The 56,858-nt window shown below is 72.2% G+C and carries 50 protein-coding genes and 1 tRNA gene (2 of these 51 cut by a window edge); 19 read left to right on the top strand and 32 right to left on the bottom strand.

Annotated elements, in window-relative coordinates; translation table 11 throughout:
• Positions 1-1,235 carry the 3' portion of an MFS transporter gene (locus tag AB0E88_RS12910; RefSeq protein ID WP_361628471.1) on the top strand. The gene continues 262 nt to the left of window position 1, outside the view, so 1,235 of the gene's 1,497 nt are visible here — the last part of the coding sequence; the start codon falls outside the window, past its left edge; the stop codon is at positions 1,233-1,235.
• A gap of 101 nt (positions 1,236-1,336) precedes the next feature.
• Here AB0E88_RS12910 and AB0E88_RS12905 read toward each other — a convergent pair whose 3' ends face one another.
• Positions 1,337-2,239: a hypothetical protein gene (locus AB0E88_RS12905; protein WP_361628468.1), complete on the bottom strand. Its 903-nt coding sequence runs from the start codon at positions 2,237-2,239 to the stop codon at positions 1,337-1,339.
• 311 nt (positions 2,240-2,550) lie between these two features.
• Between AB0E88_RS12905 and AB0E88_RS12900 the strand changes: the two genes are divergently transcribed.
• Both AB0E88_RS12900 and AB0E88_RS12895 read left to right on the top strand, forming a co-directional pair.
• Entirely contained in the window at positions 2,551-2,952 is a 402-nt protein-coding gene (locus AB0E88_RS12900; protein WP_361628465.1) for a DUF485 domain-containing protein, read from the top strand.
• Entirely contained in the window at positions 2,949-4,559 is a 1,611-nt protein-coding gene (locus AB0E88_RS12895) for a cation acetate symporter (RefSeq protein WP_361628462.1), read from the top strand. Before AB0E88_RS12900 ends, AB0E88_RS12895 begins: the two co-directional genes overlap by 4 nt.
• Positions 4,560-4,577: 18 nt before the next feature.
• Here the strand turns inward: AB0E88_RS12895 and AB0E88_RS12890 are convergent, their stop codons facing one another.
• The 4 genes from AB0E88_RS12890 to AB0E88_RS12875 form a co-directional block, all read right to left on the bottom strand.
• The gene (locus tag AB0E88_RS12890; RefSeq protein WP_361628459.1) at positions 4,578-5,201 is read right to left on the bottom strand and encodes a DUF4328 domain-containing protein; all 624 of its coding nucleotides are present in this window, start codon (positions 5,199-5,201) and stop codon (positions 4,578-4,580) included.
• 249 nt (positions 5,202-5,450) lie between these two features.
• The gene (locus tag AB0E88_RS12885; RefSeq protein WP_361628456.1) at positions 5,451-6,335 is read right to left on the bottom strand and encodes a cellulose-binding protein; all 885 of its coding nucleotides are present in this window, start codon (positions 6,333-6,335) and stop codon (positions 5,451-5,453) included.
• A 210-nt stretch (positions 6,336-6,545) separates the two neighbouring features.
• On the bottom strand, positions 6,546-9,464 hold the full coding sequence (locus tag AB0E88_RS12880) for an SUKH-4 family immunity protein (protein ID WP_361628453.1): 2,919 nt from the start codon (positions 9,462-9,464) through the stop codon (positions 6,546-6,548).
• 7 nt (positions 9,465-9,471) lie between these two features.
• Positions 9,472-10,461: an SMI1/KNR4 family protein gene (locus AB0E88_RS12875; protein WP_361628450.1), complete on the bottom strand. Its 990-nt coding sequence runs from the start codon at positions 10,459-10,461 to the stop codon at positions 9,472-9,474.
• A gap of 329 nt (positions 10,462-10,790) precedes the next feature.
• On the opposite strand from AB0E88_RS12875, the gene AB0E88_RS12870 reads away from it, so the two are divergent.
• On the top strand, positions 10,791-11,309 hold the full coding sequence (locus tag AB0E88_RS12870) for a YwqJ-related putative deaminase (protein ID WP_361628447.1): 519 nt from the start codon (positions 10,791-10,793) through the stop codon (positions 11,307-11,309).
• Between the two features lie 38 nt (positions 11,310-11,347).
• Entirely contained in the window at positions 11,348-11,881 is a 534-nt protein-coding gene (locus AB0E88_RS12865; RefSeq protein WP_361628444.1) for an SUKH-3 domain-containing protein, read from the top strand.
• A gap of 35 nt (positions 11,882-11,916) precedes the next feature.
• On the opposite strand, the gene AB0E88_RS12860 is transcribed toward AB0E88_RS12865, so the two are convergent.
• On the bottom strand, positions 11,917-13,227 hold the full coding sequence (locus AB0E88_RS12860) for a histidine kinase (RefSeq protein ID WP_361628441.1): 1,311 nt from the start codon (positions 13,225-13,227) through the stop codon (positions 11,917-11,919).
• A 128-nt stretch (positions 13,228-13,355) separates the two neighbouring features.
• On the opposite strand from AB0E88_RS12860, the gene AB0E88_RS12855 reads away from it, so the two are divergent.
• The 8 genes from AB0E88_RS12855 (at position 13,356) to AB0E88_RS12820 (ending at position 19,910) form a co-directional block, all read left to right on the top strand.
• Complete coding sequence (locus AB0E88_RS12855) at positions 13,356-14,222, top strand: hypothetical protein (protein WP_361628438.1); 867 nt, start codon at positions 13,356-13,358, stop codon at positions 14,220-14,222.
• 7 nt (positions 14,223-14,229) lie between these two features.
• Positions 14,230-14,302 (top strand) — tRNA-Gln (locus AB0E88_RS12850).
• A 137-nt stretch (positions 14,303-14,439) separates the two neighbouring features.
• Positions 14,440-15,885 (top strand): bifunctional UDP-N-acetylglucosamine diphosphorylase/glucosamine-1-phosphate N-acetyltransferase GlmU, encoded by a 1,446-nt coding sequence (gene glmU / locus AB0E88_RS12845; protein WP_361628435.1) that lies wholly within the window; start codon positions 14,440-14,442, stop codon positions 15,883-15,885.
• A gap of 142 nt (positions 15,886-16,027) precedes the next feature.
• Positions 16,028-17,008: a ribose-phosphate diphosphokinase gene (locus tag AB0E88_RS12840; RefSeq protein ID WP_361628432.1), complete on the top strand. Its 981-nt coding sequence runs from the start codon at positions 16,028-16,030 to the stop codon at positions 17,006-17,008.
• Positions 17,009-17,199: 191 nt separating this feature from the next.
• Positions 17,200-17,796 carry a 50S ribosomal protein L25/general stress protein Ctc gene (locus AB0E88_RS12835; RefSeq protein ID WP_361628429.1) on the top strand — a complete coding sequence of 199 codons (597 nt, stop codon included), beginning with the start codon at positions 17,200-17,202 and terminating at the stop codon, positions 17,794-17,796.
• Positions 17,797-17,876: 80 nt separating this feature from the next.
• Positions 17,877-18,479 carry an aminoacyl-tRNA hydrolase gene (gene pth / locus AB0E88_RS12830; protein ID WP_361628426.1) on the top strand — a complete coding sequence of 201 codons (603 nt, stop codon included), beginning with the start codon at positions 17,877-17,879 and terminating at the stop codon, positions 18,477-18,479.
• A gap of 54 nt (positions 18,480-18,533) precedes the next feature.
• Positions 18,534-19,025 carry a hypothetical protein gene (locus tag AB0E88_RS12825; RefSeq protein ID WP_361628423.1) on the top strand — a complete coding sequence of 164 codons (492 nt, stop codon included), beginning with the start codon at positions 18,534-18,536 and terminating at the stop codon, positions 19,023-19,025.
• Between the two features lie 156 nt (positions 19,026-19,181).
• Positions 19,182-19,910, top strand: a complete 729-nt coding sequence (locus AB0E88_RS12820; protein WP_361628420.1) for an LPXTG cell wall anchor domain-containing protein — start codon at positions 19,182-19,184, stop codon at positions 19,908-19,910.
• 85 nt (positions 19,911-19,995) lie between these two features.
• Here the strand turns inward: AB0E88_RS12820 and ppc are convergent, their stop codons facing one another.
• Positions 19,996-22,728, bottom strand: a complete 2,733-nt coding sequence (gene ppc, locus AB0E88_RS12815) for a phosphoenolpyruvate carboxylase (protein WP_361628417.1) — start codon at positions 22,726-22,728, stop codon at positions 19,996-19,998.
• A 291-nt stretch (positions 22,729-23,019) separates the two neighbouring features.
• Here ppc and AB0E88_RS12810 point away from each other — a divergent pair, with 291 nt between their 5' ends.
• On the top strand, positions 23,020-24,033 hold the full coding sequence (locus AB0E88_RS12810; RefSeq protein WP_361628415.1) for a fatty acid desaturase: 1,014 nt from the start codon (positions 23,020-23,022) through the stop codon (positions 24,031-24,033).
• Entirely contained in the window at positions 24,030-24,704 is a 675-nt protein-coding gene (locus AB0E88_RS12805; protein ID WP_361628412.1) for a TetR/AcrR family transcriptional regulator, read from the top strand. The genes AB0E88_RS12810 and AB0E88_RS12805 overlap by 4 nt, the downstream gene beginning before the upstream one ends.
• 61 nt (positions 24,705-24,765) lie before the next feature.
• Here the strand turns inward: AB0E88_RS12805 and AB0E88_RS12800 are convergent, their stop codons facing one another.
• The 3 genes from AB0E88_RS12800 to AB0E88_RS12790 all read right to left on the bottom strand — a co-directional run bounded on the left by AB0E88_RS12800 (position 24,766) and on the right by AB0E88_RS12790 (position 26,182).
• Positions 24,766-24,939: a CsbD family protein gene (locus tag AB0E88_RS12800; RefSeq protein ID WP_361628410.1), complete on the bottom strand. Its 174-nt coding sequence runs from the start codon at positions 24,937-24,939 to the stop codon at positions 24,766-24,768.
• A gap of 65 nt (positions 24,940-25,004) precedes the next feature.
• The gene (locus tag AB0E88_RS12795) at positions 25,005-25,367 is read right to left on the bottom strand and encodes a VOC family protein (RefSeq protein ID WP_361628407.1); all 363 of its coding nucleotides are present in this window, start codon (positions 25,365-25,367) and stop codon (positions 25,005-25,007) included.
• A complete protein-coding gene (locus tag AB0E88_RS12790; RefSeq protein ID WP_361628404.1) occupies positions 25,364-26,182 on the bottom strand; it encodes a trans-aconitate 2-methyltransferase in 819 nt (272 codons plus the stop codon). Before AB0E88_RS12790 ends, AB0E88_RS12795 begins: the two co-directional genes overlap by 4 nt.
• An 89-nt stretch (positions 26,183-26,271) precedes the next feature.
• On the opposite strand from AB0E88_RS12790, the gene tamR reads away from it, so the two are divergent.
• On the top strand, positions 26,272-26,769 hold the full coding sequence (gene tamR / locus AB0E88_RS12785) for a MarR family transcriptional regulator TamR (RefSeq protein ID WP_361628401.1): 498 nt from the start codon (positions 26,272-26,274) through the stop codon (positions 26,767-26,769).
• Here the strand turns inward: tamR and AB0E88_RS12780 are convergent.
• A complete protein-coding gene (locus AB0E88_RS12780) occupies positions 26,728-27,507 on the bottom strand; it encodes a response regulator transcription factor (protein WP_361628398.1) in 780 nt (259 codons plus the stop codon). The genes tamR and AB0E88_RS12780 overlap by 42 nt on opposite strands.
• A gap of 238 nt (positions 27,508-27,745) precedes the next feature.
• On the opposite strand from AB0E88_RS12780, the gene AB0E88_RS12775 reads away from it, so the two are divergent.
• Positions 27,746-28,189, top strand: coding sequence for a GNAT family N-acetyltransferase (locus tag AB0E88_RS12775; protein ID WP_361628395.1), 444 nt, complete (start codon positions 27,746-27,748; stop codon positions 28,187-28,189).
• Here the strand turns inward: AB0E88_RS12775 and galK are convergent.
• Genes galK through galT form a run of 3 tightly spaced genes read right to left on the bottom strand, consistent with a single transcriptional unit; the run spans position 28,173 to position 31,406 of the window.
• Positions 28,173-29,345, bottom strand: a complete 1,173-nt coding sequence (gene galK, locus AB0E88_RS12770; RefSeq protein WP_361628392.1) for a galactokinase — start codon at positions 29,343-29,345, stop codon at positions 28,173-28,175. The two genes, AB0E88_RS12775 and galK, sit on opposite strands and share 17 nt — an antisense overlap.
• Positions 29,346-29,385: 40 nt before the next feature.
• On the bottom strand, positions 29,386-30,348 hold the full coding sequence (gene galE / locus AB0E88_RS12765; protein ID WP_361628389.1) for a UDP-glucose 4-epimerase GalE: 963 nt from the start codon (positions 30,346-30,348) through the stop codon (positions 29,386-29,388).
• A complete protein-coding gene (gene galT / locus AB0E88_RS12760; protein WP_361628386.1) occupies positions 30,345-31,406 on the bottom strand; it encodes a galactose-1-phosphate uridylyltransferase in 1,062 nt (353 codons plus the stop codon). The genes galE and galT overlap by 4 nt, the downstream gene beginning before the upstream one ends.
• A gap of 206 nt (positions 31,407-31,612) precedes the next feature.
• Here galT and AB0E88_RS12755 point away from each other — a divergent pair, with 206 nt between their 5' ends.
• A complete protein-coding gene (locus AB0E88_RS12755) occupies positions 31,613-33,301 on the top strand; it encodes a sodium:solute symporter family protein (protein WP_361628383.1) in 1,689 nt (562 codons plus the stop codon).
• A gap of 29 nt (positions 33,302-33,330) precedes the next feature.
• Positions 33,331-33,654: a hypothetical protein gene (locus tag AB0E88_RS12750; RefSeq protein WP_361628380.1), complete on the top strand. Its 324-nt coding sequence runs from the start codon at positions 33,331-33,333 to the stop codon at positions 33,652-33,654.
• Between the two features lie 314 nt (positions 33,655-33,968).
• Here the strand turns inward: AB0E88_RS12750 and AB0E88_RS12745 are convergent, their stop codons facing one another.
• The 18 genes from AB0E88_RS12745 to rsmA form a co-directional block, all read right to left on the bottom strand.
• A complete protein-coding gene (locus AB0E88_RS12745; protein WP_361628377.1) occupies positions 33,969-34,649 on the bottom strand; it encodes a response regulator transcription factor in 681 nt (226 codons plus the stop codon).
• Positions 34,650-34,785: 136 nt separating this feature from the next.
• Positions 34,786-36,696 carry a PQQ-binding-like beta-propeller repeat protein gene (locus tag AB0E88_RS12740; RefSeq protein WP_361628374.1) on the bottom strand — a complete coding sequence of 637 codons (1,911 nt, stop codon included), beginning with the start codon at positions 36,694-36,696 and terminating at the stop codon, positions 34,786-34,788.
• A gap of 100 nt (positions 36,697-36,796) precedes the next feature.
• Complete coding sequence (locus AB0E88_RS12735; RefSeq protein ID WP_361628371.1) at positions 36,797-38,626, bottom strand: PQQ-binding-like beta-propeller repeat protein; 1,830 nt, start codon at positions 38,624-38,626, stop codon at positions 36,797-36,799.
• A gap of 230 nt (positions 38,627-38,856) precedes the next feature.
• On the bottom strand, positions 38,857-40,665 hold the full coding sequence (locus AB0E88_RS12730; protein ID WP_361628368.1) for an ABC-F family ATP-binding cassette domain-containing protein: 1,809 nt from the start codon (positions 40,663-40,665) through the stop codon (positions 38,857-38,859).
• A 122-nt stretch (positions 40,666-40,787) separates the two neighbouring features.
• Positions 40,788-41,951 carry a cellulase family glycosylhydrolase gene (locus tag AB0E88_RS12725; protein WP_361628365.1) on the bottom strand — a complete coding sequence of 388 codons (1,164 nt, stop codon included), beginning with the start codon at positions 41,949-41,951 and terminating at the stop codon, positions 40,788-40,790.
• 10 nt (positions 41,952-41,961) lie between these two features.
• A complete protein-coding gene (locus tag AB0E88_RS12720) occupies positions 41,962-43,191 on the bottom strand; it encodes an ATP-grasp domain-containing protein (RefSeq protein ID WP_361628362.1) in 1,230 nt (409 codons plus the stop codon).
• Entirely contained in the window at positions 43,188-44,030 is an 843-nt protein-coding gene (locus tag AB0E88_RS12715; protein ID WP_361628359.1) for a polysaccharide deacetylase family protein, read from the bottom strand. The genes AB0E88_RS12720 and AB0E88_RS12715 overlap by 4 nt, the downstream gene beginning before the upstream one ends.
• A 30-nt stretch (positions 44,031-44,060) precedes the next feature.
• Positions 44,061-45,260, bottom strand: a complete 1,200-nt coding sequence (locus tag AB0E88_RS12710) for a glycosyltransferase family 4 protein (protein ID WP_361628356.1) — start codon at positions 45,258-45,260, stop codon at positions 44,061-44,063.
• The gene (locus AB0E88_RS12705) at positions 45,257-46,831 is read right to left on the bottom strand and encodes an oligosaccharide flippase family protein (protein WP_361628353.1); all 1,575 of its coding nucleotides are present in this window, start codon (positions 46,829-46,831) and stop codon (positions 45,257-45,259) included. Before AB0E88_RS12705 ends, AB0E88_RS12710 begins: the two co-directional genes overlap by 4 nt.
• A complete protein-coding gene (locus AB0E88_RS12700) occupies positions 46,828-47,379 on the bottom strand; it encodes a 2'-5' RNA ligase family protein (protein WP_361628350.1) in 552 nt (183 codons plus the stop codon). Before AB0E88_RS12700 ends, AB0E88_RS12705 begins: the two co-directional genes overlap by 4 nt.
• A gap of 8 nt (positions 47,380-47,387) precedes the next feature.
• On the bottom strand, positions 47,388-48,074 hold the full coding sequence (locus AB0E88_RS12695) for a hypothetical protein (protein WP_361628347.1): 687 nt from the start codon (positions 48,072-48,074) through the stop codon (positions 47,388-47,390).
• Positions 48,075-48,216: 142 nt separating this feature from the next.
• Positions 48,217-49,353, bottom strand: coding sequence for a glycosyltransferase family 4 protein (locus tag AB0E88_RS12690; protein ID WP_361628344.1), 1,137 nt, complete (start codon positions 49,351-49,353; stop codon positions 48,217-48,219).
• On the bottom strand, positions 49,353-51,743 hold the full coding sequence (locus AB0E88_RS12685) for a glycosyltransferase family 4 protein (protein ID WP_361628341.1): 2,391 nt from the start codon (positions 51,741-51,743) through the stop codon (positions 49,353-49,355). Before AB0E88_RS12685 ends, AB0E88_RS12690 begins: the two co-directional genes overlap by 1 nt.
• Positions 51,744-51,856: 113 nt before the next feature.
• Entirely contained in the window at positions 51,857-54,190 is a 2,334-nt protein-coding gene (locus AB0E88_RS12680) for a DUF2206 domain-containing protein (protein ID WP_361628338.1), read from the bottom strand.
• Complete coding sequence (locus AB0E88_RS12675) at positions 54,187-54,699, bottom strand: hypothetical protein (RefSeq protein ID WP_361628335.1); 513 nt, start codon at positions 54,697-54,699, stop codon at positions 54,187-54,189. Before AB0E88_RS12675 ends, AB0E88_RS12680 begins: the two co-directional genes overlap by 4 nt.
• A 45-nt stretch (positions 54,700-54,744) precedes the next feature.
• The gene (locus AB0E88_RS12670) at positions 54,745-55,629 is read right to left on the bottom strand and encodes a glycosyltransferase family 2 protein (protein ID WP_361628332.1); all 885 of its coding nucleotides are present in this window, start codon (positions 55,627-55,629) and stop codon (positions 54,745-54,747) included.
• Between the two features lie 150 nt (positions 55,630-55,779).
• The gene (locus tag AB0E88_RS12665; RefSeq protein ID WP_361628329.1) at positions 55,780-56,676 is read right to left on the bottom strand and encodes a 4-(cytidine 5'-diphospho)-2-C-methyl-D-erythritol kinase; all 897 of its coding nucleotides are present in this window, start codon (positions 56,674-56,676) and stop codon (positions 55,780-55,782) included.
• On the bottom strand, positions 56,677-56,858 hold the 3' end of the coding sequence (gene rsmA / locus AB0E88_RS12660; RefSeq protein ID WP_361628326.1) for a 16S rRNA (adenine(1518)-N(6)/adenine(1519)-N(6))-dimethyltransferase RsmA. It continues 685 nt past the right edge of the window; only the last 182 of its 867 coding nucleotides appear in the window; the start codon falls outside the window, past its right edge — the gene reads right to left on this strand; the stop codon is at positions 56,677-56,679.

Below are 56,858 nucleotides of genomic sequence, written 5' to 3'. Positions count from 1 at the left end.
CCGTCCTGGTCGCCGGCGCCGTGGTGTTCCTGCTCGGCTCCCTGCTGTGCGCCTTCGCCTGGAACATGGGCGCCCTGATCGCCTTCCGCATCGTGCAGGGCCTGGGCGGCGGCGCCCTGCAGGGCACCGTGCAGACGCTCGCCGCCGATCTGTACCCGCTGAAGGAGCGGCCGAAGATCCAGTCGAAGCTGTCCACGGTGTGGGCGGTGTCCGCGATCGCCGGACCGGGCCTCGGCGGGGTGCTCGCCGCGTACGCCGACTGGCGGTGGATCTTCCTGGTCAACCTGCCCGTCGGCACGGTCGCGCTGTGGCTGATCGTGCGTCACCTGCACGAGCCGCAGCGCGAGATACGGTCCCGCGCGCGCGTCGACTGGGCGGGCGCCCTCGCCGTGTTCGCGTGCGGCGGGGTGCTGCTGACCGCGCTGGTGCAGGGCGGCGTGGCCTGGCCCTGGCTGTCACCGCCGTCCGTCGCCCTGTTCGCGGCGGGGCTCGCGCTCGCCGTGGTCGTCGTCCTCGTCGAACGCCGCGCCGCCGAGCCGATCATCCCGGGCTGGGTGTGGCGGCGCCGCACCATCGCCGCGGTCAACCTGGCCCTCGGGGCGCTGGGCCTGCTGATGGTCGCCCCGTCCGTCTTCCTGCCCACCTACGCCCAGTCGGTGCTCGGGCTCGGACCGGTCGCCGCCGGGTTCGTGCTCTCCGTGTGGACGCTGACGTGGCCGGTGTCGGCGGCCCTCAGCCAGCACGTGTACCGGCGGATCGGCTTCCGCAACACCGCCATGCTCGGGATCGGCGCCGCCACGCTGATCCTGCTGGCGTTCCCGCTCCTGCCGTATCCCGGCGCCGCCTGGCAGCCGACCCTGCTGATGCTGACCCTCGGCGCGGCCCTCGGGCTGTTCCAGCTTCCGCTCATCGTCGGCGTGCAGTCCACCGTGGGCTGGGCGGAGCGCGGCACCACCACCGCCTCCGTGCTGTTCTGCCGGCAGACCGGCCAGACCATCGGCGCCTCCCTCTTCGGCGCCGTCGCCAACGGCGTGCTCGCCGCCCGTCTCGGGGGCGCGGGCGACCTGGACTCGGTCACGCGCGCGTGGGAGGCGGGCAGGGCACCGGAGGCGGTACGGCACGCCGTCGCCGAGGCCGTCCACTGGGTGTACGTCGGCGCGGCCTGCGCGGCGGCACTGGCCTTCCTGGTCCTGCTGTTCCTCGCGCCGCGCCGCTTCCCGGTACTGACGGACTGACGACGCGGCGGGAGAGAAAGCGGACTGACGGCTCCGCAGGGCAGAAACAGGAAGCGGCGGCCACCGGGGCCGCCGCTTCCCGTCTGCCGTTCGCCTCGCCGTCAGGCGCCGAGGTAGACCGCCGGGGCCTGCTTGGCCGCGCCCACGAGGTGGTTGCTGAACGTGCCGTCGCCGTTCAGCACGACGATCGTGTCGCCGTCCTGGGCGGCGGTGGCGGCGCTGCCTGCCGGGACGGAGCGCACCGGGCCGGGGTGGCCGGCGCGCACCAGCTGGACGGCCCACACGCCGCTCCTCTTGGAGAGCTTGGCGAGGACGCCGTTCGGCAGCCTGTAGGTGCCGGTCTTCTTCTGGGCGTTGACGCTGCCGCTCCAGCTGTACCCCTGCCCGGCCGGGGTGAGGGCGAAGTAGACGCCGTTGTGCTGGCCGCCGGCGGTGGCGCCCTTGGCGTGCAGCGTGCCGAGGGAGTCCTGGCGGTGAACGTCCTCGCCGCGGTAGTCGTGGGCGGTGATGCGGTAGATCTTGAGGTACGAGCCGTCGACGGCCTTCACCGTGCGCACCAGCGTGCCGACCTCGCCCTTCTCGGGCAGCCGGTGCTTGTCGACACCGCCCTTGGTGGCGATCTCCAGCATCGGCCGGGCGGTCCCGGCGCCGGTCAGCCGGTAGGTGCGGCCGCCCAGCACGGCGGTGGTGTGGCCCCGGTCGAGCTTGGCGAGGACGCGGCCCGCCCAGCCGTCGGTCTGCTGCCACTTGGCGGACACCGCGCGCAGCCAGACCTCGGGGCCGCCGTCGGAGGGGACGTTGCGCAGGACGGCGAGGGTGCCCGGCGCGACGTACAGCTTGTAGCCGTCGTAGCGGGCGTCACCGCTGGCGGGGGCCGGGGTGGCGGCCCGCGCCGACGCGGTGGCGACCGCGTGGGAGCCGGCCGCGACAGCGGCGGAGGCGGGCAGCGCGACCGCGCCGAGGAGGGCGACGGTGGCGACGGCGGTACGGAGGGCGGTGCGCATGACGACTCCAGTGGAGCTGGGGCGCGAAGGGCGCCGGTGGAGGTGGAGGAAGAGCCGGATGCCGCCTGCTCGGTCGGGTGAGGCCGCTGCGAACGGGGTGGCTGTGACGTCCACCTTACGGATCATGACGCCGCGGACGTGTCCGCTCCCTGTCACAGGTCCGTGACAGCGCGTACTGGTAAGCGCATACCGACCGGCCAGTTCGGCGAAACAGCAGCGTTCCGGAGTACGCGCTAGTAACGTGCGTCCCCCGCTCCACCCCACTCCCTGCGGTCCGCCCTGCGGACCCGAGCCACGCAAGGAGCACCGGGATGTCCTACGACCCGTCCCCGTCGTACACCCCCCACCCCTGGCGGCCCTCCCCGCCGCCGTCCCACCAGCCCGCACACCAGCCCGCACACCGGCCCCTCGGCCACCACAGCGACCTGCGGGTGCTGCGCAGCGCCTACCGCTGGCAGCGGCGCACCGCCACCCTCACCGCGCTCGGCTACTTCACGCTCTTCCTCCTGCTGTCGGCGTTCGCGCCCTCGTTCATGACGCGCACCGTCGCCGGCGGCCTGCCCGCCGGGCTGCTGCTCGCCCTGGTTCAGCTCCCCGTCACCTGGCTGGCCGTGGCCGTCTACGAGCACACCGCCCGGCGCCATGTCGACCCCCTCGTCGACCGCATCCGCCGGCAGGCCGACGTGGACGGCAAGCGGGAGGCGGCGCGATGACCCACTTCAGCGGCAACGCCCAGACGATGTCCCTGCTGGCCTTCACGGCCGTCGCCACCGTCACGCTCCTGCTGTGCGTGATGACCGGCCCCGACGGCGACGACCTCGACGAGTTCTACACCGGCTACGGCTCGCTCTCCCCGCTGCGCAACGGCCTGGCCATCGCCGGTGACTACATCTCCGCGGCGAGCGTGCTCGGCACCGGCGGTGTGATCGCGCTGTGCGGCTACGACGGCATCGTCCTCGCCCTCGCCACCGCGCTGTCCCTGATGCTGCTGATGTTCCTGCTGGCCGAACCCCTGCGCAACGCGGGCCGGTTCACCATGGGCGACGCGCTCGCCCGCCGTATGCCGGGCCGCGCGGTGCGCATCACGGCGAGCCTGGTGACCCTCGCCGCGCTGCTGCCGCTGATGCTGGTGCAGCTCGCCGGCACCGGGCAGCTGCTGGCGTTCATCCTGGGCTTCTCCAGCGACGCGCTGAAGACCGGCGTCATCATCGGACTGGGCGCGCTGATGATCAGTTACGCGGCGATCGGCGGGATGAAGGGCACCGCCCTGATCCAGATCCTGAAGATCGTGATGCTGCTCGGCTCCGGCGCGGTGGTGGCCCTCCTGGTCCTGAACCGCTTCGACTGGGACCTGGCCGCGCTGTTCGACGCGGCGGCGGCCAAGAGCGGGGCCGGGCCCGCCTTCCTGCACTCCGGGCTGGAGTTCGCGGGCGGGGCGAGCCCCCGCCTCGACATGATCACCTCGGAGCTGACGGTCGTCCTCGGCGGGGCGTGCCTGCCGCACATCACCATGCGCATGTACACCGCCTCCAGCGCCCGCCAGGTGCGCCGCTCGATGTCCTGGGCCGTGTCGTGCGTCGTGCTGTTCGTGCTGGTGGTCACGATCGTCGCGGTCGGCGCCACGGCCCTGCTCGGCCGCGCGGCGATCGCCGGGGCCGACCCGCGCGGCAACACCGCCTATCTGCTGGGCTCGCGCGCGGTGTTCGGCGCGGACGCCTCCTACGCCGAGACCCTGCTGTTCACCACCGTCACCACGGCGATCTTCCTGACGGTGCTCGCCTCCGTCGCCGGGATGATCCTCGCCTGCGCCAACTCCCTCGCGCACGACGTCTTCGCCACGCGCGTGCGGGAGATGTCACCGCGCCGCGAGATGCTGCTGGCCCGCCTGTCCGCGCTCGGCGCCGGCGTCCCGGCGATCCTGCTCGCCGCCCAGGTCCAGCACCGCAGCCTGCAGCCGCTGGTCACGCTGTCCTTCTGCATCGGCGCCTCCGCGCTCGCCCCGGCCCTGGTCTACAGCCTCTTCTGGCGCCGCTACACCCGCGCCGGACTGCTCGCCACGCTCATCGGCGGCACCCTGTCGGTCCTGCTGCTGATGCCCGGCACCAACCTGGTCTCCGGCTCCCCCGTCGCCGCCTTCCCCGAGGCGGACTTCAACTGGTTCCCGTTCACCACGACCGGCCTGGTGACCATCCCCCTGGGCTTCGCCCTCGGCTGGGCCGGCACCCTGCTGTCCGGCCGCCGCACGGCACAGGAACAGCGCCACCAGTACGAGGCCGTGGAGGGCTGGATCCTGGCCGGCGCGGTCCGCCGGGGCGGGTGAGGGACGGCTGAGGGGCCCTCAGGCGGCGGCGTACCCGGTCTCGCCCGCCTTGCGGCGCTGCATCTTCGTCAGCTGGACGGCGAAGTACACGGCGGCGGCCGCGGCGGCGATGTTCAGGGCGTCGCCGATCATGTACTGCCCGATGGCGCTGCGCAGCGCCGCCAGGTTCTCGGTTCCCCAGTACCGCGTGCTGGAGAACCGGTCGAAGAGGATGCCGCAGACGAACAGGCTCCACCACAGGGTCACCGGCCAGGTCCGGATCGCTCGATACGTCTCCCCGACGGCCGGTAGCCGCGCGGCGGCGTACCACATGTCGATGGCGACCTGGTACGGCAGCCACAGATTGCCCACCGGGACCGCCCACGCCCCGATCGCCCAGCCCGGACCGTTGCGGAACCGGTCCGGGCCCAGGGGAGCGGTGGCCCGGCGCATCAGGAAGAACCAGACCACGAACGCGATGGCACAGGGCAGGTAGGCCTCGACCCGCCACTGACGAGCCGTCAGATAGAGGTCGTAGGTGTCCAGCAGGTGCTGCCGGTCCGCGAAGAGGAAGCCCTCGTCACCACTGATCGCGCCTCTCAGCCGGACCGCCGTGAACAGAGCGAAGAGATCGGCCAGGACGACGACGGCGAGCCCTGCCACGGCGGCGATCAGCGGACCCCGCCCGGACGGAGCCGCACCTCGGGGCAGCGCTGGACGCAGGTGAAGCTTTTCGGCAGCGGACATAGTGTGGCAGGCCCCCCCGGGCGGGATGTCGACGGAACGTGCCGCGACACGGCGCGGCCGGGGAACGATACCGCTCCCGGCGCCCGGTGCATGACAATCAGACGGGCGACGGGGCGCCCAACGTCCCGGCCCCCGCCCCGCCTTCCCCGGACGCCCGCCGCCGGCCTACTCCACGAGCCGGCTCGTCAGGGCGTTGAGGCTCTCGCGCATGCGGTCCATGTGGGCGCACACCTCGTCCCAGTGCTCCCCGTGCTCGCGCAGGACCTGTTCCGTCTCGTGCGCGATGCGCTCCTCCTCCAGGCGGGCCTCGGCCAGCACCTCCGCCGCCCGCACGCGGGCCGCGTCCTGGCAGCGGCGCGCGGCGGGCTCCGCGTCGACGAGCGCCTGGCGGGCCTCCTCGAGCGCCGCCTCGGCGCGGGCGACGAGGGTCGCGTGATGGGCGTCCAGCGCCGCCGCCCGCTCGGCGGCCTCCCGCTCGGCCCGCTCCCAGCGTTCGATGTGCCCCTGCTCCTGCTCGGCGAGCATGACGGCAGCACGCTGCCGCTGCTCGCGCAGCGCGGACAGCTCCCCGCCGCGGGCGGACTTGAGCGTGCGGCGGGCCAGTACGCGGATCTCCCCGGCCTGGGCACGGGCCGCCAGCAGGCGCTGCCTGGCCTGCTCGTCGGCGGCCTCGCGCACCGCGTCCGCCTCTTCCCGCGCCGCCCTGAGCACCTCCTCGGCGTGCGCCTCGGCCCGCGCGACCTCCTCCTGCGCCGCGCGCCGCGCGCCCTCCTGCACGGCCTCCGCCTCCTCGGTCGCGAGCTGGAACACCCGGTGCGCGCGCTCTCCCAGGTCCTCGTACGTCTGCGGCCGGAGCGCCGCGACCGTCTCGCGCATCCGCAGCGCCTCGCCCTCCATCTCCTTGGCGAGCACCGTGAGCCGGGCCGCACGCTCCCACGCGGCGTCCCGGTCGTCGGCGATCGCCGCGGCGAACGCGTCGACCTGTTCGGGGCGGTACCCCCGCCCCTTGACGGTCACGAAGCCGTACGGCGACGACGATGTGCTGCTCATCCCGGAACCTCTCTCCGCCGAACGGACCCGAAAAATGATGATGTGGCGCACATCTTGAGGTACTGCACAGAAATGTTCATAACGCGACACTCCGGACAAACGTCACGGTCGCCGAAAGAACAGAAAGGGCCAGAACAGCAAAGGGCCGGTCCTGATCTCTCGATCAGAACCGGCCCGTCCGGCCGAAGCCGGGCCTCTACCGACGCAGCGTCAGAGCAGTCCGTCCCACATCTGCTCCAGCAGCACCGACCACCAGCTCTCCGGCGACGCCAGCGCCGCCGGGTCGAGCGCCGCCAGCTGCGCCTGGAAGTCCACCGTCCAGCGGCCCGCCTGCTCCTGGTTCAGCCCGTACCGCAGCCGCCACATCCGCCCGAGCAGCGCAAGGCACCGCTGGAACTCCGGCAGCCCGGTGTTCACGAACTGCGGCGGCACCGGCGCCCCGCCCGGACCCGCCTCCACCGGCACGGCCACGATGTTCGCGGTGCCGTACTGCACACACAGCGCCCGGCCGAAGTCGGTGCCCATCACCAGGTACGAGCCCGCGTCCGACGCCGGCTGCACCCCGCGCTCGGCCGCCAGCTCCGCCAGCGTCGGCACCGGCCGACCCGGCTGGGCCTGCGCCCAGAAGAACGGGCCCAGGTCCACCGGCAGACCCGCCACCACCAGCGAGTGCGCCACGATCGGCGGCACCCCCTGCCGGGACACCGCCTGCTGCTCGAACCGGAAGATCCCCGGCCCGAACGCCGCCGCCAGCTCCTGCGCGATCCCCTCCGGCGGGATCGGCGGCACCGGCTGCACCGGCGGCAGCGGCGCCCGCACCGGCGCCGGCCGGGCCGGGCCGTCCGCGACCTGGTGCAACTCACCCTGATGGGCGAGCAACTGCTGCATGCCCTGCTGCCGGCTCGCGTGATCCGTGCCGTACGGCGCGATCGAGGTGATCCGCGCCTGCGGCCACTGCTCCCGGATCATCCGCGCGCAGTACGCGCCCGGCAGCTCGCACGACTCCAGCTCCGTGTGCAGCTCCAGCACGTTCGCCGGCGGCACGTTCATGGCGCGCAGCTCGTGGAAGATCTGCCACTCCGGGTGCGGGGTGCCCGCCGCGGAACGCCGGATCAGCTGCTGCTCCGAGCCGTCCTGCGCCCGGTAGCGCAGAACGGCCTGGTAGCCGGGGCCGACGGTCGGCTGACCGGGGACCGGCTGCGGGAAGCCGGGTACCGGGCCGGCGGGCGGGGGCATCGCGCCGGGCGGCATCGGCTGCGGCGCTCCGGGCGGCGCCATGCCGGGGGCGCCGGGGGCGGGCGGCGGAGGCGGAGGCGCGCCCGGGCCGGACACCGGGGGCGCGGCCAGCATGGTCTCCGCGTGGTGCACGGCACCGCGCGCGCCACCCGCCGAGGCGTGCGCACCGGGAGCACCGGGCGGCGCCGGGGTGCCCGGAGCACCCGGGGCGCCCGGAGGCTGCGGGGCACCCGGACGGCCCGGGTCGGCGAACATCGTCGCCGCGTGGTGGACACCACCGGGAGGCGTACCGCCCGGAACGCCGGGAGCACCCGGAGGCTGCGGAACGCCCGGAGTACCCGGCGCGCCCGGAGACTGCGGAGCGCCCGGACGGCCCGGGTCGGCGAACATCGTCGCGGCATGGTGGACACCGCCCGGCGGGGTGCCGCCGGGCGTCCCCGGAGCGGCGGGGGGCTGCGGGGCGCCGGGCGCGGCCGGCTGCGGGCCGTCGGGGCCGAGCGAGGACACCATCTGCGTCGGCACGTACCCGCCCGCCGCAGGCGCGGCCGGCGGCACCGGTCCCGCGCCCGCCCGCGCGCCGGGAGCCCCGGGGGCACCCGGCGGAGGCGGCGGGGTAGCACCGCGCCCACGCCGCGGAGGCGGCGCGGCCTTGCTGGTCGCGGCGTCCGCGATGTCACCGGGGCTCGACGGCGCCGACGGCGCACCGGCAGCGCCACCGGCGTGCGGCGGCGTGGCGGCCCCACCCGGAGCGGCCGGAGCACCGGGGCCACCCGCAGCACCGGCGGCACCGGAACCCGCCGGCGCGCCGGGAGCACCGGGCCCCTGCGGATAGCCGTACGACGCGGCGCCCGGCGGCACCGGCGGCGTACCGCCCGTACCGCCCTGCGGATAGCCGTACGAGGGGGCGTCCCCCGGCGGCGGAGGCGTGACGGCCGGCCCGCCCGGGCCCTGCGGATAGCCGTACGACGGCGCACCCGGCGGCACCGGCGGCGTACCGCCGGACGGTGGGGGCGTGCTGCCGGACGGCGGGGGCGGTGTGCTGTCCGGTGCCGGCCCGCCCGGTTGCGTGATCGCCGGGGCGACCGTCGTGCGCGGGAGCCCGCTGCCGCCCGACATCAGCGCGGTCTTGGCCTCCGGCGGCGCCACCGGCCGCCGGTCCTCGCCCGCGTCGCTCAACGGCGGCGCGAACACCGTCTCCGGCAACGGCACCGAACGGTCCTCACCGGCATCCGCGTTGGTGTCCGTACCGGCCCACGGCGTGGCCCCGGCCGGCACACCCTGCGTCTCGGCGACCCGCCCCGCGCCCGGCGTCCCGGCGGTACCCGGCGTCCCGGCGGTGCCCGGCGCGGCCGTCGCGCCCGGCGCGTCGGCCGCGTCCCGCGCACCCGGCACCCCGGACCCCGCCCCGGCCGACGCGCCCAAGGGCGTGTCGGACACCGGCGGTACGGCGGACACGCCGGTCCCCTCGGACCCCCCGGAGCCGTCCGCCCCCTGCGAACCGCCCCGGCGGTGATCCGGAATGCCCAGCTTGTCCGCCGCCTCCTGCAACCACTCCGGCGGTGTCAGCAGGAACGACGTCTGGTTCAGGTCCACCCGGGCCGCGGGCGCCGGCGCCGGTTCGGCCGCCGTGTCCGCACGGCCGTACTCCTCCTCGTAGCGGCGGATCACCTCGCCCACCGGCAGCGCCGGCCACAGCGTGGCCTCCCCGCTGTCCCGGGCGATCACCAGCCGCTGCCCGCCGCCGTCCGAGCGCGGACCGTCCGCCCGGTCCTCGCCCCACACCACGAACCCGAGGTCGAACTCCCGCACCCGCACCTCACGGTGCTGGTACGCGGGCACGTCCCCGTTGAGCCACTCCTCCGCGCGCTCCTGCGCCTGCGCGAACGTCACCATCGCGAACTCACTCTCCCGCGGAAGAAACCGGAACGGCACGCGCGAACCCGCCGTCCACCATCAGATTCGCCACGGTCTCCAACTCCGGCGGAGAACCCGCCAGTCGCGACAGGAAGACGTCGAAGTCGTCCCCGCACGGCAGCAGCAACCGCTCCACCCGCTCCGCCGGCGGCCACGACGGATCCACGTCCCGCGCGTCGTCGAACGCGCAGAACCACACCGAACCGATCCGCTCGCCCTTCACCTTCACGGCCAGCAGACCGCCCTGGACGAAACCCACGCCCAGATAGTCCTTCGTCAGATGGTCCCGCAGGCACTTGTTCACGTACACCAGGTCGTTGACCGCCGCCTCGTCCCGCACCGTGAAGAACGGCTGGTCCACCAGCAGCCCCAACTCCGCGTCCAAAGCCGTCCCCACCGGCGCACACCCGCCCGCCGCCTTCAGGAACGAGCGGTAGGCGCCCGGCAGCCGGTACCCCAGGTCCTCCTCGACCCCCTGCACCTGCTGCTCCGTCACCGCCACACCCGACTTCGGCAGCCCGAAGTGTGCCGGCCGCGTCTCCTGCAACGGCCGCGTACCCCGCTTGTCGTGGTCGACCAGGGCGGTCGCGATCCCCCCGTGATGCCGCAACAGCGCCTTCACCTCGACCGGAACCAGCTCCAGACGGCGCGAGCCCACCACGTGATGCCACGTCCAGCCGTGCGGCGTCGCCACGCTCGGCACCGTGTCCCACAGCTCGTGACCGCTCGCCGCCAGCGCCGCGTTCGCCGACACATAGTCCGTCAGCCGCAACTCGTCGACACCGAAACCCTCCGGCGGCTCCGCCACCTCCGCGGCCGCACGCGCGTAGGGCGAGAAGTCGGGGTACCCCCGCTCGTCCACCCGCACCCCTCTGGGATGACGAGCGGCCCGAACCGGATCCGGGAAGTGCACGACCTGCCCGGCGTATGCCGCGTTCGGCGGCGCGGCCTGCTGCCCGAGCCGACCTGTCGTCATGGCGGTTGCCCCCTGCGGCACTCTGTACGACCCGTATGACCACCCTTGGCCCACTACGGCCCGTATCCGACTGTCTCAACGGTCCTGGGCACGCCGACCGCGCCCATCACGGTGCCGACAGCCTATGCGGTACGACGACCCCGGTCACCGGCACCGGCCCCGCACCGGCAGCCACCCCTCCGCTTTCCGTGACCAGCCGTCACGCCCCTGTCACCGCACCGTCACAGCACACCCCGGCCCTGGCGTGTCACCCCGCCCCAGCTTCCGCACCCACCACACCATTTGGCACTCTGAGTCCTTCGGGGGATGCACGGGAGGGTAAGACGATCATGAACGCCACGCAGACGGGACCACACACCGCCGCCACCCCCACAGGCGACCCCCGCATCGGCTGGAGCAGCACCGACACCGGCCTGCCGCCCGCCCTCCGCCACCGCCGCGACGGCATACTCCCCACCGTCGCCGCCGCCCTCTCCGTACGCGGCGCCACCCTCACCGGCACCGCCGCCCGCGGCGACCAGCCCCCCGCCCTGCACCCCCTCGTCCAGGACTTCCTAGACGCCCTCACCAGCTCCCAGCGCGACCGCTTCACCGGACGCTGCGCCGAGACCATCCTCATCTCCCGGCACCTCACCACCGCCGACGCCGCACGCAGCAAACGCGCCGCCCGCAAACCCATGACCAACGGCGAAGCACGCAAAGCACTCAAGAACGCCAAACTCACCGCGCGACGCATCCGCGAGGACGGCGACCCCCTCCACGGCACCTTCGCCGAACCCTGCCGCGCCTGCACCGCCCTCAGCGCCCACTTCGGCGTCCGCATCGTCAACCCCGCCGCAGACGACTGACCCCGCCCGCACACCACCGCACCGACGAACCAGGGCAGATGCACACCGACCGCACCTCCTCCACCAAGCCCTCAGCTCCGTTCGAGCAGGGAGCAGCCCCACCCCGCTTCCCCGTCCCCGTCGACGCCACCCTGCGCGCCGCCGGCTGGCAACCCGGACGCTGGGACATCAAACAAGCCGAGATCTGGGCCGACACCCTGCGCGAACACACCTCACCCGCCGGGCACCGCCACACCGTCTTCCCCGCCGCCGTCGAAGCCTGGGCCGAATTCGGCGGCCTCACCCTCACCCCCGGCGGCCCCGGCCGGCAGATCGCCCCCGCCGCCCTCCACCTCGACCCCCTGCACGGCCTGCACATGGCCCGCACCCTCGGCGACCTCGGCCGCGCCCTCGACACCGACGTCAGCCCCCTCGGCACCGAGACCGACACCCAGGCCCTCATCGCCATCGACACCGCCGGCCGCGTCTACGCCCTCGACCACACCGGCGACTGGTACCTCGGCCCCGACGTCGACCAGGCCCTCACCGCCCTCGTCACCGGCACCCCGCCCGCACGCCTCACCACCGGCTGAGAACCCACCGGCGCCGAGCCCCCGCGGGCCGGGACCTACGGCGCCGGAAGCACCGCCGACACCCGGAAACCCCCCGCGTCCGTCGGCCCCGACACGAACACCCCGCCCAGCGCCACGACCCGCTCCTTCATCCCGACCAGGCCATTGCCCCCCGACGGCAACCGCGCCGACGACGCCGACCCCGCCTCCGGCGGAGGCTCGTTCTCCACCTGCATCGCGATCTCCGCCCCCCGGTACGCCAGCCGCACATACGTCTTCGCACCCGCCGCATGCTTGTGGACGTTCGTCAGCGCCTCCTGCACCACCCGGTACGCCGTCGCCTCCACCTCCGACGCACACGACCGCGCCTCCCCCTCGACGGACAGATCCACCACCATCCCCGCCGCCGCCGACTGCCCGACCAGCTCCTCGATCTCCGCCAGACACGGCCCCTCGGCCACCACATCGTTGTCAGCGGCCCGGGAAGCTGCCGCGGCGGCGGCCACCCCGACAGCCGCAAGCGGCACAGCCGCCCGCCGCGCCTCACCACCGCCGTCGGAACTGCGCAGCACCCCGAGCATCTCCCGCAACTCCGTCAGCGCCTGCCGCCCCATGTCGCCCACCAGCGCCGCGTTGCGCACCGCCTTCTCCGGATCCTTGCGCGCCACGGCCTGCAACGCCGCCGCATGCACCACCATCAGACTCACCCGGTGCGCGACCACGTCGTGCATCTCCCGCGCGATCCGCGTCCGCTCCTCGCCCCGCGCCCACTCCGCGCGCTCCTCCGCACGCTCCGCCAGCAGCTGAAGCTCCCGCTCCAGCGAGTCCGCCCGCTCCCGCAGGCTCTCCATCAGCCTGCGCCGCGCCCCCACGTACAGCCCCAGCAGCACCGGCGGCGCCGTCATCCCCAGCGCCATGCAGATGGACGCGAACGGAACGAACCAGTCCCCCACATCGCCGCTGTCCGCGGCCTGCCGCAACCGCACGAACGTCACGATCAGCATCGCCACCAGCGACATCCCCGCCAGCGAGGCGATGATCCGGCGCGGCAGCTCGGACGCGGCGAGCGTGTACAGCCCGACCACGCCCATCAGGAACCCCATCTGGGCCGGCGTGACCGCGATCGACACCAGCACCACGGCGATCGGCCAGCGCCGGCGCACCAGCAGCACGGCCCCGGCGAGAAACCCGAACACGACCCCCACGGACACCGGAACCCCGGCATCCCGCGCGAACGGGATCCCCTCCACGGCACACTCGACGGCGGACACCGCCGCGAGCCCCCAGTCCAGCACGGCGGAACGCCACCGCACCCACCACCACGGCCCGGTCCCGGCCGCCGCGTGCTCTTCCCCCGTCGTGGTCATGCCTCCAGCCTACGGGCGCCCCCCGAGCCATTTCCGGCGAGTTTCACCCCCGGAACGACATCCCTCGAACAGGTGAACGCGCACCCGTTTCCCTCCCGAATCCCCCATTCCGCCTGGACGGTATGGACATGGCACATACCCCTGGCAAGTACGCGGACTTCGAAGGCCTACGAGAACAGGCAACCGCCCTTCGACGGGCCGGCCTCAGCCGACGCCAGATCCGCGACCGGCTCCACATCGACAACAACGACATCCTCAACCGGCTCCTGGAAGGGGAGCCGCCCCCGGAATGGACGAAGCGCCCGAACGCCAAGGATGACCTGAGGGCCAAGGCCCGCGAGTTACGGCAGCAGGGCTGGACCTACGACCGGATCCAGCTGGAGCTGGGCTGCTCCAAGAGCTCGATCTCACTCTGGGTACGGGACCTGCCGAGGCCCGAGCCGCGGTACACACCCGAGGAGCAGCGGGCCCTCATGCAGGAGGGTCTGACCAGGCGCCGTGCGGCAGACCGGCAGCAACACGAGAAGAGCAAGCTCTCGGCGCGCATCGAGATCGGCGAACTCACGGACCGGGACCTGTTCATGATCGGCGTGGCCTTGTACTGGGCCGAGGGTGCCAAGAGCAAGCCGTACGACCGACGTGAGCGCGCGATCTTCGTCAACAGCGACCCAGGTGTGATCCAGGTCTACCTCGCGTGGCTGGATCTGCTCGACGTCGACCGTGAACGGCTGAGCTTTCGGGTGCTGATCCATGAGTCGGCAGACGTCGAAGCCGCCCAGCGCTACTGGGCGGACGTCGCCGAGGTGGACGTCTCGGTCTTCGCCAGGCCCACGCTGAAGAAGCACAATCCGAAAACGGTGCGCAAGAACATCGGCGACGACTACCACGGCTGCTTGGTCATCGGCGTGGCACGCAGCGCCGGGCTCTACAACCGCATCGAGGGCTGGTGGGACGGAATCGTTCTTGGCAGCCAGCCGGGCTCCGGTAAGGTCTGATGCGCTGTCCCCCGTGGTGTAACTGGCAGCACACTGGTTTTTGGTACCAGCAGGACAAGGTTCGAATCCTTGCGGGGGAGCTCACAGCGCGCAAGATAAGGGTTCGGGTCCTGACCGGTGACAGCACCGTCGGGACCCGCACTCATTTCTCCCGCCGAACGCCCCGGTATCCTGCGGATGTCCACCCCCTCCCCACCACCAGCCGAAGGGCACCCCCGTGAGCGTCATCCGCCCGGCCGCCGTCGTCGTACTCGCAGCGGGTGAGGGCACCCGTATGAAGTCGGCCACACCGAAGGTGCTGCACGAGATCTGTGGTCGCAGCCTCGTCGGTCATGTGCTGGCCTCCGCCCGTCAGTTGGACCCCGAGAACCTGGTCGTCGTGGTGGGGCACGCGCGGGAGAAGGTCACCGCGCACCTCGCCGGGATCGACCCCGCCGTCCGCACCGCCGTGCAGGAGCAGCAGAACGGCACCGGGCACGCCGTACGGATGGCGTTGCAGGAGCTGGGCGGGAGCGTCGAGGGGACCGTCGTGGTCGTGTGCGGGGACACCCCGCTGCTGACCGGTGACACGCTGGCGCAGCTCGCGGCGACGCACTCCGCCGACGGCAACGCGGTGACCGTGCTGACGGCCGAGATGCCGGACGCGACGGGGTACGGGCGGATCGTGCGGGACGACTCCGGCGCGGTGACGGCGATCGTGGAGCACAAGGACGCCTCCGAGACGCAGCGGGAGATCCGGGAGATCAACTCCGGGGTGTTCGCGTTCGACGGGGCGCTGCTGGCGGACGCGCTGAAGCAGGTGCGGACGGACAACAGTCAGGGTGAGGAGTACCTGACCGATGTGCTGGGCATCCTGCGGGAGGCCGGGCACCGGGTGGGGGCGTCGGTGGCCGCGGATCACCGGGAGATCGCGGGGATCAACAACCGCGTGCAGTTGTCGGAGGCCCGGCGGATCCTGAACGAGCGGCTGCTGACGGCGGCCATGCTCGGCGGGGTGACCGTGGTGGATCCGGCGAGCACGTGGATCGATGTGACGGTGACGTTCGAGCAGGACGCCGTGGTGCATCCGGGGACGCAGCTGACGGGTGCCACGCATCTGGCGGAGGGTGCGGAGGTCGGTCCGAACAGCCGGCTGCACGACACCCGGGTGGGTGCGGGGGCGCGGGTGGACAACACCGTGTCGGACGGGGCGGAGGTCGGTCCGGAGGCTTCCGTGGGTCCGTTCGCGTATCTGCGGCCCGGTACGCGGCTGGGCCGCAAGGGCAAGATCGGCACGTACGTGGAGACGAAGAACGCCGAGATCGGTGAGGGGACGAAGGTTCCGCACCTGAGTTATGTCGGTGACGCGACGATCGGTGAGTACACGAACATCGGTGCCGCGAGTGTGTTCGTGAACTACGACGGTGAGAAGAAGCACCACACGACGGTCGGGTCGCACTGCCGTACCGGATCGGACAACATGTTTGTGGCGCCTGTCACGGTCGGGGACGGTGCCTATACGGCGGCCGGCTCTGTGATCACCAAGGATGTGCCGCCCGGTTCGCTGGCCGTGGCCCGTGGTCAGCAGCGGAATATCGAGGGTTGGGTGGCGCGCAAGCGTCCCGGGAGCGCGGCGGCGAAGGCGGCCGAGGCGGCGTCCCGGGAGCCGGGCGGCGAGGGCTGACCGGAACAGGTGCGTCGAAGACGGCGTACCGTGATAAGTGCACACACCCGCACCCCCACCAGCTGAGACTTGGCCTGCCGCCGCGCCCCAGCGGCGAGGTCTCTCGACACCCAGCTGAGAACACCTCTGAGGAGACAGTGCTGTGACCGGGATCAAGACGACCGGCGAGAAGAAGATGATGTTCTTCTCCGGCCGCGCCCACCCCGAGCTTGCCGAGGAGGTCGCCCAGCAGCTGGGTGTCGGGGTCGTCCCGACGAAGGCCTTCGACTTCGCGAACGGTGAGATCTATGTCCGTTATCAGGAGTCTGCTCGTGGTGCGGACTGCTTCCTGATCCAGAGCCACACGGCTCCGATCAACAAGTGGATCATGGAGCAGCTGATCATGATCGACGCGCTGAAGCGTGCGTCGGCCCGCTCCATCACGGTGATCGTGCCGTTCTACGGTTACGCGCGGCAGGACAAGAAGCACCGGGGTCGTGAACCGATTTCGGCGCGTCTGATCGCGGACCTGATGAAGACGGCGGGTGCGGACCGCATCCTGACGGTGGATCTGCACACGGACCAGATCCAGGGCTTCTTCGACGGCCCGGTCGACCACCTGTTCGCGCTGCCGCTGCTGGCGGACTACGTGGGCCGCAAGGTCGACCGGTCGAAGCTGACCGTGGTGTCCCCGGACGCCGGCCGGGTGCGGGTGGCGGACCGCTGGTGCGACCGTCTGGGTGCGCCGCTGGCGATCGTGCACAAGCGCCGTGACAAGGACGTGGCGAACCAGGTGACCGTCCACGAGGTCGTGGGTGAGGTCAAGGGCCGGGTGTGTGTGCTGGTGGACGACATGATCGACACCGGTGGCACGATCTGCGCGGCCGCGGACGCGCTGTTCGCGCACGGTGCGGAGGACGTCATCGTGACGGCGACGCACGGTGTGCTGTCGGGTCCGGCGGCGGACCGGCTGAAGAACTCGCGGGTGAGCGAGTTCGTGTTCACGAACACGCTGCCGACGCCGGGTGAGCTGAACCGTGAGCTGGACAAGATCACGGTGCTGTCGATCGCGCCGACGATCGCGTCGGCGGTGCGTGAGGTGTTCGAGGACGGTTCGGTGACCAGCCTGTTCGACGAGCAGTAAGGGTTCTGCAGCCCTGGGCTGGTGATCCTTTTGGTACGGCCTCCCTCTGCCGAGTAGACTGCTCCAGTTGCTCGGCGAGGGAGGCCGTACCCGTGTGGTGCGGCGGTCCGTAATCGACGCGCTCTTCGTAGCAGGCCGTTCGTTGGCCGGGTGACCCGTCCCGTTCTCGCTTTCTACGAGGAGTGATCAGTATGTCCGAGGTGAAGCTCGCCGCCGCCACGCGCACCGAGTTCGGCAAGGGTGCCGCGCGTCGTATCCGCCGTGACAACAAGGTTCCCGGTGTCCTCTACGGTCACGGTTCCGACCCGCTGCACCTGACCCTGCCGGGCCACGAGCTGCTGCTGGCGCTGCGTACGCCGAACGTCCTGATCGCCCTGGACATCGACGGTCAGCGCAACGAGCTGGCGATCCCGAAGGCCGTGCAGCGCGACCCGCTGAAGGGCTTCCTGGAGCACGTCGACCTGCAGCTGGTCAAGCGCGGCGAGACGGTCACGGTCGAGATCCCGGTGCAGGCCGAGGGCGAGCTGGCCCCCGGTGGCAACCTGCTCGAGCACGTGCTGAACGCGCTGCCGGTCGAGGCCGAGGCCACGCACATCCCCGAGGCCGTGACGGTGTCCGTGGAGGGCCTGGAGGCCGGTGCCTCCGTCCTCGCCAAGGACATCACCCTGCCCAAGGGCGTCAAGCTGGCCGTCGAGGACGACGCGGTCGTCCTCCAGGTGCTGGCCGCGCAGGCCGAGGAGGCCACCGAGGGCGCCGAGGGTGAGGGCGAAGAGGCCGCCGAGGCCTGATCCCTCCCGCAAGCCGTTCGTCAGCCGCTGCTCCCGGCGGGGTTCCGCCGGGGGTGGCGGCTGGCGCGTATCAAGGAGACATGGACGTGACCACCCCTGCCAGTGCCCCGTGGCTGATCGTCGGGCTCGGGAACCCCGGACCGGAGTACGCCATGAACCGGCACAACGTCGGATTCATGGTGGCGGATCTGCTCGCGGAGCGGATCGGGGGGAAGTTCAAGCGGGCGGGCAAGGCGCAGGCGCAGGTCGTGGAGGGGCGGCTCGGTCCGGCGGGGCCGGCGAACCGGCGGGTGATCCTGGTGAAGCCGATGTCGTACATGAACCTGTCCGGTGGTCCGGTGAACGCGCTGAAGGACTTCTACAAGGTGCCGGTGGCGAACGTCGTGGCGGTGCACGACGAGCTGGACATCGACTACGGGACGCTGCGGGTGAAGCTGGGCGGCGGGGACAACGGCCACAACGGGCTGAAGTCGATCACCAAGGCGATGGGGCGGGAGTACCACCGGGTGCGGTGCGGGATCGGGCGGCCGCCGGGGCGTATGCAGGTGGCGGACTTCGTGCTGAAGGACTTCTCCTCGGCGGAGCGCAAGGAGCTGGACTGGTTCGTGGACCGGGCGGCGGACGCGGTGGAGTGTCTGGTGACGGAGGGCCTGGAGCGGGCGCAGAGCGCGTACAACTCCTGACTTGTCCCTTACGTGAGTTGACCGGGTGTCCTGGTATGGCCAATGATCCCGGCCATGCCTGCCACAGCCCTCCGGTCCCGTCAGGTCTCGCTCGCCGCGCTGCGGCTCGGGCGGCTCGCCGCGATGAGCACGGTCGCGGTGCTGATCCTGGTCGCGGGGGTGTGGGCGTCGTGGGGGACGGCGCAGCACGTGATGCTGACCAAGGGGCGTGAGCACGGGACGGTCGTGGTGGCCCGGTGCGGTGAGGAGACGTGCAGCGGGCCGTACACACCGGCGTCGGCGGGGTCGACGGCGCGGCGCAGCGTGGTGATCGACGACGCGGTCGCGGTGCGGGAGGGCGGCACCTACGCCGTGGTGGTGAAGCCGGGCAGTGACGAGGTGGTGCGTTCGGGGCCGGCCGGGATCCTGTACGCGTGGGTGCCGCTGGGTGGAGCGCTGCTGCTGGCGTCGGTGGTGGTGGCGGGCGGACTGCGGTGGACGCGGGCGGCGTGGGTGCTGGCGGGGTCGGGGATCGCGTTGCTGACGGGGGCGTTCCTGGCGGTGTGAGCGCGGGTTTCGTGACGCTTCGGCGGGTATCGCCGTTCTCCGGGTTGTGGAGAGTGCGAGTGTTGCCTGTTCGTGATTGACCTGGTCACCGGGGCGGCAGGAAGCTGAGCCGCCCCCTCCACATCTTCCCGTTCGCTTCTCGAAGATGGACTGCCCATGCGTACCCCCACCCGCGTCGGCGCCGTGTGCGCCCTCGCCGCGGCTGCCGTGTTCACGGCGCCCGCCGCTCATGCGACCGCGCCCGGAGACAACGGCACGGTCAAGATCCACGATGCCTCGACCGGCGAGGAGCTGCGCCGCAACGAGCCGCACGTCTGCACGTTCTACCTGGACGCCTTCGGTTTCGACGGCGGTCAGCAGGTGTCCTGGCACATCGAGTCCTGGGCGCCGACGGCCGGCGTGAAGGGCGAGACGGTGAAGTCCGGTGCGATCGCTCTGGACGGCGCCGGTCATGGCCGCACGGAGGACCTGTCGCTGCCGGACGGGCACTACAAGCTGTTCTGGAACTTCGCCGGTGAGAAGAGCAAGGCAGCGAAGCACAAGGTGTTCTGGACGGACTGCGAGAAGTCCGAGGGCGGTGGGGCGCCGTCGGCCTCCGCGTCCGCCTCGGCGCCGGCGTCGGCCGGGGCGTCGGCGTCGCCGGCTCCGTCGTCCTCCGCCTCCGCCGGCGGGCCTGCCCCGTCGGCGTCCGCGTCCGCCGGTGGTGCTGCCTCCTCGGCCCCCTCGGCGTCGTCGTCGCCGTCGGCCGGGAGCGGTGCGACCGGGGGTGACCTGGCGGAGACCGGGACCAGCGCGCCGGTGGGTGTGCTGTCGGGTGTCGCGGCGGCGCTGGTCGCCGGCGGCGGTTTCCTCGCGTTGCGGCGCAGGAAGGCGGCCCGCGGCTGATCTGCCGCGGTGAGCACAGGACGGTGCCCCCGAGCCGTGTGGCCCGGGGGCACCGTCGTATGCCGTCGTCCGTCGGGGAAGGCGGTCAGCCGGTGTTGCGCAGGCCGGCCGCGACACCGTTGACGGTGAGCAGCAGGGCCCGGGCGAGCAGCGGGTCGGGCTGCTCGTCGGCCGCGGCGGCGTCGCGGTGCCGCTTGAGCAGGGCGACCTGGAGGTAGCTGATCGGGTCGAGGTAGGCGTCGCGGATGGCGAAGGTCTGCTTCAGGACGGGCTGGGCGTCGAGGAGTTCGCTCTCGCCGGTGACGCGCAGGACCTCGGCGACGGTCAGCTCGTGTTCGGCCTTGATGGTGTCGAAGACGTGCTTGAGCTCGTCGGGGACGAGGGTGTCGACGTAGTGCTGGGCGATGCGCAGGTCGGTCTTCGCGAGGGTCATCTCGACGTTGGAGATGAAGTTGCGGAAGAAGTGCCACTGCTGGTGCATCTCGTCGAGCACGGTGTCGAGGCCCGCCTCGCGCAGTGCCTTGAGGCCGGAGCCGACGCCGAACCAGCCGGGGACGATCTGCCGGGACTGGGTCCAGCCGAACACCCACGGGATGGCCCGCAGGCCGTCGAGCGAGACGCCGGAGCCGGGGCGGCGGGAGGGGCGGGAGCCCAGGTGCAGGTCGGCGAGCTGGTCGACCGGCGTGGAGGCGAGGAAGTACGTCGGCAGGTCGGGGTCCTCGACCAGGCGCCGGTAGGCGGCGTGGGCGGCGTCGGAGACGACGTCCATGGCGGCGTCCCAGCGGGCGAGGGCCTCGTCGGACTGGCGCGGGGCGGTGTGCAGGGCGGAGGCCTGGAGGGTGGCCGCGACGGTCAGTTCCAGGTTCTCCCGGGCCAGGGACGGGATGAGGTACTTGTCGGAGATGACCTCGCCCTGCTCGGTGACCTTGATCTCGCCTTCCAGGGTGCCCCAGGGCTGGGCGAGGATCGCGTCGTGGGAGGGGCCGCCGCCGCGGCCGACGGTGCCGCCGCGGCCGTGGAAGAGGCGCAGGCGCACGCCGTAGCGGTGGGCGACGTCGCGCAGGCGGCGCTGGGCGCGGTGGATCTCCCACTGCGAGGTGGTGATGCCGCCGAACTTGGAGGAGTCGGAGTAGCCGAGCATGACCTCCTGGACGTCGCCGCGCAGGGAGACCAGGCGCCGGTAGGAGGGGTCGGAGAGCATCTCCTCCAGGATGGTGTCGGCGGCCTTCAGCTCGTCGGTGGTCTCCAGCAGCGGCACGATGCCGATCTTGGCCCAGCCGGCGTGCAGGTCGATCAGTCCGGCCTCGCGGGCGAGGACGGCGGCGGCGAAGACGTCGTCGGCGCCCTGGCACATGGAGATGATGTACGACTCGATGACCTCGGGTCCGAAGACCTCCAGGGCCCGCTTGACGGTCTGGAAGACGCCGAGGGTCTTCAGGCCGGCCGCGTCGACGGGGGCGGGGCTGGGCGCGAGGGGCCGGCGGGAGCGCAGTTCCTTGGCGAGGAGCTTGGCGCGGTACTCGCGCGGCATGTCGGCGTAGCGCCAGGACTCCTCACCGAGGCGGTCGAAGAGCTGGCCGAGGGCGTGGTGGTGGGCGTCGGCGTGTTCGCGGACGTCCATGGTGGCGAGCTGGAGGCCGAAGGCGGCCAGGGTGCGGATGGTGCGGGCGAGGCGGCCGTCGGCGAACAGGCCGCCGCGGTGGGCGCGCAGCGAGTTCTGGATGATGCGCAGGTCGGCGAGGAGTTCGCTGGTGCCGAGGTAGTCGCGGCCGTCCTCGTGGGGGGTGCCGGTGGCCAGGCGCTGCTTGGTGTTCTCCAGCTTCTGCCGGATGCAGGTGGCCTTGAGCCGGTAGGGCTCCTCGGCGTTGAGGCGCTTGTAGCGGGGGCTGATCTCGGGGAGGTGGCCGAGGTCGGCGTTGAGGGAGTCGAGCAGCTCGTCGGTGGCGCCGGTGTAGCGGATGGAGTTGGACAGCAGGCCGCGCAGCTCGTCGATCATGTCGAGGGCGTCGTTGATGCCGTGCTCGTGCTGGAGGATGAGCACGTCCCAGGTGACCTGCGGGGTCACGTTGGGGTTGCCGTCGCGGTCGCCGCCGATCCAGGTGCCGAAGGTGACGGGGCGGGTGTCGTCGGGGAGCTTGACGCCGACGCGCTCGAGTTCCGCGGTGAGGTCCTCGAGGACGTCGCCGACGGCGCCGGCGTGCAGTTCGTCGAGGTAGTAGATGGCGTTGCGGGCCTCGTCGGCGGGTTCGGGGCGTACGACGCGCAGTTCGTCGGTCTGCCAGACGAGGTCGATGTTCTCGGCCAGGCGGGTGTCGTGGCGGCGCCGGTCGGAATCGAGGACGGGCTCCTCGAGGAGTGCGGCGATGCGCCGGAGCTTGTTGAGGACGGACCGGCGCGCGGCCTCGGTGGGGTGCGCGGTGAACACGGGGCGGACGTTCAGATGCTGGACGGTCTCGCGCAGGTGGTCGGGGTCGGCGTCCTTGAGCCGGTCGGCCGTGCGGGAGAGCAGACCGCCCTCGGCGGCGCGCTTGGCGCGCAGTTCGCGGCCCCGGTGGACCTGTTCGGTGACGTTGGCGAGGTGGAAGTAGGTGGAGAAGGCGCGGACCAGCTTGGCCGCGGTCTCCAGTTCGGTGCCCCGCAGGAGTTCGGCGGCGGCGTCGCCGTCCTCGCGGGTGAGGCGGCGGACCTTCTCCACCAGGTCCAGCAGTTCGGGGCCTTCCTGGCGGACGAGGGTCTCGCCGAGGAGGTCGCCCAGCCGGCGGATGTCGGCGCGCAGCTCACTGCTCGTGCTGGTGGTCTGGTCGTCGGCACTGCTCACAGGTGCGGCTCCTTGCAGTGTTGAAGCTCGTCTGGGAGGGGAACCCGGACGAGCGTCTCGAGCGACGGGCACCGGTTGCGTGCCGGACGTCCGGGAAAAAACTTCAGAGCGGACCGCGCTGTCCGACCGACTCCAGGATAGGTGGCGGCCGGAACGCGCAGGCCCATGGGCTCTTGCCGCAGGGCAACACGCTGCCATACTTACGATGCCGTAGGTTACGGAACCGTAGGAAAGAGAACGGGTTCCCGCAGCTCGGCATCGCCCAGACCCTCGACCCCACAGGGGACGCGTATGACCACTAGCTCCTCCGATGTGATCGCAGACGCTCGTAAGGCGCCGGACGACACGCCCGTACCGCCCGCCACTCTCGGCGGCGAGCAGAAGCGTTCGATCGAGCAGATCGCGCTGCTGTTGTTCATCACTGTCCCGTTCCTCGCGCTGGTGGCGGCGGTGCCGCTGGCCTGGGGGTGGGGCGTGAGCTGGCTGGACCTCGGCCTGCTGGTCTTCTTCTACTACCTCGGCTGCCACGGCATCACGATCGGCTTCCACCGGCACTTCACGCACGGTTCGTTCAAGGCGAAGCGCCCGCTGAAGATCGCGCTGGCGATCGCCGGGTCGATGGCGGTGGAGGGGCCCCTGGTGCGCTGGGTGGCGGACCACCGCCGGCACCACAAGTTCTCCGACGCCGAGGGCGACCCGCACTCGCCGTGGCGGTACGGGGAGACCGTGCCGGCGCTGATGAAGGGCCTGTGGTGGGCACACATCGCGTGGATGTTCGACGAGGAGCAGACCCCGCAGGAGAAGTACGCCCCGGACCTGGTCAAGGATCCGACGATGCGGGCGATCTCCCGGCAGTTCGTGCTGTGGACGGCCCTGTCGCTGGCGCTGCCGGCGGTGATCGGCGGACTGGTGACGATGTCCTGGTGGGGTGCCTTCACGGCGTTCTTCTGGGGATCACTCGTCCGGGTGGCGCTGCTGCACCACGTGACCTGGTCGATCAACTCCATCTGCCACGCGGTGGGCAAGCGTCCGTTCAAGTCGCGGGACCGCTCGGGCAACGTGTGGTGGCTGGCGGTCCTGTCGTGCGGCGAGTCCTGGCACAACCTGCACCACGCCGACCCGACCTCCGCGCGGCACGGTGTGATGCGCGGCCAGATCGACTCCTCGGCGCGGATCATCCGCTGGTTCGAGATGCTGGGCTGGGCGTACGACGTGCGCTGGCCGTCACGCTCGCGTATCGATTCTCGTCGCAGCAGCGAAGACGACCGCTCCCGGCGCCGGAAGGTGAGCGCCGACGCGGCATGATGGACGCCGTGGCGACCGACTCCAGCACCTCCAGCAATGACAAGCCGCGGCGTGTGCGTCGCACCCGGATGACCGGTGCCGAGCGCCGCCAGCAGCTGCTGGAGATCGGTCGGACCCTGTTTGCCGCGAAGGGCTTCGAGGGCACGTCGGTGGAGGAGATCGCGGCGAAGGCCGGGGTGTCCAAACCGGTGGTGTACGAGCATTTCGGCGGCAAGGAAGGCCTGTACGCGGTCGTCGTGGACCGTGAGATGCGGCGGCTGCTGGACATGGTGACCAGCTCGCTGACGGCCGGCCATCCGCGTGAGTTGTGCGAGCAGGCGGCGTTCGCGCTGCTGGACTACATCGAGGAGTACACGGACGGGTTCCGCATCCTGGTCCGTGACTCGCCCATCCCCCAGTCGACGGGCTCCTTCGCCTCGCTGATCTCGGACATCGCCACCCAGGTGGAGGACATCCTGGGCCGTGAGTTCAAGTCGCGCGGCTTCGACGCGAAGCTGGCCCCGCTGTACGCGCAGGCGCTGGTCGGCATGGTGGCGCTGACCGGCCAGTGGTGGCTGGACGTGCGCCGCCCGAAGAAGGCGGAGGTCGCCGCCCATCTGGTGAACCTGGCGTGGCACGGGCTGGACGGGCTCGAGCCGAAGCCGCGGCTGATAGGTCATCGCAAGAGCTGACGACACGAGTGACGACACGGGTGAGGCCCCCGGGAATCCCGGGGGCCTCACTCGTGTGAGCTCAGTGCTTGAAGACGTCCTTCGTCTTCTCCTTGGCCTGGCGGGCGTCGCCCTTCATCTGGTCGGCCTCGCCTTCCGCGGTCATGCGCTCGTTGCCGACGGTGCGGCCGACCGCTTCCTTGGCCTTGCCCTTGAGCTGTTCCTTCTTGCCCTTGGCCTTCTGCTCGCCTGCCACGGCTGATCACTCCCAGTCAAGTCTGAGGGGCGTCTCATCGCTACGGGTGACCAGGTGGGCGCGGCTCAAACGTGGGGCTGGAGGAACTCCAGGCGGTTGCCGGCCGGGTCCTGGGCGTAGAAGCGGTGGTGACCTGGCAGGTTGTCGTCCCAGGTGACCTCGGTGCCGAGGGCGGTGAGGTGTGCGGCGTAGGCCTCGATGCCGGTGACGCGCAGCCCGGGGTGGGCCTTGCGGGCGGGGCGGAAGTCCTCCTCGACGCCGAGGTGGAGCTGGACGGCGCCCGCCTGGAACCAGCAGCCGCCGCGGGCCGCGAGCACCGGCGGCTTGGGGATCTCGGTCATGCCGAGGACGCCGGTGTAGAAGGCGCGCAGGGCGTCCTCGCTGCCGGGCGGGGCGGCGAGCTGGACGTGGTCGATGGCGGTGATCACGCCCGGGTCTCCTTGACGGCTACGGCGAACAGGCGGCGGAAGGGCAGGACGGTGCCGTAGGGCGCGCTCGGGTAGGCCTCGCGCAGCAGGTCGCGGTATTCGGCGAGGAAGGCGTCGCGGGCCTCGGGGTCGTCGGCGAGGGCGGTGAGGGCGGGGCGCAGGCCGGTGCCCTTGACCCAGTCCAGCACCGGGTCGGTGCCCGGCAGGACGTGGAGGTACGTCGTCTGCCACACGTCCGGGGCGCAGCCGAGCCGGGCCAGCCGGTCGAGGTAGGCGCCGGGGGTGTGCACGGAGTCGGTGCGGCGCAGGACGCCGGCGAGGCGGGAGCGCCAGCGGGGGGTGCCGGCGAGGTCGCGCATCAGGGCGTGCAGCGGGGCGTCGATGTTGTCGGGGACCTGGAAGGCGAGGGTGCCGCCGGGCCGCAGCGCGGCGATCCAGTCGGCGAACCGGTCCGCGTGCCCCGGCACCCACTGGAGGGTGGCGTTGGAGACGATCACGTCGTACGGCTCGGCGGGCGTCCAGTCGCGGACGTCGGCGTGCGCGAAGTCGAGGTGTCCGCCTCCCGCTGTCGGGCCCTCGTGGGTGGTGTGGGCGGCGTCCAGCATCTCGGCGGCGTTGTCGTAGCCGGTGATGCGGGCGGTGGGCCAGCGCTCGGCGAGCAGGGCGGTGACGTTGCCGGGGCCGCAGCCGAGGTCGGCGATGCGGGGCCGGTCGCCGGGCGGGTCGGGGACGCGGGCCAGCAGATCGGCGAAGGGGCGGGCGCGGTGCCCGGCGTGGCGGAGGTACTGGTCCGGGTCCCAGGTCGGCTTGGTCATGGCCCCTACTGTCCCCGCGGATTTATCTTGATGTCAAGAGACATGACATCAAGAGACTTAATGTCGACACAACCACTACACTGATCGCCATGGAGGACGAGGTCGATCGGCTGGTCGCAGCGTGGCGCCGGGAGCGTCCGGACCTCGACGTGGAACCGCTCGAGGTGCTCAGCCGGGTGAGCAGACTGGCCCGGCACCTGGACCGGGCACGCCGTCTTGCCTTCTCCGAGCACAGTCTCGAGCCGTGGGAGTTCGACGTGCTGACGGCCCTTCGGCGGGCCGGCGCCCCCTATCAGCTCTCCCCCGGGCAACTGCTGACCCAGACGCTGGTGACGTCCGGGACGATGACCAACCGGATCGACCGCCTGGCCAAGAAGGGCCTGGTGGAGCGGTTGCCCGACCCGAGCGACCGGCGTGGTGTGCTGGTGCGCCTGACCGACGAGGGCCGCGACCGCGCCGACCAGGCGCTCGCCGGGCTGCTGGACCAGGAGCGGGCGATCCTCGCCGAGCTGTCCCGCGCCCAGCGCGGTGAACTGGCGGGGCTGCTACGCCAGCTGACCGCCCCGTTCGACAACATCCCCGGCTGACGGACCGTTCAGGTCGGCCGGCCCCACGCCGGCGCGGCGGGCCAGTGCCACGGCCGCGAGGGTGGAGTGCACACCCAGCTTGCCCAGCACGTTCTGCATATGGGTGCGCACGGTGTGCGGGGAGAGGAACAGCCGCTCGGCGACCGCCTTGCGGCCGAGCCCCGCGACCATGCAGCGCAGCACCTCCCGCTCGCGCGGGGTGAGGGACTCCACCAGCCGCTCGCTCTCGGTGCGGTGCTTGCGCGCGGCCGTCAGCTCCCGCAGGACGCCGGTCAGCAGGGCGGGCGGCAGATGCGTCTCGTCGCGCAGCACCCCGCGGATCACCGTCAGCAGCCGCGACAGCGAGGAGTCCTTGGCGACCCAGCCGCAGGCCCCGGCCTGCAGGGCGAGTGCCGCGCGCCTCGGGTCGTCCTTCTCCGCGAGCACCACCATCCGCACCTGCGGCTGCGCCGTGCGCACCCCGGCGACCAGGGAGATCCCGTCGACGACAGCGTCGTCACCGCTCTGCGGCACCGGTGGCGCGGGGCGTACGCCGGGCGGCATCGCGCCCAGGTCGGCGTCGACGAGCGCCACGTCGAAGCGGCGCCCCTCGGCGGCCGCCCGCTCCAGCGAGCGCAGCGCGGCCGGGCCGCTGCCGGCGGCGGCGACCTCGACGTCCGGCTCGGCGGCCAGCGCCGCGGCCAGCGACTCGGCGAAGATGCGGTGGTCGTCGACGACCAGGACTCGGATGCGCACCACGGATGACCCCCAGCCTCGCCACGACGACCGGCGCGGACACGGCGCCCGAGGGGTCGGGCGAACCGTACGGCCGCCGCCGTACCGAACCGCTTCCCCCCGCCCGAGCGCCGTACCCGGCTTCACTCGCCCCCTGAACGAACACCGGCCCCCACCGGTGCTGTTCACAGGGTAGGGCCGCAGCCGGGCAGGGCAAGGCGAATTGCAGAACTGGCGGATCCCGGCGTCTAGGGTGAGCCGCATGTTCCGTATTGAGGCACGAGTGGACAAAGAGCGACGCCATCTGCTGCGCTCGCGCCTCTGTGAGGCGAACACCGCGGCCTCCCCCGTGCTGCGCGCCCTGCGCGGCACCCCCGGCGCACGGGACGCCCCCCTGCACCTGTGGGCCCTGGACGGCGCCGGCGATCTCGCGGGCGGCCTGGTCGGGCGGACCTGGGCCGGCTGGCTGCACGTCGACCATCTGTGGGTGGACGAGCCCCACCGCGGCGCCGGCCTCGGCTCCCGCCTGCTCGCCCGGGCCGAGCGCCTCGCCCGCACGGAGCGCGGCTGCACCGCCGTACGCGTGGAGACCTGGGACTTCCAGGCGCCCGGTTTCTATCGCGGGCACGGCTATGAGGTGGTGTGCGTGATCCCCGACTATCCGCCGGGGATCACCGAGTACACGCTGGTCAAGCGGATCGGCTGAGCCGGCGCGCGCCCGCGGAGGGGACCGCCTCGAACACGCGCGGGGCGGTCAGGCCCGCCGCGGCGAAGGCTTCCCCGACCGCCTTGGTGATGGTGTCCACGTCGGAGGCGTCGGCCAGCACGATCGCCGAGCCGCCGAAGCCGCCGCCGGTCATGCGGGCACCGAGGGCGCCGGAGGCCAGCGCCGTGTCGACGACGAGGTCCAGCTCCCGGCAGGAGACGCGGAAGTCGTCGCGCAGGGAGGCGTGACCCTCGACGAGGAGCGGGCCGATGGCGCGGGTGTCGCCGGACTCCAGCAGCGCCACGACCCGCTCCACCCGGTGGTTCTCGGTGACGACATGGCGGACCAGACGGACGGCCTCCTCCTCGTCGCCGAGCCGGGCCAGCGCCGCGTCCAGGTCCGCGTACGGCACGTCGCGCAGGGCGTCGACGCCGAGCAGGGCTGCGCCCTTCTCGCAGCCGGCGCGGCGCTTGCCGTACTCGCCCTCGCTGTGCGCGTGCTTGACCTGCGTGTCCACGACCAGCAGGCGCAGGCCCTCGGCCGCGAGGTCGAAGGGGATCTGACGCTGGGACAGGTCGCGGGTGTCGAGGAACAGGGCGTGGCCGGCCTCGCAGCAGGCCGACGCGGTCTGGTCCATGATGCCGACCGGGGCGCCGACGTAGACGTTCTCCGCGCGCTGGCACAGCCGGGCCAGCTGCCAGCCGCGCAGGCCGAGGCCGAACAGGTCGTTCAGGGCCAGGGCGACGACGACCTCCAGGGCCGCCGAGGAGGACAGGCCCGCGCCCGCCGGGACGGTGGAGGCCAGGTGGATGTCCGCGCCGGTCACCGGGTGGCCGGCCTCGCGCAGCGCCCACACCACGCCCGCCGGGTAGGCCGTCCAGCCCTTGTCCGACGCGGGGGCGAGGTCCTCGACGCGCAGGTCGGCGACGCCGCCCTCGATGTCCGCCGAGTGCAGCCGCAGCCGGCCGTCCTCGCGCCGGGACACCGCGGCCACGGCGGTGTGCGGCAGCGCGAACGGCATGACGAAGCCGTCGTTGTAGTCGGTGTGCTCGCCGATGAGATTGACGCGGCCCGGCGCCGCCCACACCCCTTCCGGCTCAGCTCCGTACAGCTCTTCGAACCGCTCGGCTACGGCGCCGGCGACGGCCTCGCTCATCCCTGACCCTGACCTTTCGTACCTTCTGCTCGAAAGTGCGTTACTTTGCGCGGTTCTGTGCGAACTCCCAGGCGTCCGCCACGATCCCGGCGAGGTCCGCGCGGCGCGGCTGCCAGCCGAGGCGCTCACGGGCGGTGTCCGCGGAGGCGACCAGGACCGCCGGGTCGCCGCCCCGGCGCGGGGCGACCACCTCGGGGATCGGGTGGCCGGTGACCTTGCGGACGGTCTCGATGACCTCGCGGACGGAGAAGCCGTTGCCGTTGCCGAGGTTGCAGATCAGGTGCTCGCCCGGGGTGGCGGCCTTCAGGGCCAGCAGGTGCGCGTCGGCCAGGTCCGCGACATGGATGTAGTCGCGCACGCAGGTGCCGTCCGGCGTCGGGTAGTCCTCGCCGTAGACCGAGATCGCGTCGCGGCGGCCCTGGGCGACCTGGAGCACCAGCGGGATGAGGTGCGACTCGGGGTCGTGGCGCTCGCCGTGGGCACCGTAGGCGCCGGCGACGTTGAAGTAGCGCAGGGAGACCGCGCCCAGGCCGTGCGCGTTCGCCTCGCTGGTGATCATGAAGTCGACGGCCAGCTTGGTGGCGCCGTAGGGGTTGGTCGGCTTCGTCGGGGCGCTCTCGACGATCGGCACCTCTTCCGGCTCGCCGTAGGTCGCGGCCGTGGAGGAGAAGACGAGCGTGCGCACGCCCGCCTCGCGCATGGCGCCGAGCAGGGCCATGGTGCCGCCGACGTTGTTGTCCCAGTACTTCTCCGGCTTCACCACCGACTCGCCGACCTGCGAGAACGCGGCGAAGTGCAGGACGCCGTCGAAGGAGGAGTCCAGCCACTTGGCGGCGTCGCGGATGTCGCCCTCGATGAACGCGGCGCCCGCCGGGACACCCTCCCGGAACCCCGTGGAGAGGTTGTCGAGGACGACGACCTCGTGGCCGGCCTCCAGCAGATGCTGGGCCACCACACTGCCGACGTACCCCGCACCGCCCGTCACCAGGTACTTACCGCTCATGAACTCGCTACCTCTCGCAGTCGCTCGGCCGCGCGCTCCGGAGGCACGTCGTTGATGAACACGCTCATGCCGGACTCGGAGCCCGCGAGGTACTTCAGCTTGCCCGACGTCCGGCGAATGGTGAAAAGCTCCAGGTGGAGGGCGTAGTCGTCACGGGTGACGCCGTCGGGCTCCACCAGCGGGCCGAACGGCGCCTGGTGCCAGGCGGCGATGTACGGCGTGGGCGGTTCACCAGTTCCGAAGATCCGGTCGAAGCGCCTCAAGAGTTCCAGATAGAGCCGGGGGAACTCCGCGCGGGCCCCCTCGTCCAGCGCCAGCAGGTCCGGCACCCGCCGCTTCGGGTACAGGTGCACCTCGTACGGCCAGTGCGCCGCGTACGGCACGAACGCCACCCAGTGCTCGCCCTGGAGGACGACCCGCTCGCCGGCCAGCTCGCGTTCCACGACGGCGTCGAAGAGGTTCCCGCCGCCGCTCGCCTCCTTGTACGCGGCCACCTGGCGCAGCATCAGCGCGGTGCGCGGGGTGGTGAACGGGTAGGCGTAGATCTGCCCGTGAGGGTGGCCGAGGGTCACGCCGATCTCGGCGCCGCGGTTCTCGAAACAGAACACCTGCTCGACGGAGGGCAGATGCGACAGCTCCGACGTGCGGTCGGTCCAGGCGTCCAGGACCAGCCGCGCCTGTTCCTCGGTCAGATCGGCGAAGGATGCCCGGTGGTCGGAGGTGAAGCAGACCACCTCGCAGCGGCCGGAGTCGCCGGCGAGCGAGGGGAAGCGGTTCTCGAAGACGACGACGTCGTAGGAGGAGTCCGGGATCTCGCTGAGCCGCTCGCCCTCCGACGGGCACAGCGGGCACTCGTCGGCCGGCGGGTGGTACGTGCGGCCTTGGCGGTGCGAGGCGATCGCGACGGCGTCGCCGAGCAGCGGGTCGTGGCGGATCTCGGAGGTGGTCACGGTCCGCTCCAGCGGGCGCCGGTCGACCGCGCCCCGCACCGTGTCGTCGCGCAGGTCGTAGTAGATCAGCTCACGACCGTCGGCCAGCCGGGTCGAGGTCTTCTTCACGCCGGACTCCCTCTGTCCTCACCCGAGCGCCTGCTGGGGGACCGAAGCACTGCTATGACTCAACACAATCAAACATAACACGTCACAACTCACCAGAGCCGTGCACATCACAATCCAACAAAGACCATCACCAGAAGTGTTCATTTTCTAAACGCGGACGCGTAGGTTCCGCTGAGGATCAGTTCGCGCAACGAAGCGAGTGCTTAATGCAGACCCCCACAACCGCCACATATCTGGCCGCCGGGCTACGGCTCCCCACGAACTGGCTCGACTACACGATCCTCGCGATCTACTTCCTGGTCGTGCTGGGCATCGGCTTCGCCGCCCGCCGGTCGGTGAAGACGAGCCTCGACTTCTTCCTGTCCGGGCGCTCACTGCCCGCGTGGGTGACGGGCCTGGCGTTCATCGCGGCCAACCTCGGCGCCACCGAGATCCTCGGCATGGCCGCCAACAGCGCGCAGTACGGCGTGTACACCACCCACTGGTACTGGATCGGCGCCATCCCGGCCATGGTCTTCCTCGGCCTGGTGATGATGCCCTTCTACTACGGCAGCAAGGTCCGCTCGGTCCCCGAGTTCCTGCTGCTGCGCTTCGACAAGTGGGCGCATCTGCTGAGTTCGGTCCTGTTCGCCCTCGCGGCCATCCTGATCGCCGGCGTCAACCTGTACGCCCTCGCGATCGTCGTCGAGGCCCTGCTCGGCTGGCCGCAGTGGGTGGCGATCGTGGTCGCCGGCTTCTTCGTCCTCGCCTACATCACGCTCGGCGGCCTGTCCTCGGCGATCTACAACGAGGTGCTGCAGTTCTTCGTGATCCTCGCCGCCCTCATCCCGATCACCGTGCTCGGCCTGAAGAAGGTTGGCGGCTGGGACGGCCTGTCCGACTCCCTGACCAAGAGCCACGGAGGTGACTTCCTCACCTCCTGGGGCGGCACGGGCATCGGCGACGCCAACCCGCTCGGCGCCAACTGGCTCACGATCGTGCTCGGCCTCGGCTTCGTGCTCTCCTTCGGCTACTGGACGACGAACTTCGCCGAGGTGCAGCGCGCCCTGTCCGCGAAGAACCTCTCCGCGGCCCAGCGCACCCCGCTGATCGCCGCGTTCCCGAAGATCTTCATCGTGTTCCTGGTGATGATCCCGGGCCTGGTCGCCGCCGTCCTCGTGCCGAAGATCGGCACCGCGGGCTCGGACCTGCAGTACAACGACGCCATCCCGTACCTGATGGAGCAGTTGCTGCCCAACGGTGTCCTCGGCATCGCGGTGACCGGTCTGCTGGCCGCGTTCATGGCCGGCATGGCGGCCAACGTGTCGTCCTTCAACACGGTGTTCACCACCGACATCTGGGCCAAGTACGTGGTGACGGACCGCGAGGACTCCTACTACGTGCGCTTCGGCCGGCTCATCACCGCGATCGGCGTGCTCGCCTCGATCGGCACCGCGTTCCTCGCCTCGTCGTTCTCGAACATCATGGCGTACCTGCAGACGCTGTTCTCCTTCTTCAACGTCCCGATGTTCGTCGTCTTCATCATCGGCATGTTCTGGAAGCGGGCGTCGGTCAAGTCCGGCTTCTGGGGCCTGGTCGCGGGCACGACGGTCGCGATGCTGAACTACTTCTGGATCTACAAGCAGGGCGTCATCGACATCCCCTCCGACCAGGGCGCCAACTTCGTCTCCGCGATCGCGGGCTTCGTCGCGGGCGGGGTCGTGATGGTGGCGGTGTCCCTGTTCACCAAGCCCAAGCCGGCCGAGGAGCTCCAGGGGCTGGTGTACGGCACCCGCTCCCCCGGGATGTCCGAGCCGCCCGCCACCGGCGACGACGCCTGGTACCGCCGGCCGGCGCTGCTGGGCTGGGGCGCGGTCGTGCTGGCCGCCGTCTGCTACATCCCGTTCTCGTTCTGAGGGCCTGTCGGAAAGGAGTGTGAGAGAGCATGAGTGAGAATCCCGGACACCGCGAGCACCGTGAGTACTCCGAGCGGGACGTGCAGCGCGAGGTCACCGAGCTGCAGGGGAAGTCGGCCACCGCGGCGCGGCTGTTCGACATCCGGCGGATCATCGGCGGGCTGTTCGTGGTCTACGGCGTCATCGTCACGATCACGGGGCTGACGGACTCCGACGCGGCGATCGACAAGGCGCAGGGGGTCAACATCAACCTCTGGACGGGGCTGGGGATGCTGGCGCTGGGGGTGTTCTTCCTGGTGTGGCTGAAGCTGAGGCCCGTGGCGCCGGTTCCTCCGGAGGAGGCCGCGGAGTAACGCCGCGGGGGCGCGGGTGCCGGTTCCTCCGGAGGAGGCCGCGGAGTAACGCCGGGGGGCCCGGGTGCGTTTGCCGGCCGGCGGTTCCTCCGCAGGAGCCCGCGGGGTGACGCCGTAGGGGGCGCGGGTGCGTTGCCGGATGCCGCGTGCGTGGTGGCCGGTCGCGCAGTTCCCCGCGCCCCTTGGTCGGCTGCCGTGCCGTGCGTCTCGGAGTCGGCGCTGTTGTCCGCGCTCCTTGGTCGGCTGTGGTGCCGTGCGTCTCGGAGCCGGCGCTGTTGTCCGCGTCCCTTGGTCGGCTGGGGTTTCCTTGCCCTTCAGGACTCGGTTCGGGCGGGGGCTGCCCTGTCCAGCAGGCCCGTTCGCGCTGCCAGGGCCGCTGCCTCGAGGCGGGAGCCCACCCCCAGCTTCATCAGGACGCGTTGGACATGCGTCCGGGCCGTCGACGGGGCGATGCCCATGCCCGCCGCGATCACCCTCGTGTCCTCGCCGTCCGCGACCCGGACCAGGACCTCCACCTCACGCGGCGTGAGGATCGACAGCAGGCGCCGGCCCTCGTCGTCCGGCTGGGCCGCGGGGTTGAGCAGCTCACCGAACGCCTGCTGCAGCAGGGCCGGTGCCACCGCCGACTCCCCCGTCCGCGCCTTCATCAGGGCCCGCTCGACGCCCTCGATCCGCTCGTCGTGCCGTACATAGCCGCACGCCCCCGCCGCGAACGCGGCCGCGATGCCGCGCGGGCTCGGTACCGGGCCCAGCACCAGCACGGCCACCTGCGGCCGCTCCCGCCGGATGCGCGCCACGGGGTCGAACACCCCCGGCTGCGCCGGCACCGCCGTGCCCAGCAGACACACCTCCGGCGCCCGCGAGATCACCAGCTCCGCCGCCCCCGCGACGGGCGCCGTCGCGGCGAGCACCCGGTGCCCCCGCAGCTTCAACGCCGAGGCCAGCGCCTCCGCGTGCAGTCGGTGGTCGTCGACCACCATCAGCCGCACTCCCAAGAGAACCCCCCAGTCCCCCCGATCCATTGCTCCCGGAAGCTACACGCTTGTACGACATCGCGCGCCCCCTACGCGACGAAAAGTGGCCCCGCCCCCTGAACAGGGACGGGGCCACGGGGCGCGGGTCAGCCGGGCGTCACCGCGTGCCGAAGGCGATCGCCAGGTACTCCCTCTCGCCCGCCATCGGCTTGCGGGCGAAGGTGTCCGCCATGTACAGCCGGCCGCCGGCGAAGATGAACTCGGCGTGGTCCGGGAGCATGCTGGTCTCCACGTCCCGCACCGACCGCGTCGCCGGGTTCTCCAGCAGCGTCGTGGCCTTGAAGCTGCCGCCGTCGATGCTGACGATCTGGCCGCCCTTGTCGTACGGCGGCCGCTTGTACGCGATGACGTTGGAGCCGTCCATGCGCAGCGGGGTGTAGGTGTAGCCGTCGCCGGCGTCGGCGCGCTGGCCGGTCTGCTTGCCGGTGGCCAGGTCGAAGGCGACGATCTCGTTGGTCCTGCCGTGGTCGCCGGTGCCGTCGTGCTCCGCGGTGGAGACGTACAGCTTGCCGTTGCCGACCACCAGGCCGTGGCAGTTCTCGACCTCGTCGAGGGTGTCGCAGGTCTCCGCGTAGCCGTCGCCGGAGAGGGAGATGTGGGACTTCAGCTGCCCGGTGGCGTTGTCGATGGCGAAGATGTCGGACACTCCGCTGCCGTTGCCGGTGTCACCGACGTCGGCGCCGACGACGAGCGGGTTGCTGGAGACGATGGCCGCGTCGTCGATGCCCGCGGACATCTTGTAGTCGGAGAACACCTTCCCGGACTTCGGGTCGATGGTCTGGATGTGGATCGTCGGGTTGTCGTACGACCCGCACTTGCGCACCGCGACGAGCTTGTCCCCGCCGCCGTAACCGGCGTCCTCGCAGGTGTCGGCCGCCTTCGGGGCCCACAGGGACGAGCCGGAGACGGCGTCCCACGCGGCGCCGCCGTCCAGGCCGCCGGCGGCGATCGTGCCGCCGCTGAGGGTGACGTTGTCGAACGTGGCCAGTTCGTCGCCGTTCTTGGCGGTCTTCGTCCACAGCTTCTTGCCGGAGGCCAGGTCGATGGAGGCGACCTGGCTGCAGCCGTGGGACGGCTTGTCCTTGGTCGGCATCGCGGGCTCGAAGACCACGGCCGCCTTGCCGTCGGCCGAGGCGTGCTTGCTGGCCGTGCACACCGGGCCGGGCAGCGGGATCGACCACATCTTGGTGCCCTTGGCCGGGTCGTAGCCGACGATCTCGGCGTTGCCGGTCTTGGCGTACACCTTGTCGGTGAGCCAGGAGCCGTTGACGCTGACACTGCTGTCGTCGGTGACCGGCAGCATGGGCACCTGGAACAGCACCTGCGAGGCGGGGTTGTCCGGCACCTTCTCGCTGCCGCCACCGCCGGCGGGCGTGTCGCCGCCCTTGCCGCCGCCCGTGGGGCCGGCGGAGCTGGCCGTCTCGTCCTTGCCGCCCTTGGAGTGGGAGTACCAGACGCCGCTGCCGATGATCAGCGCGCACGCGACGACGGCGGCGACGATGATCGCCACCTGCGGGTTCACCTTGCGTCCGCCGCCGGACGGCGGCGCGGCCGGCGGCTGGGGCGCCGTCTGCTGCGGGTAGCCGTAACCGGGCTGCTGCCCGTACGGCGCCTGCGGCTGACCGGGGTAGCCGTAGCCGGGCTGCGGCGGGGTCGGGGGCTGGCCGGCCTGCGGATAGCCGTACCCGGGGGCCGGCTGCTGACCCGGCATCGGCGGCGGGGGCGTCTGCGGGGCCTGGGGCGTGTGCGGGGCGCCCTGCGGCTGCTGCGGGTAGCCGTAACCGGGGGCCGGCTGCGGGGCCTTGTTCAGGCTCGGCGCCGCGGCCGGGCCGGGCGGGGCCGGCGGAGCGGCGGGCGGAGTCTGCGGGGGCGCCGGCGGCTGGGCGGGCTGCGGTGTGCCGTAGCCACCCGGCTGCTGCGGGGGCTGCGCGGGCGGCTGGTCCTGCGGCGGGCCGAAGCCACCCCCCTGCTGCGGGGGCTGGTTCGGGGGCGGGGGCGGCTGGGTCATGACGTGGGTACCTCGGGTCGGACGACCGTGTCGTCGGCGGGGCGGGCGGGGAGAGAAGCGCACGCGGGAGCGGGGCCCGGCAACGGGCCCCGCCGCGGGCTCACTTGCCGAAGGCGAGCATCAGCTTCTCCTTCGCGTCATCGCCGCCGCCCAGCCGGGTGGTCGCGATGTAGAAGCGTCCGTCGACCCAGTCGTAGGTCTTGGAGAAGAAGCCGTTCTCGATCTCCGCGGTGGACGCGGGCATCTGCAGCAGCTTGGCCGGCTGGTGCGCGGTGCCCGCCGTCGGGACGCCCACGACCTGGCCGCCCGCGTCGTACGACGGCTGGACGTAGGCGACGAGCTGGTTGCCGTCCACGCGCATCGGCAGCATCGACTCGTCGGCCGGGGACTTCACCCGCCACTTCTCCTTGCCGTTGGCGAGGCTGATGGCGACGACCTCGTTGGCGCCGGTTGTGGCGTCGGTGGGCAGGTACAGCGTGTCGCCGCCGGCGGCGGTGCCGAGGCAGCCCTGGAGGTCGCGCTGGAAGATGCTCCAGCCGCACTGGAAGTCGAACTTCTCGTTGACGTTGACGTGGGTGCGCAGCTTGCCGTCGGCCTGCAGGACCACCATGTCCCAGACCTTCTTGTCCTCATTGGTGAGGTAGACGACCAGCGGGTCCATCGAGAAGACCTTCTTGACCTCCCAGCCCTTCTCCAGCGGCTGGGTCCACAGCACCGCCCCGGTCTTCGGGTTGAGGCCCTGGAGCTCCTCGTGCTCGTTGGAGGTCATGGCGCCGCAGCTGGCGACCTGCACCAGCTTCGTCGCGCTGCCGGCGAAGGCGGAGGGGAAGCAGGCCGAGCCGTAGCGCTTCTTCTCGTACAGCTTGTGCCCGCTGTGCACGTCGAGGGCGACGCCGGACTGGGAGCGGCCGATCATCAGCGTGTCACCGGCGAGAGTCAGCTCCACGTTGAGGGCGCTGTCGAACAGGGCGCCGTCGTCGATCGCGCCGGTCCAGCCCTTCTGGCCGGTGGCGAGGTCGATCTCCTGGAGCTGGTTGCACTTGGCGCGCTCGCTCGTGCCGTCCATGTACGCGACGACGATCTTGTTGTCGGCCGTCTTCTCACGGGTGGCCGCGCAGATCTTCGACGCGAAGGTGATGGGGGTCCAGGCGGGCTTGCCGTCGCTGATGTTGTAGCCGAAGACCTGCTTGTAGGCGGCCTTGACGGTGACCTTGTCGGTGATCCACAGGCCGGGCGCGTCCGCGCCGCCCTTGGGCGCGTCGGGCGCCGACTGGTACCACAGCACCTTCGCCTCGCCGGGCTGGCGGCCGGCGTTGAGGTCCCCGGGGCCGTCGTCGCCGCGGTCGCCCGTGGGGCTCTCGGATCCGGTCGGCTTCGGGTCGTCGCTCTGCTGGGAGACCGGCTTCTTCTGCGGGTCGTCGTCGCCGCTGAGCGCCCACACGGTGCCACCGATGACGAGCAGCGCGGCGACGGCGGCGCCGATGACGGCGAGCGGCTTGCCCTTGAACGGGCCCCGGCCGCCGGGCGTTCCGGGCGGCGGGGTGCCGGGCGCGCCGGGGAACTGGGGCTGCTGCGGGTAGCCGTAGCCCGGCTGCGGCTGGCCGTAGGGGCCGGGCTGCTGCGGCGGCCCGTACGGCCCCGGCTGCTGGCCGTAGGGGCCGGGCGCGGGCGTGCCGGGGGGCGCGTAGGGGCCGCTCGGCTGGGCGTAGGGCCCGGGCTGCTGCGGGTAGCCGTACCCCGGCTGCGGGGCGCCGGCGGGCGGGGTCTGCGGAGGCGGCGGCGTCTGCGGTGCGCCGGGCGGCGCCGGCGGCGGACTCTGCGGTGGCGGCGGGGTCTGCGGAGCGCCGAACCCGCCACCGGGCTGCGGCGGCTGGTCCTGCGGCGGTCCGAACCCGCCCTGCGGCGGCGGCTGGTTGGGCGGCTGAGTCATCAGCGTCTCCCCCTACCTCACTGATTTTCACCCACGCCCTGAGGTACGCGATGGACCCAGAGTCGTTCGACAGACAGTTCTCAGACGGCCCTTTCTATCACCCGCCGCCGACGGTCCAGGGCTGTGAGGCCGGGCCTGTACCCAACGGAGGACCGGCCCGTGATGCCCTCGTTACGCGCCTTCACGCCCCCTTCACGTGACGTGCGCGCGGGGCGCATGCGCCCGAACGGTCAGGCGTCCTCGGCGAGTTCCAGCCAGCGCAGCTCCAGCTCCTCGCGCTGGCCGGCCAGCTCCCGCAGTTCGGCGTCGAGTTCGGCCACCTTCGCGAAGTCCGTGGCGTTCTCGGCGATCTGGGCGTGGAGCTTGGTCTCCCGCTCGGAGACCTTGTCGAGCTGCCGCTCGACCTTCTGCAGTTCCTTCTTCGCGGCGCGCTGGTCGGCGGCGCTCTTCTCGGTGCCGGCCGGCTTGGGCGCCGCGGCGGTGACCTGCGCGGCGACCGCCTCCTCCATGCGCCGGCGCCGCTCCAGGTACTCGTCGATGCCGCGCGGCAGCATCCGGAGGGTGCCGTCACCGAGCAGCGCGAAGACGCGGTCGGTGGTGCGCTCGACGAAGAAGCGGTCGTGGGAGATGACGATCATCGAGCCGGGCCAGCCGTCGAGGAGGTCCTCGAGCTGGGTGAGGGTCTCGATGTCGAGGTCGTTGGTGGGCTCGTCGAGGAAGAGGACGTTCGGCTCGTCCATGAGCAGACGCAGGAGCTGGAGGCGGCGGCGCTCACCACCGGAGAGGTCGCCGACGGGCGTCCACTGCTTCTCCTTGCTGAAGCCGAACGTCTCGCACAGCTGCCCGGCGGTCATCTCGCGGCCTTTGCCGAGGTCGACGCGCTCGCGGACCTGCTGCACGGCTTCCAGCACCCGGGTGTTCGGGTTCAGCTCGGCGACCTCCTGGGAGAGGTAGGCGAGCTTGACGGTCTTGCCGACGGCGACCCGGCCGCCGGCCGGCTGCGCCTCGCCGCCGGTGCGGGCGGCCTCGGCCATCGCGCGCAGCAGCGAGGTCTTCCCGGCGCCGTTGACACCGACGAGGCCGATGCGGTCGCCGGGGCCGAGCTGCCAGGTGACGTGCTTGAGCAGCACCTTGGGACCGGCCTGGACGGTCACGTCCTCCAGGTCGAAGACGGTCTTGCCGAGCCGGGAGGAGGCGAACTTCATGAGCTCGCTGCTGTCACGGGGCGGCGGCACGTCCTTGATCAGCTCGTTGGCGGCCTCGACGCGGAAGCGGGGCTTGGACGTGCGGGCGGGCGCGCCGCGGCGCAGCCAGGCCAGCTCCTTGCGGACCAGGTTCTGCCGCTTGGCCTCCTCGGTCGCGGCGATGCGCTCCCGCTCGGCGCGCGCGAAGACGTAGTCGGAGTAGCCGCCCTCGTACTCGTAGACGGCGCCGCGCTGCACGTCCCACATGCGGGTGCAGACCTGGTCCAGGAACCAGCGGTCGTGGGTGACGCACACCAGCGCCGAGCGCCGGGCGCGCAGGTGCTCGGCGAGCCAGGCGATGCCCTCGACGTCGAGGTGGTTGGTGGGCTCGTCCAGGACGAGCAGGTCCTGCTCCTCGATGAGCAGCTTGGCCAGCGCGATACGGCGCCGCTCACCACCGGAGAGCGGCCCGATGACGGTGTCGAGGCCCTTGGGGAAGCCGGGCAGGTCGAGCCCGCCGAACAGTCCCGTCAGTACGTCCCTGACCTTGGCGTTGCCCGCCCACTCGTGGTCGGCCATGTCGCCGATGACCTCGTGCCGGACGGTGGCCTGCGGGTCGAGGGAGTCGTGCTGGGTGAGCACGCCGATGCGCAGTCCGCCGGAGTGGGTGACCCGGCCGGTGTCGGCCTCCTCCAGCCTGGCGAGCATCCGGATCAGGGTGGTCTTGCCGTCGCCGTTGCGTCCGACGACTCCGATCCGGTCCCCCTCGGACACGCCGAGCGAGACCCCGTCCAGCAGGGCACGGGTGCCGTACACCTTGCTGACGTTCTCGACATTGACCAGGTTGACGGCCATCTCACTCCTGCCCGGGGGGGTCGATCAGCCTCCCAGCCTAATGCGCGTGCGTGGGTGGCCGGAGCGCCGCCGGCCGGTGGAGCCGGGCCGGGGCGCAGCGGGGAGCCGGCCGGCGTCCCGGGTCAGGAGGGGTGCACGTGCTCGTCGCGGAGCGCGGCCACGGCCCTGCGGAGGGCGCCGAGGGCGGGTTTGGCGCTTCCGTCGGCGCGGCGCAGTCCGAAGAAGTTCTCCTCGGACGAGGTGTCGGTGCCGAGGTCGTGGTCGGAGAACCAGAACAGTGCCTGCACGTGCGGGGTGCCGGCCGCGGTGCGCACCGAGTCCGCCGCGATCTCCGCCTGCCGCTCCTCGGTCACGTGCTTCGTCGTCGACAGGATGTTCTCCGGCCGGCCGTCCGTCGCGGCGCCGGGACCGCCGGTGGGCGCCCCGTACTCGGTGATCCACACCGGCAGGCCGGGGGTGCCGTACACGGACAGCACGTGCTCCAGGCTGTCCGGCGCGCTGTCGATGGCCTCCCAGGTGGTTCCGCGCCCGGTCGTGTCGCTCGGCAGGTACGGGAACGTGTACGGGTGGTAGGCGACGGCGTTGACGAACCGGTTGCCGCCGCGTGCCGAGACCGCGGCGAGGAAGTCGCTCTGCGAGATCCTGGTGCCGCCCGTGTGCACCGCGGCGAGCCCGCCGAAAATCACGTAGGCCGAGGGGTCCTGGTGCCGCAGGGCCCGGCTGGTCAGGCGGAGCAGGTCCGTGTAGGTCCCGGGGTCCGGGGCGGGCTTCCAGAAGTCGGGCAGATTGGGCTCGTTCCACACCTCCCAGGTGTGGATGCCGGACGGCGCGTAGCGCTGCGCGGCGGCGGCGGCGAAGTCGGCGAACGCGGCCGGGTCGGCGGGATGGCACTTCTCGTCGTCGCATCCCGCGGGCCGTGCCCAGGGCGGGGTGTAGCCGAGGATCGGCAGCACGGTCAGATGACGCTTCGCGGCCGCGGCGACGATGCGGTCGAACTGTCTCCACCGGTAGTCGCCCGGCCCGTCGGGCTGGACGTCCCGCCACGACAGGTCGGCCCGCACCCATCGGGCGCCCACCTCGACGGCCACGTCGAGGGCTGAGGCGAGGCCCTTGTCGGACAGACCGGTGAGGCGGTTGCCGTACGCGATGCCGATCCGCAGGGGCTTGGACTCGGCGACCGGCGACGGTGTCGGCTCGTGCTTCGTACACGCCGTGATCACGGTCCCGGTCAGGACCAGGGCCGCCACGGCGGCGAACAGCCTGTGACGCCGATGATTTTTCGCCACATCTCACATGTTAAGCGTGGAGAGGGGGGTGTTTCGTGAACACACCGGCGCTGGTCCGGGCCAGGCGCCGGGTGACGCCGCCGGCGAAGCGCACCGCTTCGGCCAGTGCGGGCAGCGGATCGTCACGGCACCACCAGGCCCGTTCCGTACCGCGCCGGGGGAGCAACGCCTCGGGCATCCTGTGCTCACGCCGGGCGCTGACGACCGCCGACGGCAGATCGGCCTGCCCGAGGACGAACATCCGGCCGTCCGCCTGCGGCGCCGTCGGTATCAGCCGGCCGGTGAGGTCCAGGTACAGCGCACGCACCACGTCCGTACCGTCCCGGGTCTCGAACAACCGGAACTGCGCGCCCGTCCGCGGGTTGAAGTCGACCAGCTTGTAGCGTCCGTCGCGCCGGTCGAAACGCCAGTCCAGATCCGCTATGCCGCGGTAGCCGATGCGCCGGCACAGACCGGCGGCGAGTTCGGCGAGCCGCGGGTTCGGACGGCTCCACGCGCGCGTGGTCGCTCCGCCGTACGGCGGCCAGGAACGGATCTTGAAGCCCGTGAAGACGAGCCGTGCCACACCATGACGGTCGCAGTACAGGTGGGTGATCCAGTCCTCGGCCACCGCGTCCGGGATGTACTCCTGGACCAGCACCGAGGGCGTCTGCCGCGAGCCCAGGCAGGCGAGCAGTTCGTCCTCGCCGTGCACCACGGTGGTGTGGCTGACGACCGGCGCGCTCAGCCGGGTGAACGCCTCCCGGTTCTTCAGTACGAGGGGATATCCCACGTCGTGCGCGAGTGCGAGCAGTTCCGCGCGGTCGGCCGGCGCCCAGGACCGCGGTGCGGGCACGTCGTTCGCGGCACAGATGTGGAACAGGCCCTCCTTGCTGGTGAGCCTGCGGGGCAGCCCGGGGGGAACCGGGGGCAGCAGGAACCACGCCGACAGGACGTCGGCGTGCTCGGCGAGCAGGACGGCGGATTCGTCGTCCGCTGCCACGGCGACCGCTCTGCGGCCGATCGCGCGGCCGTAGTCCAGCAGCAGCGAGGGCAGTTCCGCGGGCCTGTCCAGCGCGGTGGGCGGGATGGCGAAGCGGCCGGCGAGGTGACGGGAGACGGCCATCGGGGTGAAGGCGTCCTCGACCATGGCGTACACCGGCACCCCGGCCCGGCCGAGGGTTCTGAGGACGCCGAGACCTCCGTGCTGCTGCGGTGCGTGGACCAGCCTCACCAGCAGGGCGGGCACGTCGCGGTTCATGACGGCTCCCGCTGCCGTGCCGGGACCGCGGCCGGGTCGGCGAGGCCGTCCTCGGGCAGGACCGGCATGCGCAGGACGCGCCGCAGCAGCCGGTCGGCGCGGATGCCGAGGGTGTCCGGCCGTGCCGAGGCGGTCCGGGCGCCTCGGCCGGACACCCAGGCGCCGACCTCGTCGACGGTGGTCGCCGCGCGCAGCGGCAGCCGGGCGAGGGCGAAGACGTTGTCCCCGACCCGGCTCAGCCTGCTGCGCACCGCGCAGGCCGAGTCGTATCCGCACTCCGCGACCACCCGCAGCAGACGCGTCGTGAAGTGACCGTAGGGGTAGGCGAAGGAGGTGATCTCGTGCCCGAGGGCGTCCTCGAGCAGTTCCTTGCTGCGGACCACCTCGTAGGCGGCCACCCGGGGGTCGGCCAGGTCGAGGTCGCGGTGGGTGTGGGAGTGCGCTCCGATCTCCACCCCCTGCTCCTCCAGCTCGGGCAGCCGGCTCCAGCTGACCATCGGATGCGGCGGGAACACCGTCTCGCGCCGGTGCCGGCCCTCCAGGGAGCCGGTGGCCGCGTAGAACGTGCTCGGCAGGCCCCGCGCGGCGAGGGCGGGGGCGGCGATGTCGGCGAAGTCCGCGAAGCCGTCGTCGAACGTGATGACGACCGGGTCGCGCGGCAGGGGGCGGCGGCCGGTCGCCGCTTCGGCGAGGCGTGAGACGGGCACGACGGTCCGGCCGCCGGCCACGATCAGGTCGAGGTGCCGGGCGAAGTCCCCCGGCGTCACCGTGTAGTCGGCGATCCACGGCGCGGGGTCGTCCGAGAGGCAGTGGTAGTTGAGGATCGGAATGCGGATCATGTCGGTCTCCTTCTCGATCCCGGTTCCTCGTCAGGTCCTCACCCGGTGAGGACGCGGGCGCCACGGCGATCCGCGGCCGGGGACAGGGGCGGGCGCGGCGCCGCCGGCCCGGTGGCGGGCCACCGCTTCGTGCAGGACGGCGACCAGTTCGTCGGCCTCCCTGCGGGCGTCGAACCCCTCCAGCAGACGCAGCCGCCCGGCCGCTCCCATGCGCCTCCTGAGGCCGGGGGAGTCGAGCAGCGGGCGCAGGGCCGCGAGCAGGGAGGCGTCGTCCCCGGGCTCGGCCAGCAGGCCGGTTCGTCCGTCCGCCACCAGCTCGGGGACGCCGTAGACCCGGCAGGCGACGACGGGCAGGCCCGCCGCCATGGCCTCCAGGACGGTGAGCGGGGTCATGTCGATGCGGCTCGGCAGGGCGAAGACCGCCGACGACCGCAGGATGTGCCAGAGCCGTGGGTCGCCCGGGGTGATGTCGTCGACGACCGTGAGGTTGCGGCCCCTGGGCACGCGCTCCCTGGTGATCATGACGAGTTCGCACCGGTCGGCGAGGTGACGCTGGTGCACCCGGACGAGCTGGTTGCCGCCCTTGCGTTCCAGGGAGCTTCCGACGAAGACGATCCGCGGCAGGTCCCGGCGCAGGGTGCCGGGGGCGACTGGCGGGTCGGCCGCCGGGGGGATGATGCCGACCCTGACGACTCTCAGCCGGTCGTCGCGGACGCCGTAGTCGTCCCGCACCGACGCGGCCGTCCAGTCGGTCTGGGCGACGACGGTGTCCGCCGCCCGGAAGACCGCCGACTCCAGGCGCAGGGCGGGCCCCAGCGTGTGCGGGGTCCACCGGGTGGGTTCGCGGTAGGGCAGGCAGTACGCGGTGCGGGCGTTCGTCGAGTCCAGCCCCACCACCGACGGCATCCGCCGGAGGGTCCCCGCACTGAGCAGCACGGTGTTCTGGGTGTAGGCGTGCAGCGCGTCGAACGCCGCCTCGGGTCGCAGCCCGCGCAGTCTGCGCTGTACCCAGGCGCTCGTCGCGAGCTGGAACCGCAGGGGCTGCAGATCCAGGTCGAGCTGGTACAGCAGCGGCACCGGGGCGGCGGCCGCCCTGCGCAGCACCGAGCGCGACGGTACGTCGAGGAAGTGCGCCTCGATCTCCGGGTGCCGCTCCCGCAGTGCCTGCCGCAGATGCAGGTGCATGGTCGTGTGACCGCCGAGATTCTCGTTGATGAACAGAACTCTCATCCCGGTGTCTCCGTTCCTCGGTCGGACGGGGTGCCGGCGCTGTCGGTCCCCCGGTCGGATGAGGTGGCCGCGCCGTCGGGGGGCCCGCTGTCCTGGTCGCCGGGATCGGCGTCGCCGTGGCCCCCGGCCCGCAGCGCCCTGAGCATCCCGACGTAGACGAGGGCGGTCACCGCCGCCCCGAGCGGCCAGAAGGTGAACCGGGCGACGGCCCAGCCGGCCAGCGCTCCGGACGCGCCGGCGCACAGCACCTTCGGCAACGACGACAGGGGCAGCGGACGCATCCCCGGCACCCGGCGCAGCAACAGCAGCATCAGGACACAGACCAGCACGTCGGTCACCAGCGTGTTGACCGCGGCGCCCAGGTAGGACCAGCGGGGTATCAGGAAGAAGTTCAGGGTGACGTTGACGATCAGGCCGAGCAGGGTGACCAGCGGGTAGTGGCGGTTCAGCCGGGCCGCCACCAGGCAGTTGAAGGCCAGCACGGTGAAGAAGGCGATGCACTCGGAGGCCACGACGATGCGCGCGGCGTCGGCCGCCGGGGCGTAGGCCTCTCCGTACAGCGTGCGGATCACCTGCGGCGCGAAGACCGTGAACTCGCACACCAGCAGGCCGCCGAGCACGGCCAGCAGGTGGGCGGCGCGCGCCGCGGCCGCCCGGAAGGCCTGCGGCCGGTGCGGCCAGCTGCGCACCAGCAGGGGCAGGACAGCGATGGCGACGTAGAACGACAGCGAATGGGCCAGGTCGACGAATTTGTAGGCGACCCCGTACTGGCCGGCGGCGACGAACGAGTCGAGTTTCGTCAGCATCACCGAGTCGACCCGGTAGTAGATCAGCATCAGGCCCACGCCGACCGACAGCGGTACGGCCTCCCGGATCAGCGACCACCACTCGCGCAGGTCGACCCGGTACCGCAGGGGCAGGACGCGGTGGGCCGCCACCATCTTCCAGCCGATCCCCAGGACCTCGCCCAGCAGAGCCGGGATGGCGAACAGCAGGATGTTCCCCCCGGCCACCGCGATCGCCGAGGTCAGTGCCAGCTGTCCCATGGAGCCGAACACGCTCGCGGTGGCGATGGGGCGCAGCCGCATCCCGGCCTCGAACACCGCGTCGTAGGCGTGCGACGGCGTCGCCACCACGACGATCACTCCGGCCACGGCGGTGGCCCGGACCACGTCCGACGGGTATCCGGCGGCGGCGACGAAGCCGAGGGCCACCACGTAGCCGACGGCGCCGAGGGCCAGTCGCAGCAGGACGTAGGTGCCGCCGAACCGGCCCGGGTCGTCCAGGTCGGTGGAGAGGCGGACCACCGCTATCCGGCCGACCTGCAGATCCGTGATGATGCTCAGCATCTCGAGGACGCTGAAGATCAGCGTGAACTTGCCGAACTCGACCGGCGTCAGAGAGCTGATGACGATCAGCCACGCGGTCCACAGCAGTGCGGATTTCAGCAGGCGGCCGGTGACCATGGCGCCGACGTTGGCGAACAGACCCGAGGGGTTCTTCGAGGCGCGCGGCACCGTCGCCCCGCCCGGCATCACCCGGGCGGCGGCGCTCCTGGACCACGTCCTCACGGCGCTGCTCCGGACAGCGGGAAGCGCTTCCTGGTGTGCCATCCGCGCACGTTCTCCGTCATGAGGGCGACCTCGGTGGCCCGGCAGGTGATCGGCAGGAGCGGTGTGAGCCGGTCCGTGTCCCCGCGGGCCTGCTCGCCGATGCCCAGCGCGAGGTGCGGGACGAAGTCGGGGTAGCGGCCGCGGTACGGCCGGCAGGCGGGCCAGCTCCGCATCACGAGGCCGACGAGGCCGGCGAACGGCTCGGCCGGGACCGGCCGCAGGTACAGCACGCCGGGGAAGCGGCCCACCTCGGTGAGAGAGAACCGGAAGGGCGGCACCGAGGCGGTGATCCGGGCCAGTTCCGCCTCCACCAGGCCGTCGATGGTGTGGGGCGCCAGGAAGGGGTACATCACCGTGATGTGGGCCGGTACCGCGCCGGGCGGGTCGTCCGCGCCCCGCCACACCCGCAGAGCGGGCGTCGCCTCGGGCACGGGGACCAGCAGGCTGCTGGCGGGCCGCACCACGCGCTTGGCGGCGCCCACCAGTTCCCACGGTGCCGTGGACACACGGCACTTCACGGCGATCCCCTTCGCCTCGTGTCCAGTTCCTTCAGCAGGGCGAGATCGTGGCGGTCCGTCGCACGCTGCGGATAGTCCTGGTGGAGTGCCAACTGCAGGCTCAGCGGCAGGCAGGGCACGACGTGGCCGGCGACGACGCCCCGGTCGTCGGGCACCGGGTCGCTCGCGGCGGCGGCCGTCGGTGCGTCACCCGCCGGGGTGGGAGTCCGCGCCCGCCCGTCGAGCAGCCCCGCGAACGGCAGGCGGGCGAGATCGACGGGGAGCAGGTCGACGGCGACCAGGCCGTCGTCCAGCACCCAGCGCACGGACAGCGGACGGCCGTCCGAGATGACCTGGTCGTCCAGCCGCCGGTAACCGACTCCGGCCAGGGCGAGCCTGACCCTGTCCTCGACGCCGTCCTCCCGGGCGAGCACGATGTCGATGTCCGAGTGACGCCGTGTCTGCCGGCCCAGCAGGGCGTCCACGCCCCAGCCGCCCGCCAGCCAGCCCCGGACACCGGCCCGGCCCAGCGCGTCCAGCACCACGAGGACGTCCGCGGCGGGTGCCCACCGGCTCCAGAGCTGCCGCACCCCGGGAACATCGACGAGGAACCCGCACGGGGAACGTTCGACGCTCCGTCCGACGGAGCGGACCACGCCCAGGGCCCGGCGCATCGCGCGGGTCGCACCGGACGGCGGAGTCACGCAGGGCACGGGCCCCTGCGACTCCCGGGGACGACCGGACCGTATGCGCATGCCGGGCCCCCTCTCGGACGTGGGCCGACCTTTTCCGCGCCCCCTGCCCCCACAGGGCGGCACTTGCGTATCTTTACAGTGTATACTTACGTTAAGTACGGTTTGTCTCGCGGTCAAGGGACCGGAAGAGCTGGAGGCAGCGGCCCGTGGAGGCCGACCAGGCGTGGCGTTCGACCGCCCGTTCCCGGCCGGCCGCACCCATGCGGTCAGCGAGAGAGCCGTCCCGCAGCAGGCGCCGGCAGGCGGCGGCCAGCGCCAGATGGTCCCCGGGCGGAACGAGCAGCCCCGTCACGCCCGGCGTGACGACATGCGGGATGCCTCCCACGTCGGACCCCACCACGGGCGTGCCGCACGCCATCGCCTCGACCAGCACCATGCCGAAGGACTCGGCATCCGTCAGGGACGGCAGGACGAGCACGGCGGCGCTCCGCATCACGGCGACCAGGCCGTCACCGGACATCTCCCCGGTGAACTCCACCCGGTCGGCGATCCCGAGCCGCTCCGCGTGGGCGGCATGGTCGGGCACGGCGTCCCCACCGCCCACCAGACGCAACCGGACCCCGGGCAGATCGGCGAGCGCGGCGAACGCCCGCAGCAGCACATCGACGCCCTTCCACCGCGACGTACGGTCCAGCCGCCCCACGTAGACGACCGTCCGCGGCCGCGTCGACGCGGGGGGACCCGGGGTGAACCGCTCCACGTCGACCCCCGGCGCGATCTCCACGGCGCCCGGACGGCCGTAGGCCAGCGAGACCGGTGACACGGCGACGAGCGCACGGGCCCGCGCGAACACCCGGGGCAGGACGTGCCGCTCGTACCAGCGGATCAGACGGTCGACGTGGGGACGACCCTTGCTCATCGACCCCGCGTGGTACGTCAGGACGGCCGGGCGGCGGCCCGCCACCGCGACCGCCAGCTCTCCCAGACCGGGAACCGGGGCGTGCGCGTTGACGACGTCGACGTCGAGACGGCGCAGCCAGCGGCGCAGTTGGAGCGGCCACAGCGGGCTGACCGGCGTGTTGGACCAGCGTGCCCACGTCCCCAGCCGGACGACCGGGATCCCCGCGTCGTCCGCGAACGTCGTCCGCCATCCGGCGGTGTTGGAGGTGATCACGACGGCCCGCATCGCCGGATCCTCGGCGACCGCGCGGGCGACATGGGCCGCGTAGCTCTCGCAGCCCCCGACGTGCGGCGGGTAGTACGGTGCGACGACCGCGACGGTGGGCATCACGGCTCCTGCTGCCCGGGCGCTGCCGGGAAACGCCGCGGCGCCGTGTGCCGCGGGGTGCGGGTGCTCGGGGCCGGCGGCGCGGGGAGCAGTGAGCGAAAGAGCCGCAGATGGCGCTCGGTGAGGGCGGGCCAGGCATAGCGCTCGACCGCGCACCTGCGGCCGGCCGCCCCCATACGGTCGGCGAGCCGCCCGTCGAGCAGCAGCCGCCGGCAGGCCCCGGCCAGCGCCTCGGTGCTGTCGTGCGGGAAGAGCAGCCCGGTGACGCCCGGCGTGACGACGTACGGAATGCCTCCCACGTCGGACCCCACCACGGGCGTGCCGCACGCCATCGCCTCGACCAGCACCATGCCGAAGGACTCGTGCGCGGTCTGCGAGGGCAGTACGAGCACGGCGGCGCTCTGCACCGCGGCGACCAGGGCGTCCGCGACGAGCGGGCCCGTGAATTCCACCCGGTCGGCGATCCCCAGCCGCTCGGCGTGTGCGACGTGCTCGGGGACCGCATCCCCCTCCCCCACCAGGCGCAGCCGTACGCCGGGCAGATCGGCCAGCGCCGCGAACGCCCGCAGCAGGACGTCGACGCCCTTCCACGGCGACGCACGGTCCAGCCGCCCCACGTAGACGAGGGTGCGTGAGCGGGTCGACGCCGGGGGGCCGGGGGTGAACCGGTCCACGTCCACACCCGGTGTGATCACGACGGCGCCCGGACGGCCCGCGGCCAGCGAGACCGGTGAACTGGCCACGACCGCACGGGCCCGGGCGAAGACCCGCGGCAGGACGTACCGCTCGTACGCGTTGACCAGGAGGTCGACGTCCCAGTGGCCCTGCACCATCGTGCCGGCGTGGTAGGTGAACACGGTGGGGCGGTGACCGGACACGGCGATCGCGAGGTCCCCGAGTCCGGGGACGGGCGCGTGGGCGTCGACGAGGTCGACGTCGAGCCGGCGCAGCCAGTGGCCCAGCTGCCACAGCCACAGCGGGTTGACCGGGGTGTTGAGATGGCGCGCCCACGTGCCGAGGCGGACCACCGGCACGTCGCCGTCCGTCCCGACCGAGGTGCGCCGCCGGGTCGGCTGCGCGGTGATGACGACGGCCCGCATCGCGGGGTCGGCGGCGACGGCGTGGGCGACGCGCCGGGCGTAGTTCTCGACGCCGCCGATCTTCGGGAAGTAGTTGGGGGCGACGACGGCGACCGTGGGCGTGCGGCGGCCGGGGTCCACGGCCCGGTCGAACACCTCGGCCGTGCGGTCGGACTGACGCTCCCAGGACAGCTCACGAACCGCCCGCGCACGACCGGCTGCCGCCAGGCGCCGGGCGAGTACGTCGTCGTGCAGCACGGAGCCGAGCGCTTCGGCCAGCCCCGGCACGTCCCCCGGCGCGACGAGCAGGCCGGTGTCGCCGGAGCTGATGAGGGAAGGGGCGCTCCCGGCCGCCGGGGTCACGACCGGGCGCCCCCACGTCAGCGCCTCGGCGAGTGCGCCCGGGGAACGGACGTCGTGGGCGGGCAGTACGAGAACCCGCCCGCGCCGGCAGGCGTCGGCCGGCTCCTCCGCCGCCCCCAGCCTGGTGAAGGTCACCCGGCCGTCCAGTCCCAGCCGCCGCGCCAGCCCCTCGTACCCGTCCCGCACTTCTCCCCGGTGCAGCACCTCCAGCCGCACCTGCGGAACCGTGCGGGACAGGACACCGAGCGCCCGCAGCAGGTCGGACAGCTCCTGACCGGCGTCGGCACCCGCGAGGAGGCCGGGGAAGACGACGCGCGGTGCCTCCGGCACCTGACCCGCGACGCAGGCGTCCGGATCCACGCCGGGGACGATCCGGGTGGAGCGGTCCGCGAAGGGGCCCGGGAGGCCGGCCGCCACGGAGTCCGACGTGCACACCACCTCCCGCGCCCGGCGCACGGCCCGGGTCCGCGCCCTCCGCTCGTACCACACGCGCAGGAGGCCGGGCACCCCTTCCGCCGCCGGTGCCGGCCCCGGGTGGTAGGTCAGCACGAACGGCAGCCCTGCGCAGGCGCGCGCGACCGTGTCGGCGAACAGCGGTGCCGACGCCCGCGTATGGGCGTTGACCAGCTCGACCCGCTCCGCCTCGGCGACCTCGCGCAGCGCCCGGCGCCAGTGCCGCTCCCGTAGCACCGGCGGCGCCGCCAGGGGCGCGCCGAGGCAGTACACCGGTACCCCGTCGGGGGTCTCGTAGCGTCCGGCGGCTCCGGCCGTCCGTGTCGCGATCACCACGTGCCGGCCGTGCCGCGAGCGCAACGACCGCGCGAGCTGCCACACATAGTGCGCCACCTCGCCGAGGTCCGGCTCGGCCCCCGGCGATGCGAGCAGCACGCTGCGCGCTGTCGCCGGGGCCTCCCGACGTGCCGTGGGCGCTGCCGTGGGCGCTGCCATGGGGGGCCTCCTGACGAACCGTGTGCCGGGATGTGCGAGGGAGCCGCGGACGGGGCGGTGCGATGCGGCGGGCGGGGCGGTGCGGTGGGCGGACCGGGCGGTGCCGTGGCGGCTCACCGGAAGATCACTGCGCCGTCACTGCTGTAGATCCTGTTCTTGGTCGCGTCCAGGAAGGCGATCGGATAGCGGTAGGTCACCGCGTCACCCTGGTAGAAGACCGATGTCCGGTCCTTGCGGACGGTCGCGTAGTTGAGGAAGACGTATCCGTTGTCCTTGACGAACGCCGGGTAGACGGTGTTCACCGCCTGGTGGCGGAGCTTGTCCTGCAGCCGGGCGTAGGGCTGGTTGTCCGACCGGACCTGCGACTGGATGTTCACGGGCTGTCCCGCGTCGCGCAGCAGCAGCCAGTCGAACGCCTGGTGTTCCTCGGGATGGATGAGGTAGTTGTCGTAATACCGGCCGGCGTTGTCCAGGTTCAGCGTCGGCGGGTAGCCGCCCAGCAGTTTCGGCACGGCACCGGTGAGGCCGAGCAGGAGCGCCACCGACACCGCGCAGGCCAGCGCGGCCGCCCGTCGCCGCCCGGCCCACCGGCAGAGCCACACCAGCCCGGCCGCGACGAACGGGGCGAAGACGATCAGGCCCTGCTGGAAGGCGCGCAGCACCCCGTAGTCGACGGAGACCTGCGGCAGGAGCGTGAGCATCGCGACCACCGCGCCCGCCCCCACGGTCAGCGTGACCTGGTCGCGGGCCGGGCGGAACGACTTGCGCCGGCCCCACACGGTGGTCACGAACCCGAGGAGCAGCAGCAGTTGCAGCAGCACCGCGACGAGCACGCGGAAACCGCTGTTCGCCGCCTTCACGTCGACACCGGTGTGCTGGACGGCACGGCCGAGCGGCGTGAGCGGCTGGACCTCGTCCGGTGCGACCCGGACGGGGTAGGAATCGACCACGGTCAGCGGCAGGTAGCGGCCGCGCGCCCCGGCCTGCGCCCTTTGGTCCACCGCGTAGGCGCGGTAGTCGGTCAGCCGCTGGACCGGGCTGACCCGTGCCCCGCCGATCAGGCTGTACGACACGTCCGAAGACCGGTTCCCGAACTGCCAGTTGCCGAGGTCACGCACGGTCGTGGAGACCGTCGCCTGCAGTTGTCCGCCCGTGTGGGAGACCGGGCCGGCCCAGAGTGCCGCGGCGGCCGCCGTGGCGACGACGATCCACCAGGTGACGAAGCCCCGTGCGACCGCCTCGCGCGGTGCCCTCTTCCGCAGCCGCGTGCCCAGCCGCCACAGGAGGTCGGTGGCGAACGCCAGCGCCAGGGTCACCACGATGATGTAGGTGGTCGCGTAGTGGGACAGGACGACACCGAGGGCCAGCACGGTGAACGCGATCCGCCGGGCGGCGAGCGGGCGGCCGGCGTCGGTCAGCACCACCATGGCGCACCCGACCAGGACGAAGGCGACCTCCTGGCGCGCGATGAAGACCATGTCCGTGAAGAACGTCGGGAACATCATGACGAACACGGCCGACAGCAGGGCCACGAGCTGAGGGGCGACGTTGCGCACCGAGCGGTAGACCAGCGCCGGGGTCAGGGCGAAGAGCAGCGGCAGGACGACCTTGAAGACGTAGACGCCGGAGATTCCCGTCAGCCGTACCAGCGACGTCGGCAGCAAGGTGATGCTCATACAGGCGTTGTAGGCGTCGCGGTAGGCGGCGATGTTCCAGCGGTCGGCCGAGGCGGTCAGCCGGAAGACCCCGAACTCCTGCTGGATGTCGTGGCCGGTGATGTACCAGCCGCGCAGGGAGGTGAGGAGCAGCAGTCCCGCTGCCGCGCAGAACAGGCCGAGGACGATGACGGAGGCCGGATAGCGGCGCCGGCGCCACATCAGGAGCGCCAGCAGCACCGCGACGGCGATCATCGCGGTGAAGCTGACGCCGGACCCGGCCTGGTTGTTGAGCCGGATCGGGCCCGCGACGCACAGGAGGAGGGTGACGGCGCCGAGGACCGACACCGGGATCAGCCCCGGCGGAAGTGCGGGGGCGTGGCCCTCGCGCCACCGGGCGAGACGGTCGGCCAGGCTCTCGGCGGGAGGATCCACCGCGACGGCGAGGACGGCGACGGCCAGCGCGGAGGCGACGGCGAGGGGCGTGCGGGCGAGGGGCTGCCCGGCACCGACGGCCGGCAGGACGGTGTTCACCAGCAGGGCGACCGCCATGGCGGTGATGACGCTGAGTCCGATGGCCAGCAGCACCCGGCCGTCGCGGGTCGACAGCACCCGGTCGGTGATGCCGTACCACAGCACCGTGGGGGCGCCGAAGAGGAGCCAGAGACCGGCGAGCGCCAGCAGGCCCGTGGGGGGACCGGGCAGCAGCTCGATGAGAAGGGCGAGGGCGGTGCCGCCCAGGACGGCGCGGCGTCCCGCGACCCGCCCTGCCAGGAGCGTGACGGCGGTCATGGTGAGCTCTTGGGGGTCTCGAAGCTGCTGGGGCTCAGGCGGAAGTGCAGGGATTCGCGGTGGCCGACGAGCGCGACCCGGACGAGCTGGGAGCCCGGGCGCAAGGGGAGCCGCACGATGACCGACATCCGTCCGTCGGGCTGCTCGGTGAGCGTGGTCGTGGCCGAGGCCGTCGTACGGCCGGCCGGCGACTCCAGCCACGCGCGCAGCCGGTAGGGGCCCGTGTCCACACCGTGGCGGATGACCGCCACCTGTGTGACGACCTGGTCGTGCCGCACGGCCGGGACACTCATGAAGTACAGCTCGCTGTAGGAGGCCGGCATCTGGGTGAACGACTCACGCAGCTCACGGCGTGCGGCAGGAGTCAGCAGGACACCCACGACGACGACCAGGACGGCCAGCACCACGAGCACGAGGCGACGGCGGCGCCGGTGGAGCGGACGCACCTCGCCGGCGGGTGCCGGTTCCTGCTGCGACGGCTTTTTGAGACTGTCGAGGAAGGGGCTCATGCTGCTCTCTCCTTCGGAGCGCCGCCGGCCACCGAGACCCCGCGATCAACGCTGGGACGGTCTGCGGACGTCGTGCCGGCCCGCAGCCCACCGGCCGGTGACACCGTGCTCGGCCTGGAAGTCGGGCAGCCGGGGCGGCAGCGCCCGCCGGGCCGGGACGCCGGGCCCGACGCGTTCCCTGCGCATGCAGCGGACCCTGCCCAGAATGCGGAAGCAGTCGACCGCGTCCTGCCAGCTGATCTTCTTGCCCTCGGCGTGGGACCGGCTGTAGTAGCTCACCGGGACCTCGAAGGGGCGGACGCCGATACGGAGCAGGCAGGCGGTGATCTCGGTGTCCAGTCCGAAGCCGCGCGCCTGGAGGTGCAACGAGCGGAACAGGGACAGCGGGATCAGTTTCAGGCAGGTGTGCATGTCGGCCAGGTGGGCGTCGAAGAGCACATTGGCCACGAGCGTCATCAGCTCGTTTCCCAGGGCGTAGCGATACGACTGGTAGACGGTGTTCTGTCCGAAGAGCCGCGCCCCGTAGACGACGTCGCAGCGCCCTTGGAGGACCGGTTCCACCAGCCGCGGGATGTCGTCCGGCGAATACTCCAGATCGGCGTCGAACGGAAGAATGTGCGTTCCGGTGGCCAGCTTCCCGGCCGTGAGCAGGGCGGCGCCCTTGCCGAGGTTGTGCGCGTGCCGGTGGGTGATCACCCGGGGACTCTCGTGCTGCGCCAGCAGGAGCGGAGTGCGGTCGCTGCTGCCGTCGTCGACGACGATCAGTTCGATCTCGCACGGGTACTCATGGTCGAGCACCGAGTCGACGGCCGCGGCGATCGTTCTTTCCTCGTTGTACGCCGCCATCAGGATGGAGAGCTTCACCGGGCCGTCGCCCGACCACTTCCGGCCGCTGGGCGCCGGGAAAGAAGGGATGTCTGGTGCGCTCATCGCGGGCCCTCCTCGCTTTGAGCCCCTCAGACGTAAGAGTGCCGTGCGGTATCTCTGTACGCTTACGTCGTATACGTCCCCACTGTGCCCACCGGGGCTCGCGACGTCAAGAGCAAAAAACAGCGAAACCGGGCTAAACAGGACAAAGGCCTAGTCGAGGACCGTCGCCCCCGCCACCGGCCCCGACGCCACGCGCACACTCCGGCACGTCCCCGACGTCCGCAGCGCCCGCGCGACCCCCTCGGCGCCCGACCCGTCCCGGACCAGGAACGCCGTCGTCGGGCCCGACCCCGACACCAGCGCCGTCAGCGCGCCCGCCGACCGGCCGACGGCCAGGGTGTCCGCCAGCTCGGGGTGCAGGGACAGCGCGGCCGGCTCCAGGTCGTTGGTGACGGCGGCGGCCAGCGCGTCCGCGTCGCCCTTCGCCAGCGCCTCGAGGACCGCCCGCGACGCCTGCGGCACGGGAATGTCCCTGCCCTGCGCCAGCCGGTCGAACTCGCGGAAGACCGCCGGCGTCGACAGCCCCCGCTCGGCCATCGCGAACACCCAGTGGAAGGTGCCGCCGACCTCGAGCGGCTCCAGCTTCTCACCCCGCCCGGTGCCCAGCGCCGCCCCGCCGACCAGGCTGAACGGCACGTCGCTGCCCAGCTCGGCGCAGATCTCCAGCAGCTCCTCACGGGTGGCGCCGGTGTTCCACAGCGCCTCGCAGGCCAGCAGCGCGCCCGCGCCGTCCGCGCTGCCGCCCGCCATGCCGCCGGCGACGGGGATGTCCTTGGCGATGTGCACATGGACGGACGGCTCGATGCCGTACCGCGCCGCGAGCGCCTCGGCCGCACGGGCCGCGAGGTTGGTGCGGTCCAGCGGGACCTGCCCGGCGTCCGCTCCCGCGCAGGTCACCCGCAGCTCGTCGGCCTCGGTGACGGTGACCTCGTCGTACAGGCCGACGGCGAGGAAGACGTTGGCCAGGTCGTGGAAGCCGTCGGGGCGGGCGGCGCCGACCGCGAGCTGGACGTTGACCTTGGCGGGGACGCGGACGGTGACGCTCACTTAGGCCTGCTCCTTGTGTTCTGCGATCCGCGCGAACTCCTCGACGGTCAGCGCCTCCCCGCGCGCCTGCGGCGAGACGCCGGCCGCGACGAGCGCCGCCTCGGCGGCCGCCGCGGACCCGGCCCAGCCGGCGAGGGCCGCGCGCAGCGTCTTGCGGCGCTGGGCGAAGGCCGCGTCGACCA

Source organism: Streptomyces sp. NPDC028635, assembly GCF_040637635.1.
In the GTDB taxonomy this organism is placed as follows: domain Bacteria; phylum Actinomycetota; class Actinomycetes; order Streptomycetales; family Streptomycetaceae; genus Streptomyces.
The sequence above is the reverse complement of the archived record's forward strand: the minus strand, read 5'-3'. Positions and strand labels throughout refer to the sequence as shown.

Bases quoted from the DNA above. Each gene is read 5' to 3' on its own strand.
- AB0E88_RS12905 (WP_361628468.1), bottom strand. From the start codon at position 2,239: ATGCGCACCGCCCTCCGTACCGCCGTCGCCACCGTCGCCCTCCTCGGC.
- AB0E88_RS12685 (WP_361628341.1), bottom strand. From the start codon at position 51,743: ATGGCAGCGCCCACGGCAGCGCCCACGGCACGTCGGGAGGCCCCGGCG.
- AB0E88_RS12880 (WP_361628453.1), bottom strand. From the start codon at position 9,464: ATGGTGACGTTCGCGCAGGCGCAGGAGCGCGCGGAGGAGTGGCTCAAC.
- AB0E88_RS12710 (WP_361628356.1), bottom strand. From the start codon at position 45,260: ATGAGAGTTCTGTTCATCAACGAGAATCTCGGCGGTCACACGACCATG.
- AB0E88_RS12740 (WP_361628374.1), bottom strand. From the start codon at position 36,696: ATGACCCAGCCGCCCCCGCCCCCGAACCAGCCCCCGCAGCAGGGGGGT.
- AB0E88_RS12870 (WP_361628447.1), top strand. From the start codon at position 10,791: ATGAACGCCACGCAGACGGGACCACACACCGCCGCCACCCCCACAGGC.
- galE (WP_361628389.1), bottom strand. From the start codon at position 30,348: ATGAGCGGTAAGTACCTGGTGACGGGCGGTGCGGGGTACGTCGGCAGT.
- AB0E88_RS12730 (WP_361628368.1), bottom strand. From the start codon at position 40,665: ATGGCCGTCAACCTGGTCAATGTCGAGAACGTCAGCAAGGTGTACGGC.
- AB0E88_RS12835 (WP_361628429.1), top strand. From the start codon at position 17,200: ATGTCCGAGGTGAAGCTCGCCGCCGCCACGCGCACCGAGTTCGGCAAG.
- AB0E88_RS12735 (WP_361628371.1), bottom strand. From the start codon at position 38,626: ATGACTCAGCCGCCCAACCAGCCGCCGCCGCAGGGCGGGTTCGGACCG.
- AB0E88_RS12825 (WP_361628423.1), top strand. From the start codon at position 18,534: ATGCCTGCCACAGCCCTCCGGTCCCGTCAGGTCTCGCTCGCCGCGCTG.
- AB0E88_RS12805 (WP_361628412.1), top strand. From the start codon at position 24,030: ATGATGGACGCCGTGGCGACCGACTCCAGCACCTCCAGCAATGACAAG.
- AB0E88_RS12895 (WP_361628462.1), top strand. From the start codon at position 2,949: ATGACCCACTTCAGCGGCAACGCCCAGACGATGTCCCTGCTGGCCTTC.
- AB0E88_RS12865 (WP_361628444.1), top strand. From the start codon at position 11,348: ATGCACACCGACCGCACCTCCTCCACCAAGCCCTCAGCTCCGTTCGAG.
- pth (WP_361628426.1), top strand. From the start codon at position 17,877: ATGGACGTGACCACCCCTGCCAGTGCCCCGTGGCTGATCGTCGGGCTC.
- AB0E88_RS12790 (WP_361628404.1), bottom strand. From the start codon at position 26,182: ATGACCAAGCCGACCTGGGACCCGGACCAGTACCTCCGCCACGCCGGG.
- tamR (WP_361628401.1), top strand. From the start codon at position 26,272: ATGGAGGACGAGGTCGATCGGCTGGTCGCAGCGTGGCGCCGGGAGCGT.
- AB0E88_RS12670 (WP_361628332.1), bottom strand. From the start codon at position 55,629: ATGAGCGCACCAGACATCCCTTCTTTCCCGGCGCCCAGCGGCCGGAAG.
- AB0E88_RS12750 (WP_361628380.1), top strand. From the start codon at position 33,331: ATGAGTGAGAATCCCGGACACCGCGAGCACCGTGAGTACTCCGAGCGG.
- AB0E88_RS12720 (WP_361628362.1), bottom strand. From the start codon at position 43,191: ATGAACCGCGACGTGCCCGCCCTGCTGGTGAGGCTGGTCCACGCACCG.
- AB0E88_RS12775 (WP_361628395.1), top strand. From the start codon at position 27,746: ATGTTCCGTATTGAGGCACGAGTGGACAAAGAGCGACGCCATCTGCTG.
- AB0E88_RS12715 (WP_361628359.1), bottom strand. From the start codon at position 44,030: ATGATCCGCATTCCGATCCTCAACTACCACTGCCTCTCGGACGACCCC.
- AB0E88_RS12885 (WP_361628456.1), bottom strand. From the start codon at position 6,335: ATGAGCAGCACATCGTCGTCGCCGTACGGCTTCGTGACCGTCAAGGGG.
- AB0E88_RS12675 (WP_361628335.1), bottom strand. From the start codon at position 54,699: ATGAGCCCCTTCCTCGACAGTCTCAAAAAGCCGTCGCAGCAGGAACCG.
- AB0E88_RS12860 (WP_361628441.1), bottom strand. From the start codon at position 13,227: ATGACCACGACGGGGGAAGAGCACGCGGCGGCCGGGACCGGGCCGTGG.
- AB0E88_RS12820 (WP_361628420.1), top strand. From the start codon at position 19,182: ATGCGTACCCCCACCCGCGTCGGCGCCGTGTGCGCCCTCGCCGCGGCT.
- AB0E88_RS12755 (WP_361628383.1), top strand. From the start codon at position 31,613: ATGCAGACCCCCACAACCGCCACATATCTGGCCGCCGGGCTACGGCTC.
- AB0E88_RS12875 (WP_361628450.1), bottom strand. From the start codon at position 10,461: ATGACGACAGGTCGGCTCGGGCAGCAGGCCGCGCCGCCGAACGCGGCA.
- AB0E88_RS12680 (WP_361628338.1), bottom strand. From the start codon at position 54,190: ATGACCGCCGTCACGCTCCTGGCAGGGCGGGTCGCGGGACGCCGCGCC.
- AB0E88_RS12810 (WP_361628415.1), top strand. From the start codon at position 23,020: ATGACCACTAGCTCCTCCGATGTGATCGCAGACGCTCGTAAGGCGCCG.
- AB0E88_RS12690 (WP_361628344.1), bottom strand. From the start codon at position 49,353: ATGCCCACCGTCGCGGTCGTCGCACCGTACTACCCGCCGCACGTCGGG.
- galK (WP_361628392.1), bottom strand. From the start codon at position 29,345: ATGAGCGAGGCCGTCGCCGGCGCCGTAGCCGAGCGGTTCGAAGAGCTG.
- AB0E88_RS12855 (WP_361628438.1), top strand. From the start codon at position 13,356: ATGGCACATACCCCTGGCAAGTACGCGGACTTCGAAGGCCTACGAGAA.
- AB0E88_RS12900 (WP_361628465.1), top strand. From the start codon at position 2,551: ATGTCCTACGACCCGTCCCCGTCGTACACCCCCCACCCCTGGCGGCCC.